The organism is Halomonas sp. LBP4, assembly GCF_003202205.1.
Taxonomy (GTDB): Bacteria; Pseudomonadota; Gammaproteobacteria; order Pseudomonadales; family Halomonadaceae; genus Halomonas; species Halomonas flagellata.
Map to the genome: position 1 here is coordinate 207,849 of NZ_PDOG01000005.1, position 41,544 is coordinate 249,392.

Here is a 41,544-nt window from a genome sequence, read left to right on the forward strand (position 1 = left end):
CGTTCAGAGGATCGCGAAGATGTCACCATTCTGATGCTGGCCTATCGCAACTACGGCGGCGAGAATATCCTGATGTCTGTAGACATCAATGCCCTCAACCTGGCCTACGATACATATGTCCTGGTGAAGTCCGAAATCAATCGCCACCCAGTGGACTTCATCACGATCAACGATGCCTATGGCCTGGCTCAGGAACTGCGTTCCGATGACGCGATGTTCGAGCAGTGTGCATCCTGCGATCTCGAATACTTCATCTCCATCCGCCAGGAGTGCTCCACCAAGTGCCCTTTCTGCGCAGGCCCCTCGCATGCGATCGCACCGGCAGAATCGGTAGTTGCATGACATAGCTGCATGATTATCACTGCTGGCCCAAGAAAGGGGCGCTGCCAATCGACATTGGCAGCGCCCCTTTCTTCTCTTTGCTGGGGTCAGGACATCTACCTCCCTAGTCGACAGCGTCATCCTGTGGCGTCAGCATCCCGGCCCGACCCATCAGACGCTGTGAACTGCTGCGTAATGGCTCAGCTCTATCACGCCCTCCATCGTCATCGTCAGCACTACTGGCGGTCACTGGAGTCTCCGGAGGCTGTTCGTCCGGACGAAGGCGTCTGCCCTCCTCCTCAACCGCCGCCGTCGATGCCTTGCCCTCCTCGACGGGGCTGGCTGGCTGGGGCTGCGAAGCCTCAGGCTGGGAAGGCGAACTCGCCTGTGCCGCCTTGTGAGAGCTTTTGCGTTTACTTCTGTTGGGCCGGGGGCCGCTGCCTTTTGCCGCGGCTGCGACAACATCCACCCCGAGAGCCTCAGCGAGCAAGCCCTGCTGAGCCAGTGAACGAAGTCGCTCACATCGATCTCTCCTGCCCAGGCTCTCAAGCTCCTGATACAGACTGGGGTGGACCTTCTTGTCGATACGGACGCGACAATTAAGGGCCATAGAGTCGTCTTGAGCCATGATCTTCTCCGCGTGGTCAGCCAGCGTTATAGTGCGTTAGAGCCAGCAATAAAATAACCGTCAGCAACTGCATGGACATGCTCCTTAGGAACATAAACTCGCGCCTTACTGAATGCCTCCTTTGCCGCCTCTTGATAAAACGCGGCGCCACCGCCTGCGAGAATCACCACATCAGCAGTAACACCATCGAGACGGATTGTATTCTTGAGTTTTTGCACCGCTGTAGATCCCGATTCATAACCTGCGCGGCGCAGATAATCCGCCAACATTACCTTTTCAGACATGTGCATGATAAAACCACGGCCAAGGCGCACTGCTTTTTCGAGGTTGTGAATCTGTGGAGGTGTTGAATAGTCCCTATGAATCTCGTCGCTCACCCTTTGAAGGATGCGAGACATCGCCTCTAGCGAGGTTCCAGCAGATCCGTACCGGATCGCCCCCTCATCAAAGGTCACATAATCAACGCTATAGAATCCGGGGTCGATAACAATGCAGCGCCCATACTCAATGCGCTCCATGATCTCCGGATCTTCAATGGTGTTTATCGCATGGTAATACGCACCGCCCGGTTGAGGAAGAACTGTCACCTTCTTGACGTTGACTGTCTTCTTAGGGGCGATCTGATGCTCCCCCTCTATCATGGCGGACAGCCTGTGCCGGTACTTAACATCCATGAAGTGGTTCACGGGTAGCCCTGTTACCAAGTGGTCGATCTCATTCATACCAGTCTTGGCAAGCGCCGCGTAGAAAAGCGCCCTATATGGTTTCGAATCTATGTAGTCGTCACCGAGGATTCGTTCCCAGGAATCCAAGGACGCAGGTTCGACGCCTGCAAAATATATTTCCCCGTCGATCTGAACCTGGATCGGCTTCGCTGCCCCTGCCGCTCCACCACCCATGTTGCCGCCTGGGTTATTCGAAAATTGAGCCGTTGGGGCGGCACCAGCAGGCATGATAATGCTCTTCTTAACATCACCCTCCTGGTAGACCATCTTGACGTTGGAATAGCCGATATCCAGACCTACGACACTGGCACTTGACATGATAGCTCTCCTCTGAGCAAGTTATGCTTCTACTGCCTTATCGAGTGGTAAGCACTCGCGCTCTCACACCTCCAACTATATAGGACTCTGAAAATTACGCAACACTCAAAAGCCGCTGTGGCATCCATGGAGGGACACTTTGAAACGTTAGTCAGGACGCTGCAAGGACGTTACACCGTCGTTCAAAAGCCGTTTCAGCCGCCCACCAAGTCACACCCAAGTGGCGCTCAAAAGCCGCTCCTGACCCTTACCGGCCGTGCCAATGTCACTACCTGGACCACGGCATCACCCCCGACCCCGCACTCTGAAGTGAACATAGGAAGACGACCCACGCACCTCCGGCGACGCCAGCACCCATCGTCACAGCGCTTTCCAAATGGCTGATATCGATGTGCCCTCCATGGCTATCTACCAACTTGGTAGACATACAAGTAGGTAGTGGCGTTTCTACCAATAATTGGTAGACTAAGGCTGGCCGTAGCCGAGGGATCTCGATCCGCTGAGAGGTAGAACCGTGCTGTCTACCAAGAGATAGTTATGGGTGGGAAATGGGCGTCAGCCGCCCCAGCCAAAAAGGGGGTGAAGTGTGGTAAGGACTGAGGAGTTGCGACGCGTCACCGAGGAGGGATCGTCCTCTGATGACAACGCGCTGAAGCTACCAGACATCGGGGCATCGTCTACCACGGCGATCCAGCAGCTCGAGCAGCTGCTCGAACACGAGTTCTATGCGGCTGCAGCTCACGCTCGTCTAATCTGCGATGCGTACTGGAGCAACATGCAGGACGAGCTCGCCTCAGGTGCGGAGGACGCGACGCTACAGACACGGGTGCGTGTCATCGACGGGACGTTGCAGGCGGTCTGGATGCGAGCGACAGGACCGGCGCGATCGGGCCCTTCGAAAGGCCGGTATTATGCTAAGCAGCTGCCGAAGGGTACGGCCAGCAATAATCCAAACTACAGCAAGGCAACATTTACCCGCTGCCCTTCCTGGGAAAAGGAACTAGCGGAGTATGTCGAGGGGCATTACGCGAAACAGCGTGAGCGGGCAATGATACTCACCCAGATGCGCCGATTGATGCGACGCTACAAGAAGGTTGTTGACCAGAGCTACGAAGATTACAAATAGGATGAGGGTGAATGACATGTCGAAGTATCGCACTGCATCGTCACCACATAGCGTTTCAGCGACAGCGATTGCCAGAACATCTGGGAATACAGGTGGCATGTCAGTTCATCGAGAAATGAACATTGAGGCAGGTAACCGCGAACATGCTCGATTCGACGCAGAGGTTCGTCGTTACATGCAGGATGGTGCTTCATCTAATCTCAAGCACCGTCGTTTCATGACATTGGTCACAGGTGCTGCTGTCAGCATTCTGGGTATCGTATTTGTCACGACTATGCTTTGACCAATCTCTGCAAGTACATGTATCACGGCGGCAATCTATAATGACGCGAAGGGGCTACGGATTTGCCCCTTTCTCTAGTCCGGGGTGATCTGGGTATCCACATGTCGAGGCCAGATACATATCAGTCTGGCATCCAGGATGACCGCCCTCCCCTGCCCGGTATTCGAATACCACCACAACACGGTATAAGCGTGATCGTGTTTTGTCATTTTGTGGCACCCGCACTTATCACCGACTTCCTTAATGCTGTTTACGCTTCATTTCCCGCTACGTATCGATAGTGTTGTCCATCCTGAATTTTTATGGTGGATGATCATTCAAGACACCCGCCCTCCACTGCTCTGTCACCACATTTCATCCGCAGCTGAAACATAACAATTGGGGATCTCCTGCTGTGCGGTTATGCACCGAATAAGCCTTTCATACTTAAAGCTAGTTACAATGTCCTCACGGCATTGCGTGCTGTCTTATTATTCTCAACGCCTATGACGTGATGAAACGCATCAGTCACCAGGTTGATGACTCGAGGATCATCTCCAGCGGGCGTTCTTAACGAGTGTGGTGGCATTGATGTTATCGAACCCACATATTGAGCACGACTGACCAGAGACACTCTCCTGAGTGATCCGTGCGTGACATATCGTGAGAGGGCTGTGATAACCCCCATGTAGGCAACATTGCCGGAGAGCACCTCGAAACCGGCCTCCGGGAAGGCCTCTGTGAGCCTCGATCGCCACCTTAGGCGGCCTCTACCCTTCCCTATCGCCAGAAACGCTCCTGTGCGCCCTGTGAAGCGAATACGCGGCATCCGAGCTCATGCCGCATCATCGAGGGTTTGGTCAGCGCCTCGAGCAGCACCATCACGGAGCACACCGAGATGACACCTCGTTACAGGCCGGCGTCTGCCCGCACCGAGCAAGAGCCCTTGTCTGTTCTGATGGTTCATTGCGATGACTGCGGTTAGCGAAGGCTGGGCAACCCTGCTGGCGCCATCGAGACAGCATCTCAGTTTTTCGTCGGCGCATCGGTCGCTGTGGAAACGACCCTTTCGTTACCCGGGTGCCGCGGTGCCGCCGCGCCTCAGCTCCGCCTCAATCCATGCACGGCGCATCCCCTGCTCGATGACGTACCGAGACGTTGCGGCTGCTCCCACAGCAGATCATTGATGACGTCGTGTCGGGAAGCCTGGCGCCGCCGCGAGAGAACAACTGCTACGTCATGAAGCCAACGTCGCCGCGGTGCCGGTGCCAATGCCGCGCTCGCGTGTTCGATCCAGATCCCAGGACAAGAGGCGATCCCGGCAGAGTCTCGTTGCACGGGTGATTCAGGATAGCGAAGCGCCGGCCCCCTACTCTCCCCAAGGGATGTGGTGTCTGAACAACGAGCCCAGAGTTGCCGTGCACCCGGGTATGGTCTCCGGTCCTATCATGGCGAGACTGATCCAGCCCAGGCCCAGCACGGAACGTGAGGCGCTGCTGCTGCTGTCGCGCCGGGGCGAGCTATCCCATTGAGATCGAGCATCCTGGCCTAGATGACAACCCTCCGTGGGCCGAAGCCCAGGTGGGCGGGAGTTGCTTCGAGCACACCAGCGACGCCCTGGGACAGGGGTTGGCACATGGCGACTTCATCATCTCGACCAAATTATCCGGCACGTCGTCGGGACACGTCATCGACACCGCCGCCTCGTCGACGCACCGCCCGTGCACCAGGATCTCGGGCAAGGTTTCCACGTGACGCCGGCACGTCACCTCCCGCATCTGTCACCCGAGGCTATCCACAGATCGAGTGGACAAGGTTGTGGAATACGCTGTCACGTCAGACCGCTAAGCCGTTGCCCTTGCTAGGACTATCCCAGCACGCTGCATTCTCGAGACACGGTGGTCAAAAATTGATCGACAATCGCTCCTGGTCTCGACCAATGACGGTGGCACCTCTCGATGGCCTCACAACTGCCATGGCCTGGATCTGACACGTTGCGTCATGGACCACTACCCCCTGAATTCGAGGTCTGCTGCACCGTGACGTCATTCCTTCTAAAGCCGTTGTAGCATCCATGCATTTGGACCCCTCGCCCCACTGTCACATCGCCACATCATCAGGGCACTTCGCGTCTATCGAGGGACGCTTAAACATCCATCCAGAGCCGTTATGAATCCACATACCATAGCGCATGTGATGGACTATTCCTTTCTATGACAGAGCGGCAGGAGGAAGTCCGTAGAAAGCCGTTAGGGAAGCCACTGGCGTGCTGATTTGCGTGATTCCGGATACCTCGTATGGTGCTGGCAAGGGTCACTGGTGTTTCTCAAGCGGCTTTAGAAAGCCACCATAGGTGCGGTAGGCAGAAAATATGCACGTAGAGGCCGGAGAAGGGCAGCGACAACACGAAAGGCCAAAACCCTTGGTCATCATATGCACTACAGAGCCGCCACAGCATCCTTATAAAGACCCTTGGTCCACCATGATACGACTCTGAAGGAGACGGCTTAGAAGAAGCAACGATGAGACCTCTCTATGAGTCTCCACAGTGTCTCTATAACGGCTTTTGAAAGCCCCAGGAATCAATAACGATGGATGCACCTATGACACCAACAGATCACCTGACGGACTGGCTCGACGAGCTTGAGTGCGCCCTGCTGGCGCTGGATGACGCTCCTGTCGAATGTGACGGCATGACCTACGCATTGAGCGTCCTGCTCACAGACGCCGGCATCCCCCACCACGCCTACTGCGGATTTGTTCGAGACAGCCGTCGCCAGGCTGTCGTGAGTCCCCATTGCTGGATCGCGCTCGACAGCGGAGAGATCCTCGATTTGCGTCTGCGCATGTGGCTTGGCGATCACGACGACATCCCGCATGGCGTGGTGCAGGTGCACGACCAGGCCTGGTTGGAGTACCGGGGCCACCGTATCGATGGAGCACCGCTGAGCCGCTCGATCCTCAGCGTCATGACTGATGGGCGCATCGACCAGGTTCGCCTGCCGCCACCCCCTCAGGAGAATCGCCATGGGACCTGAACTGTTCACCCTTTTCCTGGTGCTGGCGCTGGGGGTCACCCTGATCGACGCGATCAGCCGCCGCGTATTCGGCAAGCGCGTTCACTGGACCGCCCAGGAACGGATGCCGCGGGAACTCCAGCTAGGCAAGCTGGTGATGTCCGAGTCACCGATCAGCACCCAGTACCCGGTCGCACTCCATGGCACACCTGACCAGGTGTTCCTCAACCACAAGGGAGTGCTCGTCCCGGTCGACACCAAGCTACGCCGTGACGCACGCACCACAGGCGCCGACCGGCTGCAGCTATCCGTCTACGCCACGATTCTCGCCCATACGCGAAGCGAGCCCGTGGCCAGCTACGGCTATGTCCGCGTCGTAACCTCTGGGCGGCGTCCCCGCTACCGGAAGGTATGGCTGCTCCCGGATGGCAAGGTCGTCGCCAAGCAACGCGCTATGCGGTCAGCGGCGGCAAGGGCATGAGCGCCCTCCCCGTTCCCACGTGTCACAGAGCCCTTCAAGGGCACGTCCAGACCCCTTGCGTATTGGCGGATATCCGTATCATCGACGACAAGAATCCAACATGCGGATCGACACCTGAAATGCGGCTACTGAACACATTGCTGGAGGGTCAGGGGCCGGAGGTGCTGGAGTTTGTTGACGAGCTCCTGGAGCACAAGAACGGACTGCTCGACTACCGCGTCCAGCAGGCATCGTTCACTGACATGGCGCTGTGGGGGGTCGATGCAGAGCAGTGGAGCCTGGCCAAGCGAGCCGTCGCCGTACAACGGCTTCACGAGCGACTCACCGCGGCGTTTCCCTACGTCACCCTGAGTCACCAGAAAGGCCTGCAGGCGACGACGTCGGGCCAGTGGTTCTGCATCGAGGCCGGCGAGCAGCTCAGGCCCATGGTGATCACCACTTGGCTGGGCCGAGATGTAGACCTGATCGATGAGATGACCTTCAGCCAGATGGTCCTGGCACTCCCCAAGGGGAGGACGCTGATCCTGCAAGGCCGGAGAACGACACCGAACATGATCGCCAGCGCAGCTGGCCGGAGGGTAGAGCAATGAGCACCAAAAATACCGTGCGGGATGACCGTCTGTACTTCACCGAAGCCGAGCAGGCGGCCTTTGGCCGCTGCGGCACCCTGACGCTGCTCGCCATCGCGCTGCAGGTCCTGCTCTATCCCGACCTCGGGGTGTGGGCAGCGGCAGTGATCGGAGCCTGCGGCACCGTGCCGATCATGCTCGCCTACGGGCGGAACAAGCCACTGCTGTTCAGCGTGGCCATCGCCACCATGGCCGGCGTCGGCATGCTCGCCCAGTTCATCTATGGCCTGTTCTTCCGTGCCGCGTTTGGCGCTTTCGAAAGCCTGCTAGCACTCACCTGACCCCATGAAGAAGGAACACCCCGTGTCCCAGTCATCGACCTCCTTTTCCTCCAAGTCCATGCCGCTAGCCATTGGCGCCGCGGTGGGAATCTTCTTCGTTGCGGCCATCGGCTATACCGCCTGGAGTGCCAACCAGAAGGCCGACGATACCCAGCAGGCCGTGGCGCAACTGACCGATGCCGTCACCACCCTGGTCGAGTCGCAGTCCAAGTCCCAACAGTTCTCCAGCCAGGAAGCCTTCCAGGAGGCGGTGAGTGCCTCCATCCGCGCCCATGCCGAAGCAGCTCGGCAGGCAGAGGTGGATGCCCGCTACGCGCCTTATAAAGATGCCGCGGACGAGACGCCAGAGGGGCAGTGGATCTACGGCGACCTGGACGCCCGATTCACTCTGGTCGAGTACGCTGACACCGAGTGTGGCTACTGCAAGCGGTTCCACGGTACGCCGAAATCCATCGTCGACGGCAGCAACGGCAACGTGAACTGGGAGTACAAGCATCTGACCGTGCTCGGCGACACCTCGGTTGTCCAGGCACAGGCCGCCGAGTGCATTGGCGAGCAGCTCGGCAACAAGGGGTTCTGGGTCGCGATCCAGGAGATCTACGACAAGACCGGCAGCAACGGCACCGGTGCGGGCAATCTGACCAAGCTGGCCGGCAGTGTCGGCGCTGACGACGAAGCCTTCCAGAGCTGCATGGCAGAAGGGCGTCACCGCAACCGGATCGACCAGGAAACGCAGATGGCACGCTCCCAGGGCATCACGGGCACGCCGGCCACGGTCGTCGTCGACAACCAGACCGGGCAAATGCAGCTGCTGGCTGGCGCCCAGCCGGCTCAGGCCTTCATCGGGGCCATGAAAGGGCTGGTCGCCAAGGCCGCCGAAGAAGGGGAGGGCTGATCATGCCGCTTCCCATACCGCCAGTCGGACTGGCCATCGCAGCGGGGGTATTCCTTATGCGCTCATCCCTCAGTGGTGTCGTGCTCGGGTCCATCTTCACCATGGCCGCCTTCCACCTGTGGCCTGACATGATGCAGACCCCCTTTACCTGGGTCGGCCAGGGGCTGCAAGCCATCGGACTCCAGTAGTGATGCACGCCAGACCCCACCACGAACACCTCTCGGCAGCCCCGGGAGGTGTTCCGCATGCGGAACACCCCATCTCAAGTCCGAGGTGCCGAGGAGGGCGCAGACCCGCCTCAAGTGTTCCGCATGCGGAACACCTCAGCACCCGATTGCGATATCACGTCAGGTGAGCGGAATCCGCCCCAGGTGTTCCGCATGCGGAACACCCTGAGTCACCCCTAGCACGTGCGCGAGGGCCTCGATCAGGCCTCATCGACACCAGAGGATCACCGTCATGATCACCCATTCCCGCATATTCCCCCGATGGATCGCTGCCTTGGTGCTGGCGCTGATCGCATCTCCCGTGCTCGGCCAGACCTACGATGGCCGAGTCAGCCATGTACTCGCCGCGGACAGGGTGCGGGTCACCATCGTCACCACCTGCCTCGAGCCAGGATGCCCTGAGCTGGGTGACTCCCTGCGGATCAGCCTGTCCGAGATCGATGCGCCCGAGGGTGATCAACCGCATGGCGAAGAATCCACCGATGCGCTGCTGGCGCGGGTCCACGAGAAGGTGGTGACGGTCATGCAGGAGGGCGCCAACGAGCAAGGCCGACCTGTCGGCCACCTCTACCTGGAGGGCGAATGGCTGAATGGCTGGTTGGTCAGTGAAGGCCTTGCCTGGGTCAATCCGCCTTCGGCCAAGACCATGGCACTTCATGACCTGCAGGACGACGCCCGAGCACAGCACCGGGGACTGTGGCGACAGCCAGCCCCGGTGGAGCCTTGGGAGTGGCGTGATGGAGCGAGAGAGTCGGTTGGCCCGGCGGAGACGACCGATCAACCGCAAGAGCCGCATGCCCGGCTATCCCCAGCGGCGCTGGATGGCGCACACAACCTGGTGCGCAGCATGCTGCGTGCCGTGACCAACGGATAAGGAGCCAACCCACCATGTGGCGACTACGCCTGCTGTACCTGGGCCATCGCTATGTCCCGATGCGTCCAGATAGCTTCCTTGCGCAGAGTGCCATTCTCGTCATAGTTGGCGCAGGTGTAGTGTCCATGTACCTGAACAGAGAGCCGCCAGCCCTCTTCACGATCGGTGCAGGCGTTGCCGTGATGGCCCTCCAGGTGACGACCATACTGCAGTTCCCGGGGATCGCCGACGGCCTGTCATGGAGTGGCCTGATCATCGAGGAGCTGAAGTCCTCTCGAGGTGTCACCCACGACACCGACATGGGCGCCGCTCGGCGCCAGATCGTACGCTACCTCCCGGAGTACGGCGACGTGCCCCACGACGTGGTGCGCCAAAGGCTCCAGGCCTCCCGTTCATAGTCCCACGGCACCGTTCCCCACGGCGCTACTGTCAACAAATATCAAGCCGTTGACTATCCGGGTTCAGATCGGGGGCGGTTTAATACTATGATAAAAAAGCTCCAAGTCAGATCTGACTCTTATTATTTCGAAAACGCCCATGAAGGGCATGAGCGAAAGGCATTGTGAGCGAGATCACTGCTAGCGTGTATGTGCCTGCGACAGAAGCTCGCGCACGCTAGGGGAGCCAGAATGTGCCTTTCTGTGAAGCACCGAGTGACTGACGACTACGTTCTCGCCTACCGTCATCAACGCGGCTTGGAGCCGAGCTTCAGCGAATCCAAGGGCGATCTGTGCGAGGATGGCCGTGGTGGCTATCTGCTCGAAGAGTTTGAGGAAATGACGGAGGCCTTCCATCAGGGCGTATCCGGAGCCGCGCCGCACAGCATTTCGGTAGGGGCCCACTGAACCATGGACAGCAACTACTGCCTAACGCCGCGCAGACGGCCAATGAACCAAGAACAACCCGGCGTCACGAGAAGACATTCGACTTTCAAGAGAGACACCATGCCCGCTAGCTTCCTACAGGAGATGGCCTACCAGTACCTGACCGACAAGGAGACTCTTGATCGCGTCCAGGTGTGGCAAGCGTTCCGACGACACAGCGACGCGGAACTGGCAGCCCAATGCAAGGCAGCGCTTGGGCTCGAGCGCTCTCCCTTCACTGATCAGGATATCACCGACGCGTTTTATCAACTGCGAGTCGCCAATGCCGGCGATCTCGGCATCTATGCTCTGAAGATCCTGGGTGGCGGCAACATGCCACTACGCACCCATGATCTCACGGATGCCAAGCGCATCCAGCTGGCGCTCCTTGAAGTGTTCGCTGCACGCAGTCTGGCCGTGACGCAGAAACAGGGGCAGTCGGGAGCTAACAGCTCCATGACCGAACTGCTGGGCATTTTCCCGAATCCCCCGAGTCAGCCCCTGGTACTGACCCTGGCGGATCTCGCGGACAAGTACAGCATGCCCCAGGAAGCCCTGGAGCAGGCGTTGGCCGAAGAGGAGAGGGCTCTCTCCAAGCGCCGCATTGACATCCTCGAAGCCCACTACCCGTCGTCGCCGAGCGCCTCGGTCGTCTCCCTTCACTGATGCCATGCCCAGGGTGTTCCGCATGCGGAACACATCCCTGGTCTTACGTGGCCCCGAAGGCATAGTCCTGTCGGTAGTCGCGATCCAGACAATCTTTGTCTGATCTTCACGCCACACCCCAATGCTGAAGGACCCTATCTGCGTCTCGCCAGGTGTTCCGCATGCGGAACACCTGTCTCCATCTGGCGGGCAACGCCACCGGGGCGGCAGGTGAGGGCAGTCCTGGCTGCAATGGAGCCGTAAGCACATCACCGCCCCCGAGGTGAGGTGTTCCGCATGCGGAACACCTCCCTGGCCCTGCATGGCCCCGAGGCAACGCCTTGCCGGCGGCCGTGATCTCAGCGATCTCAACCACGCCTTCTCCCACACTTCCACTGCTGAGCGAGTTCTCTCAGATCAGCTCGACGGGTGTTCCGCATGCGGAACACCATCATGATAGACATTTCGATTGGCGAGAGAATAAAGGGCCTGGGAAATTAACGCCTTCAGCCCTTCAAAGGCACCACCATCCCCCTTGCATCTTTGCCGATATCCGTAGAGTAGGTCTCAAGACCACCTTGTGTGGCCAAGAACTGTGCGGAGGCAGAGGTGAACCGAGACGTGTCCATTGCTGAGCGAGACCCGGCCGTGCTCGTGACGAGCGCCTCCCAGATGCGTGATGCCGAGTGGTCCCCATACCCACCGGACGTCGATGCTATCCGAGCCGCCGGAAATCATGCCTATTACTGGGTGCGCGGCTGGAACTTTTCCAAGCCGGTTGTTGCTGAAGTGGAGCTGATCACGCGCAACGACCCGCTAGAACACAGCGTCATCGTGCGTCGCATAGGGGACCAGCTCCTTGAGGAGCCAGCCCGTAGCCCACGCTTCACGAATCTGGAGCTGCTCCCTAACTGGCTTCCCTTAGAGTGGTCAGGGCCCATTGCCAATTTACAATACCTGCCTTCCATGGTGCCGACTGCTCGTGGCCCGATCGAGGAACTCCCACGGCGTACTGGAGGTGCATCATGATCGAGTGGTTGAGTCCGATACGCCTCACCGGGACCGGTGAGGAAGAGGGCGCCTTCGACAAGGCCATGACGGAAACCGAGATCGCAGCGGTAGCGGATCGGTGGCTTAGGCAGCACCAGTGGGAGACCTACCCTGAGGTCGTCATCGACACCTTCCCGGGGCGGCCAGACATCATCGCGACACGCGCCAGCATCTGCCAGGTGGTTGAGTGCAAGCGATCTTTGACCCTGGGGGTCGTCGAACAGGCATCACGCTGGCGCTGGCAGGACCGACCAGAACAGACTGGCATGCCGCATCTCATCTGGATCGTGGTCCAGCGCAGTCGAGGGCGTCGCAACGAGCTGCTCAGCCATTTGATCCGCGAGTTCGGCCTAGGACTCATGACCATCGAAAAGCATCCGGCGATGCGCTTTCGCTACGACGTCGGGCACGAGGTGCGCCCCCAGGAGTATCGGCTCCATCAAGAGATCAGCCCCACCATCCAGCCCGGGTCACGACGCGCTGCCAGGACCCTGATGGCCCAGCTCAACCCAGACATGCGCATTGCCACTCCAGGGGCTCGGGGAGGCGCAACGACCTTCATGACCCCCTTCAAGCGGACCATGGCCGCCATCGAGCAGTTCATGGCCGACGGCAAGGAACACCACATCGAGCACATCCTCGAGTGGCTGAATACCCACGGCGGACACCATTACGCCACCGATCGTAGTGCCAAGTCGGCATTGCCAGCCCATCTGGACCGCCTCGGGTACCGCCGTACCCGGGACTACGGCCCCTGGTTCGCACATCCCCAAACCGAGAAGGAAGAGCTCGCATGAGCAAGCCGTACCCCAAGTCCCTCGTGACCTTCAACCTGGACGCCTGTACCGACAACATCCGCCAGCAGCTCGAGGCCTGCATGCTGGGCGCCCCTCCCGGTGCTCTCGTCACGCCAACCCCAGCCCCCAGCCGCCTGGCCACCCAGCAGCAAGCGCAGCTCGAGGAGGATCGTCGGGCCATGTCGGTACTGCTCAGCCAATGGCGCGATCTCTACCGCCAGCTGCAGGATGCCGAACCTGAGGAGGACGGCGCCCTGGCGCCCATCGACACCCTGCCGGCCGCCCTGCGCCAGCGTCTCGACGAACTGGATCGGGCCACGGCCAAGGGATACCCGCTGCCCTGAGGAACTGTCGCCATGAAGGTCTCGACCAAGCACTGCTGGCACTGTGGTAGCGACGTCCTGCGCTTGTTCCGAAGCAACAACGAGAAGGTCTGCCACGAGTGCGGCACGGTGATGCCATGGTACATCGAGGAAGGGCAGAAGCCGTTGCTGAGCGCCTCGCGGGATGGCGAGCCGGTCTTCCACCCTAAGCCGTCCAACAGTAGTTCCAGGGCCTGAAATCATTGCCCGCGCCTGACATGACAATAGGAGAGCCCCATGTGGTTCAAGACCGCCATCCTGCATCGCATCCACCAGCCGCCTGAACTGGCTGCTGACGCCCTGGCATCCGCCCTAGAGGAGCACATGAGCCGCCCCCTGGGGGGCAGCGAGCCCAAGCGCATGGGCTGGACGGCCCCGGCAGGGCGCAAGAGCGACGTGCTGCTGCACGAGCTCCAGGGCCACCGCTTGATGACCGCCCTGCGCCAGGAACGCCTGCTACCGGCTAGCGTGGTGCGTGAAGAGGTCGAGGAGCGCTGCGACGAGATCGAGGAGCGAGAGGGCCGCAAGCTGCGCCGTCAGGAGCGCCTCACCATCAAGGAGCAGGTGATCGAGGAATTGTTGCCGCGGGCCTTCGTGCGCTCCAAGAAGGTGGACCTCTGGTGGGACACCCGCCGCGACCTGATCTGCGTGAGCGCCGGCAGCCGCAAGGCCGCCGAGGAAGTGCTGGACCTGCTGCGCGAGACACTGGGCAGTCTGAAGGTCACCCCGCTCGCTACCCAGGAGCTCCCGGTCCGAGCGATGACCCGTTGGCTCAGCGAGCCCGACAGCCGGCCGGCGTGGCTGCTCCTGGGCGACCAGGCCCAGCTCAAGTCCAAGGGCGACGACGCCAGCTTCACGGCGCGTCAGGCCGACCTGGAGGGGGATGAGGTCCGCTCCATGGTCGAGGCCGGCCGGCAGGCGACCAGGATTGCCATCACCCTTGAGGGACAGGCCTCGCTGGTGCTGCAGGACGACTTCACCTTCAAGAGCCTGCGCTTCGATGATGCGCTGATCGAGGAGGCCAACAACGCCGAGGATGACGGTGATGCGGTCATTCGCCTGGAGACGGACTTCGTGCTCATGGCGGACGCCCTGGCCCACATCATCGAGCAGATGCTCGCGGCGCTGGGGGGCGAAGCCAAGGCCACGCCGGCAGCGGCTGAGGCGCCGCAGGAGGACACGGCAGAGGAGGGCGGCGCCAGCGACACCCCGAACGCCACTGACGAACAGGCGCCAGCAGACAGCGATGTCGAAGACGACGCCGCCGAGCGCGAAGAGGTAGCGGCCTTTGGCACCACGGATACCGACGAGGAAGTGGATCGTGAGGGGGGCGACCCCGACCCTCACGACTCGGTCGATGGTCCGTCGGATCATGACGAGGTGAAAGGGGAGGCCGCGGAAGCCTGATCCTAGGTCCTGGCCCGGTTCAGTGCTAGGCCGCGCCCTGTTGCAAAAACCGCGATCACAGCGACAGTAGGCAGCGCGAGAGCCACAGGCCTTCGTCATCACACGGCCCGACAACATGAGGAGGACTCATGTCGGATTTTCGCAACACACGACTCGGCGTCGCCAATGCCGCCCGCCTGATGGACGTCCGCGTCACCGAGCTCAAGCAGGCGGTACGTACCGAGCAACCTCTCCATGGCGTGATGCCGCCGCGGCCGATCGCCCACCTCGGTAAGGCGGCGACCGAGATGTACTTCAACGCCGGCGAGGTCTTGAATGCCGCTGACGCCATGAAAGCCGCTCGACGCCGCTGACTCCCATGGCCAACCCAGCCAGGCCTCACACCCTGAGACAAGGACTCCCGCCATGCATGACCTCCTGTTCTCTGCCGCCCCGGTGGTCCATCGCGAAACGGCACATCTCATTCGCCGTACTGCCGACCCCGTTGCGGAGACCGTCTGCCTCGAACCCTTCGGGGAATCACTGCTGTGGCTACGCGAGACCGAAGCCACCCTGCTGCTGGTGCACCGTGGGGCCACGGTGAAGGAACTGGCCACCTACAACGACTACTACGGCTTCCTGCGCAGCGTGGACGGTGCCCTGGAGGATGTCCCCGGGCTCTGTCACAGCTACCGGGTGACCTCGGACAGCGAGCTGGCGCTGCAGCTGGATCTGGTGGTGATCGATACCTGCGTGAAGCCGGCGATCGAGGAGAAGGCCTGGGGCCACAAGGCCGCCTACCACCGTCTGAACTGGAACAACACCTGGTGGCGACACGATGCCAAGGTACTGGCGGCCTGGGAGTCCACGCCGGCAGCGGAGCGGACCAGCCTGCTGGGGCAGCTCGACGTGGTCTCCCCGGAGCCGAGGCGCGTCGCCACGCACACCGGGCTGTGGCACAGCCTGCGCGACGACGCTGAGCCGACGCTGAACCATGACGCCCTCGCCATCCTGAGCGCCCTGCGCCAGGACACGCTGACCATGGCCGAGGCGGGCTAGTCGATGTTCGCCAAGGGGCCCATGCCGGGCGCGACCCCCAGGCGCGATGCCTTGCGCCATCTCCCCGACGGCGTCTACTGCCGGCGGAGCGAGGCCATGGGGATCACCGGCTATGTCGTCTACCTGCCGGATGGCACACCGATCGTGTCGGCCGGCAATGCCCAACAGGCCTGGCAGAAAGCCGAGGCCTGGGGCCAACGTCACCTCGCATCCTCAGTGCCCACCAGGAGCTGATCATGGACCGCCGTGCCCTCGACAAGATCAAGAAGTGCCTGCGCCTCGCCAAGAGCGACAACGCCAACGAGGCCGCCGCCGCCCTGCGCCAGGCCCAGAAGCTGATGGCCAAGCACGGCCTCAATGACGTCGACGTACAGCTCGCCGACGTGACGCGCCATCGCGCCAAGAGCGGCGCCGTATCCCATCCCCCGCGCTGGCTGTGGCTGCTGATGAGCCTGATCAAGGAGGCCTTTGGGGTCGAATACGTCTACCACACCAAACGCGGTCCACAGACCCGCTGGCGCATGGAGGGCAGTGCTGACTTCATCGGGGTAGGGGAGGCCCCGGAGGTCGCTGCCTACGCCTTCTCGATCCTGCACCGCCAGCTCAAGAAGGACCGCAGTGCCTACCTCAAGGAACTCCCGCCCAGGATGCGCAAGAGCCTCAAGACGCGCCGTGCCGACCTCTTCGCCGAGGCGTGGTTGAGCGCGGTGTACCAGAAGGTCAAGGACCTCACGGTACCGGTGAAGGAGTCGCAGCTGGTCGCGCAGTGGATGGAGCGTGAATACGGCGAGGAAGGCATCGAGGCGGCCCGTGACCGTCGCCACAAGGGCGCTTTGCTCGGGGATGCCGAGGCGATCCGTGAGGGCATCGAGAAGGGCAAGCAGGTCCAGCTGCACCACGGCGTCGGCGGCAGCGCCGCCCCCGAGGCGTTGCCCGGCAGGGTGGCCGAAGCAGAGGCCCTTGCATGATCTCAGCATTCCGTAACCTGACAGCTACCCGAGAGGCCGCCGACGCGGTCTCTCTTCCACGCTTTCAGGAGACGCTGGCCCCATGACCCAACCCGCAGCCCAGCTCGACATGTTCGGCCATGTGCTCGGCGCCTACGCCGCCACCGCCGAGCGCCCCATGGACAATGCCACCCTGTACCAGGCAGTAGCCCAGCGTGCCGGCCTCGGGGAAGCCACCGTGACCCGGGTGGAACCCGTCGGCGAGGCCGCGACGCCTCGCAACGTCTTCTATCGCCAGGTGCGCTGGTACCAGCAGTCGCTCAAGGCGCTTGGCCTGGTCGAGCGCGTCGAGGGCAAGCGAGGCGTTTGGCAGCTGACCGACAAGGCGCGGCGAGACCTGCACCCCATCCGCCGGCCCCTCAAGGTGCTCGCCTTCTCGGCGGATCTGGGCGTGGCCATGTGGTCCGCTGCCGAGGACGTGTTCAACGCCCTCGAGGTGCCCATCACCCTGTGCTTCACCTCGCCGCCGTACCCTCTGCGCGTCTCGCGTGCCTACGGCAACGTCGATGCCCGGGCGATCGTCGACTTCGTGTGCCAGGCGCTGGCGCCGATCATCGAGCGCATGGTCCCCGAAGCCTCGCTGGTACTGAATTTGAGCAATGAGATCTTCCATGAGCGGTCGCCGGCGCGGTCGACCTACCTGGAGCGGCTGACGCTGGCGCTGGAGGACCAGTTCGGCCTCGCCCTCATGGACCGCCTGGTGTGGCACAACCCCTCCAAGCCCCCGGGGCCGATCCAGTGGGCCAGCAAGACGCGCCAGCAGCTCAACGTCGCCTACGAGCCAATCCTGTGGTTCGCCAAGGACCCGGCCCGCGTGAAGAGCGACAACCGTCGCGTCCTCGAGGCCCATACCCCGCGCCAGCAAGCCCTGATCGACAGGGGAGGGGAGCAGCGCACCGCCAGCTACGGCGACGGGGCCTATCGGCTGCGCCCGGGCGATTTCGGCGCCGATACCCCGGGACGGATTCCCCGCAACGTGCTGCGCCGTGGCCATCGCTGTCCCTGGGGCGACCGCTACCGCCAGGCAGCCCAGGACCTGGGGCTGCCGCTGCACGGGGCGGCCATGCCCTACAGCATCCCCGAATTCTTCATCCGCTACCTGACCACCGAGGGAGACCTGGTCGTCGACCCCTTTGCCGGGCGCTCGATGACCGGACGTGCCGCCGAGAGCCTGGGGCGGCGCTGGGTGTGCACCGAGATGATGCTCGAGTACGCCAGCGGCGGTGCCGAGCTCTTCCGTGATGCCCCGGGGTTCGACGCCCCCCTCGACCCGCGCCGGCTGTTTGCCGCCTGACCCAAGGAGACCCGCTGATGCCTCGCTACCTTCGCCGCCTCACCCTGGCACTGCTGCTGGCGCTGATCCCCGTCACCGCGGTCGCGGACATCGTCATCGGCTCGTGGAACATCCGCCATCTCGGGTGGGCCAACGGCAAGCGCTTCGACCAGGTCGCCCAGATCGCCCAGACCATGGACATCGTGGCCATCCAGGAGGTGATGGACCCGGCGGCCGTCGATCGCCTCGAGCAGCGCCTCGAGCGGCAGACCGGCGAAGCCTGGCAATCCATGACCAGCCACCTGATCGGTCGCGGCTCCTATCGCGAGGCCTATGCGTTCCTCTACCGCGACGCCAGCGTGGAGTACGTGGATGGCGCCGTGGTGTTCCTGGACCACGGTGACACCTTCTCCCGAGAGCCCTACTCGGCCCGCTTCAGGAGCCGGCACAGCGGTACCGATTTCGTGCTAGCCAACATCCACGTGCTCTACGGCGACTCGGTCAGCGACCGACTGCCCGAGATTCATGCCCTGGGGGACTACTGGGACTGGCTCGAGGAAGTCTACGGCGACACCCCCCGGGTGCTCGCCTGCGACTGCAACCTGGCCTCGGAACATCGCGGCTGGCGCCCGATGCGGAATCGCGGCGTGGTCTCGGTGGCCAATGACGGCGCCACCACCCTGAGCAGCCACCACGGCGTCTATGCAAATGAGTACGACCACCTGTGGGTGGTCCCCGGTCGCCTGCAGGTCACCGACGCCGGCAAGCTGCGCTTTCCTGAGCTGCTCGGCATCAGCCACGAGCAGGCAAGGGCCACCGTCTCCGACCATGCCCCGGTGTGGATCGCCCTCGGTGATGCCCAGCTGCGCATCGACTCGTCCCTGGGCGCGTCACACGCCAGGGAGTCTCAGGCAGCCAATGACCCCGTCTATGACTGCGTCGATCTCAATCGCAGCCCACGAGATGTTCTGGAGCGCCTGCCCCACATCGGCGAAGCACGCTCCCGGCACGTCGTGGAGGGCCGGCCGTGGGATGCCCCGGAGAGCCTCCAGCGCATCCGTGGCCTGGGGCCCTCGCGGGTAGGAGACATCATCGACAGTGGCCTGCTGTGCCACGGCTAGACCCTCCAGGAGGAGAGCACCATGCATGACCCGACCGATACCGAGCCGCCGGCGGAAGGCGGCGAGAAACGCCGCGTCGTCTTCCTGAGCCAGCGTGAGGCCTGCGACATGGCCCCTGTTCCGGGAGCCGCGATGATCTCCATCACCGATCCGGACAAGCCTGATGCGCCTCTGCAGCCCGGCTGGGAGCGGCTGTTGCGCTGCGCCTTCTACGACGGCACCTACAGCGAGGACATCATCAATTGGGTGAAGCACGACTTCGAACTGCTGTATCAGAGCTACATCACGGCTGAACAGGCGAAAGCGCTGAAGGACTTCCTCGATGACCTCGCCGCACATCAGGTCGAGCAGATCTTCGTCCACTGCTACTTCGGCCGCTCACGCAGTGCCGCCGTCGCCGCCTACCTGGGCGACACCCACGGCTACGCGGTATCGCCAGCGATCGAGAAGCCGAACGCCACGGTGCTGACGTTGTTGAATGATCCCTATCATTTCGAGCCGCTCATCCGCCGCTACCGGCAGCCGGCGGAGGAGGAGACGGCCCCCACGGGCTGGAGGCGCTGGTGGCGCCAGTTCTTCGATTGATCACCAGAACCGCAGGGCACGGTACCGATGGGACATCATGGTGACGTCACGCCCTTGCATCGGGGCCGCTTGGTGAGACGCTAGTGGCACATCCCTCGACCCGACACCCGTGGAGGAGACCATGCACATCCCGGAGCACCAGCGAGTGCCGCTCGTCAGGCGGCGCCAGAAGGCCGGTGGTCGCCCCCTCGATCCCGACGGCGAGCTCGCTACCGCCCGGCGCCTGGGGTTCAACCCCAGCACCTGGCGCCACCGGATGCGCAAGGTGAAGGCCGGCAAGATGAGCCTCGAGGAGGCCATGACCCAGCCCATCATGGGGCGCGAGGAGTACAGCCGCCTGGGTGGCCGCAAGAAGGCACGCTAGACGAGCGTCCGTGGCCCAACGACACACCGACAAGGATCTCACGCATGCCCAGCTACCGAGCCCAGACCGACAAGGGCGACATCCATTTCCATGGCGACCTGGGTGAGCATTGCGCCGACTGCAGCGACGTGGCGGGCTGGCTGTGCGACTTCCCGATTGGCGGCGACCTGACCTGTGATCGCCGCCTCTGCGAGCGGCATGGCCGGGTCGTAGGCGACAACGCGCACTACTGCCTCACCCACTACCGGCAATGGCGTGCCATGAACCCGGGTGAGCCCGACTACCAGATGACTCACTTGCGCCGCGACACCCTGCCCGCCATGGCGCAGGTGGCCCTGGGCTTCCTCAAGGAAGCCTTCGATCGCCGCGACCAGGGGCACCGGGGAGAGGGCATCACGCCGTTCCTTCGCAACAGCGCGATCCCGCTGGGCGCCGATGGCGTCAGGGTCGTCCAGGGGGACGTGGAAGATGCCCCCTTCGAGTCGCTGGCAGGCGGGCTGCGCTGGTGCCTCGAGCATGGCCTGATCGAGGTCTGCTGGCGCAAGCCCCCGGGGCGCGACGCCCAGCCGTGGTTCGCCATGACCCCCAACGGTCTGGCGGTCATGGAAGGCGAAACGGTCGAGCGGGGCTGATCCCTGGCAAGACACGCCCCCGGCAACCGGACATGCAAGCGGCCCCGCCCGCAGAGACACCACGAGGAAACCATCGCGTGAAGATGACCAAGGGCGACTTTGACGCCTTCCTGGACGACGACGCCTTCTGGCCCGATGGGCAGTGTCACGACGAGACCGTGTTCCGCATCGATGGCGAGAAGGTCGAGGAGGTCGCCCCCGCGCTCCCGGACAGCACCCTGATTGTCATCGTGGACGGCGTCGTTGCCGATGCCGACATGACGCCGATCCGCTCGCTCAAGGCCCATGCACGCCGCTGGCAGGCCGCCGTGGCCAGCGGGGAGTTCGCGGTGCTGGGATTCGTCGACCTGTCCCTCGAGCTGGCCGCGGTGAGAGCTATCCTCTACCCCGAGTCACGACCGCTGACAGCCACCATCATCGGCGCAGGAGTCACCGCATGAAGGCGAAGGACAAGGTGCATCAGGTCTACCCGGAGGCGACCTGTCTCCGCGAGACAGGCAGCTTCGCGTCAGGCACCACCCGTTTCAAGGTCCTGCCGCGACCGAACGCACGCAAGGCACTTGCCATGGACAATCAAGAACGCAGGGCCTGGGCCAGTGCCTGGCGCGAGATCCAACGGAAGGGGGAACCAATGTCACGTCCCGACAGCGAGGCACGAGTCAAAACCGCCACCGTGGGCCTGACCAAGCGCCAGCGCCAGATTGTCTCCCTGCTCGCCGAGGGACACACGGCGGAGCAATGCGCCGCTGCGCTTCATCGCTCGATCGGCACCATACGCCGCCACATCGTCCTTGCCTGCGAGCGGGTTTACGCCCGCAACACCACTCACCTGGTCGCCCTGGCCATCACTCATGGATGGGTGGTGCTTGAGCCAAGGGAAGATCCCTTGGAGGCGCCAGCCGTGGACAAGGCGGTGTCATAGGGATGCAGCGGGGTAGGGCGTAGGCCGGAGGAGGCACCGGCCTCTCTGATGCCTACGGACTGGAAGCGGTGGCCTCGATGGATGAGTATGGCCTCGAGGGGAATCCCGACTACCTCGCCGAACGGGCCGACGATGCCGTGGCCAGCGGTGATATCGCCGAGCTCGGGGTCGTCGATCTGACGCTCAGGCTGGTGGCGGTGCGAGCCGTTCTCTGCCCCGAATACTCGCCGATCCCCGCCACTCTCTTATCCTGACACTCGCCACCCTGGTGGCCTGCCGACAACACCTCAACGGAGGGCCCCAGATGCCCGAGAATGCCGGAGACGCCCTGACCTCGACGCTGCGCACCCCCAGGCTCCCCGACGCGGTCGCCAAGCATCTGGCGGCCTGCCGGAAGGGGCTCGCCGACTCGGGCGCCCTGATGGAGATACCCGCCCTCAAGTGGATCGCCATCGCCGACACCGGGCTCAGGAGCTATCGCGACCAGCTGCTCGTCCACAAGCTGCTGCGTTTCTTCCATGAGCTGCGCGACATCCCGGCAAACGAGCGCGAGGCCTTCAGCGCACAGCTGGACCACGATCCGGCCGTGCGTGACCGCATCGGGGAGCAACTTTTCCTGCTGATCGATCGCCACGATGACATGGACAAGCCCTCGCTGCTGGGGCTGGCCTGGCGGGACTACATCCGCGGAAAGGTCACCCTGGATCAGTTCGAACGCCTGGCCCGGGCGATCGACCGGGTCCACCTGCCCCACATTGCCCACCTTGAGAGCTTGGGCATGGGCACCAGCAAGCCCAGCCGCGAGGAGGCCGCTGTCCTCACGGACCTGCTCCAGGCGGGACTGATCTACCCCGCGTCAGTCACCCGTCAGTTGGCGGATGAACTCGACTCCCGGCCCAGTGACGCCTATCACCGCACGGACATTGCCCATGTTCTGTTCACGCTCTATGCCGAACACCGGGGAGAGCCAGCATGACGTCCTGTGCCTACCTGTACCTGGCGGTTCCCCAGCGCGACGAGCGGTTCAAGATAGGCCGCTCAGTGGCGCCCGCCAGCCGATTCCAGGCCCTGGGCCTCGACGCGCTGGACCTGGAGCGCACCCGGGTACTGACGGGCACGGCGGGCCATATCGCCAAGGCCGAGTCGGTCCTGCACTTCATGCTCGAGTCGTGGCGATCCCCACATCCCCACGGGGGCGATGGGCACACCGAATGGTTTTCCCACGAGGCGCTGACCACGGCCACGGACTACGTGACGGATCTGGCGCGTCGTGACGACAGGTTTGCCCTGGCCGACCCCTGCGAGCTGTTGCACCCCCCATGCCCTGCGCCGGCGTCACGCCGCGACACCAAGGCCTCCGCCAGGGCGCAGTTTTTGGAAGGGGTCAACGACCGTGCCCGCGAGCTCCCCCGGGAACTGGCCGGCATGAGAGGGCACCTCGAGCGGTTCTGTGGGGCCGCCCGTGGAGTCATCGACAGGCCCGAGGAAGGCGAGGCCCTCCTGTGCTACGACGGCCTCAGCAGCGAGGCGCTCCAGGCGATGTCGTCGATCACCACCGAGGCCACCGTACGTGGCGAGAGCCAGATCTTGCTGCCGGACATGTGCGTCTCCGTGATCGCCTGTGGGCGGTCGTGCTACAACGACGGGCATGGCATGGGCATTCAGGCCATTGACTACGGTGAGCTACCGCGACTGCTCTCGGGACTGGCGGTCTATCGCGACGAGCCCGGTATCGATGTTCTCCAGCTGGATGCCGCCATCTCAACCTTGCAGCAGACGCAAGACGCGATGGATCGGCTCATCGGGGCGCTGCCCCAGGATGCCCGCCGGCTGGAGGGACACGTTCGAGGCACACTGTCGCGCCTTCGAGGCGACAATCTGATCCCCGCGGCGTACTGCTGCCGGCACACCAAGGCGGCTAGGCTGTCATCAGAGGATGTAGACGCTGTGAGGCTGGACATGATCGACACCCTGTTGCGTGGACTGGTGCTGTTCTCACCGGCACTCTTCCTGGGCCTGCCACTGGCCCTGTGGGCACGCCGTCACCGGCGCACGGCCCGCAAGCCCCCCGCCGACTGACCGTCGGCCATTCGCGGTGTCTCTCCCGGGGCACTGCCAACATGCGGTACCGACAGGACACTGTATCCGCCACCCCCGTTGCGTCTTTCGCCGGCCATGAGACCTTGGACGTGTTCCCCCTCACCGCCAGCGGAGACACGCCATGACCAGCAAGCCCCGGCTCATTCCCAGCCACCAGATCGACGATCAGGTGGTGATCCCCGGCCTGCGCCAGCAACTGGACATGCTGGGCGGCGCCGAGACCATCGCCAACGATGAGGCCAAGGGCCGCTTCTTCGCGGCGGAGGAGATCGACCTGTCGAGCTACGAGGCCATCGTCGTCTGCTTGACTGCTCCCCTCCCTGAAGGGAGGGGATTCCCAATTCACCGAGAACCGGACATGGAGACTTGCCCCATGCCGCTTACATTCTCTCCAAGGGCTAACACCGCCAGCCCGGCGGCTTTGATGTTGACCGCGGCGTTGATGTCGCGGTCGTGGCTCTCTGCGCATTCCGGGCACTCCCACTCACGAACCTGCAGCGGTAGCGCGTCCACGACGTGGCCGCAGCCGGAGCAGCGTTTGCTGGAGGGGTACCACTGGTCGATGGCCGACAGTCGCCGGCCCGCCCACTCAGCCTTGTATTCCAGCTGTCGGACGAATTCACCCCAGCCGGCATCACTGATCGACTTGGCCAGGGTAGGGTTGCGCAGCATGTTCTTCACCTTGAGGGACTCGACGCAGATCACTTGGTTCTCGTTAACGATCTGGCGGGACAGCTTGTGCAAGTTGTCCATCCGGCAATCGGAGATCTTGGCGTGAAGGCGCGCCACTTTCTGCCGGGCCTTGGCACGGTTCTTCGAGCCGAGTTTCTTCTTGCTCAGCCGACGCTGTGCCTTGACCAGACGGGTCGCGTATTTCGCCGTATGGCGGGGATTGCCGATTCGATGTCCGTTGCTGGTGACGAACAGGTCTTTCAAGCCGAGATCGATACCCACCATTTTCGGGGTAACGGGCAACGTCTCGGGGTCGAACTCACACAGGCAGCTGACGAAGTAGCGGCCTGCCGAGTCCTTGGAAACGGTGACGGTTGTCGGATCGCTGGGCAGTTCCCGGCTCCAACGGATCGCCAGCGGCTCCTTGCTTTTGGCCAGGAACAGCTGACCGTCTCGATACTTGAACGCCGAGCGAGTGAACTCCGCCGACTGGCGGTGTCGCTTGCTCTTGAAGTTCGGGTAGCGGGCACGGCCCTCGAAGAAGTTCTTGAAGGCGGTCTGCTGGTGGCGAAGGCACTGCTGAAGCGGGACCGAGCTGACCTCGTTGAGGAAGGCCGTCTCGGCGCCCTTCTTCAATCGGGAAAGCTCGGCATTCGCCTCCACGTAGCCGATCTTCTCTCGGCGTTCGTAGAACGCATCGGTGCGGTAACGCAGCACCGCGTTGTAGACGAAACGCACACACCCAAACGTCCTGGCCAGGAGTTGCTCCTGTTCAGGCGTTGGGTAGAAGCGGCACTTGTAGGCGCGTTTCGTCATGCCTTACAAAATACACCGAAAACTGTAAGATAGCAACCGCCTGAGAAGGAGGCAGCGAGAACAGGGTCGTCCTTGCGGACGACGCGCTATCCCTCCTCGCACTAGAAGTGCGAGGTATCTCGCGCAAATCTGATGAGCGGCGGCAAGGACTCGATCGCCTGCCTCCTGCATCTGATCGAGCAGGGCGTCGACATGCGCAAGGTCGAGCTCTGGCACCACGATGTCGACGGTCGCGAGGGCAGCACCCTGATGGACTGGTCGTTCATGGCTGACTTCAATCGCCAACTGGCGCATGCCTTCGAGGTGCCGCTCTATTTCAGTTGGCTCAAGCACGGCTTCGAGGGGGAAATGCTCAAGCAGGACGGCTACAGCCATCCCCAGTGCGTCGAAACGCCCGACGGCCTGCTCACCCTGGAGCGCGACACCCGTCGCAGCAAGCCGGCCACCCGCCTGCGCTTCCCCCAGGTCAGCGCCAGCCTTCAGACCAGGTGGTGTTCCGCACTCAAGATCGATCTGGGTCGCCGGGCCCTGAACAACCAATCGCGTTTCCTGGGTACCAAGACCCTGTTCATCACCGGCGAGCGTCGGGAAGAGAGCGCCAACCGCGCCCGCTATTTCCAGCTGGAGCGACATGCCAGCGACACCCGCTTTGGTCGCAAGGCTCGCCTTGTCGACGCCTGGCGGCCGGTCCTTGACTGGGACGAGAGCCGCGTGTGGGAAACCCTCGAGCGCCATGGCGTGCTGGCGCCGGTACCGTACCGCCTGGGCTGGTCACGCAGTTCATGTCAGTCGTGTGTGTTCAACAGCGACACGATCTGGGCCACCATCGCCCACTACTTCCCCGAGAAGGCCCAGCGCATCGCCGACTACGAGCAGCAGTTCGGTACCACCATCAGCCGCGACAAGCTCACCGTGCTCGAGCGGGCCCGCCGCTCACGCCCCTTCGAGATCGAGGACCTCGCCGCCCTCGAGCAGGCCACCCGGCCCGACTACACCCTCCCGGTGTTCGCCGCGCCCGGCACCCCCTGGGTATTGCCTGCGGGCGCCTTCCGCAGCGAAGGCTGCGGCGCCTCCTAGCCACCGGCGTCGCCCGGGTCATTGCCCGGGCCATTCGTCACTCCGCCCTGTCATCCGCAGGGCGCTTTCTTTCGCGCAGCGTTTTTCTAAGTCGTGCCCCTCAAGAGTAATTCCAGACTGATCGTCGGGGGGGAGGGGAGCCGTAGGCTTGTCCCAGACCCCACCGCTGGCGCCAGCCCCAGCCCACCCAGGAGCCCACATGTCGACCTGCCGCATCCCCGAGCCCCGCGCCGACCGCATCATCAGCGACTACCGCAGCCTCTACGCCAAGGCCAACGGCCAGCCACCGCGCCTCACCCGTCGCGGTGACCGCATCATCGTCAACGACGGCGTCGGCTACCCCCTGGGCGCCCTGGTCACCATGACCAACAACCTGCGTTGGCGCCTGACCGGGGAGCTCAGCTGGTAGGAGCGTGGCGTTCCTTCGCAACAGTGACGTTACGCCCTTGCGCAGAAGGTCCCTCAAGGGCATGTCCCGACCGGAGTCCTTCCTGGGCACGCCCCTACCATAGGCCGGGCAGTACCCATCCAACCGAAGCCCCAAGGAACCAGAAGATGACCACGGACAACACCACCGCCCCGACACCCGCTGCCGCCACCTCCGATGGCATGTGCAAGGCCGTCTATCTCCTCTACCTCGCCGGCCTGTTCACCGGCATCACCGCACTGATCGGCGTGGTGATCGCCTACCTCAACCGCAACGACGCACCCGAGTGGCTGCGCTCTCACTACCAGTTCCAGATCCGCACCTTCTGGATGGGCCTGCTGTTCCTGGCGGTGGGCTCCCTGCTGTCCATGGTCATTATCGGCTTCCTGGTGCTGCTGTTCTGGGCGGTCTGGCTGGTGATCCGCGTCATCAAGGGCTGGAAGGCCCTGGCCCAGCAGCAGGCACACCCGAACCCCACCGGCTGGATGTTCTGACGTTACCGTGACCTAGCCCATTCCCCGCCGACAGAGCACCCCGCTGGCGGTGGTCTTGTTTGCCCCCTTGCATCCTCAGCCAGATCGCTACGCTGGCCCAGCGCTGGCACGATCTGGCGCGAGCCTTTCACCCGAGGAGACTTCCGTGACCGATACCTATGCCTACACCCTCCGCGGGCACCTCACTGCGCAGAGCCCGATCTCGGTCAACTACATTGGCCTGGATGGCGCCTTGCCGAGCACCCCGCACGGCCAGGTGTTCCTGAACGGCGGCACCCTGCGCGGGCCGCTGCGCAAGAGCGCCCTGAACGTGGTGCTGCGCGAGACCGCCAAGGACACCGGCATGCCGCTGTCGCAGATGTACATGCTGGGGCAGGGCGTGGATACCACCCGCGAGGTGAACACAGAGGACACCGGCAAGAGCCACGACCCTATGGCCGAGAAGCGCCTGCGCGAACTCAACCCGCTGCTCAACCTGATGGGGCGCTGGAAGCTCGCCGGTCGCCTCGAGGTCCAACCGCTGCTGACCCCGGCAACCAACGTGGTCACCGCCGGGCAGGGCGTTCGCCACGACCAGTTCGAGCGCGACCCCGAGCTCGTTGACTGGCTCGACGACGCCGAGCGCGACCGCCTGCTCCAGACGCTGGCCAGCAGCCGCGCCAGCATGGACGACATCAAGGTGGTCCGCGAGCAGGTCAACGAGTTGAAGAAGGCCTACCGCAAGGCCGCTGACGATCCCGACGACCGCAAGCGCATCAGCCAGCAGCTCGCCGACCTGGATGCCCGTGAGAAAGCCATCAAGGAAGCACGAGAGGGCGGTACCGAGTCTCTCAAGCACCCGCTGGCCGGGCATGAGTCGATCGCCCCGGGGAGCGAGCTGAGCTGCACCCTGCGCATCAACGGCGGCAACGCCGTGGACCTGGGGCTGCTTCTGCACAGCCTGGCCGACTTCTCGATCACCCCGCACCTTGGCGGTCACCGCGCCGGCGGCTTCGGCGCCGTCTCCGGCCAGTGGACGGTGTACCGGCGTGCCAGCGGCGAGCTCAAGGCCGAACCCATCGGCGAGGTCACCCTCGACGACCTGGGCTTCCAGATGGAGGGCGAATCGCTCACCGAGGCCTGGGACGCGTTCGTCGCGGCGCTCCCCGACATGGACCTGTCCGTCTATCTGCTCAGCCAGGCCCGTCAACGCCAGGAGGCATGACCCATGGCCACTGCGTTTCAACTCCGCCTGCGGCTGCACACGCCGGTGATCCTGCCGGTGGTCACCCCCCGGCTCGACACTCTGCTGGCCGAAGCCGTGCGGCATCAGCGGCTGGACTGGGCCGCGCCGGTGGACGACCTGCCGCTGACCTGGGATGACCAGCGCGGCGGCTACCGGGGCTCCCAGGCCGTTTTCGGCATCACCGCCCAGCACGGGCTCGTCGGCCAGGTGGTCAAGCTCCCCTCGAGCGTGACTCGCCTGCCGGCTCATGCCGCGACGCGTCGGAACAAGCCGATCAAGAACATCAAGATCGATGGCTCGGGTACGGCGCCCAAGCTGACCACCCACCACGGCTACCTCAGCCCGTACCTGATGTTCTATGGCGAGGGTGACCCGGAACAGTGCCTCAAGCTGTTGAGCCTGATCCATCACGTCGGCAAGGAGCACGCCCGGGGGCAAGGACACTTCACCATCGAGGCCGTGGAGCCTGATACCGACGAAGGCTGGCGGATGCGTCCCTGGCGATCCGCCGAGGACCATGCGTCAGACCGCTATAGCGCCGTTCCTGACACGCTGCGGATGGGACTCACCGGCGCCGACGAGCCGGTCTACCGCCCCCCTCGGGTTCTCAAGGAGGTGCTGGCATGAGCCGCGGTTACGCACTGCTCCATCAGGCCACCACGGGGCTCCGTGACCCCGCCATGATGGACACTTTCACCCCCACGACGGTGTCCTGCGCCTGCTGCCGGCGAGCCTGGGACGAGGTCGAGGACCCCGGGCTGGCCATGGAGTACCAATACGGCGCCGGCTACGCCTTCGAGTCCGTCTGCACGACCTGCTACACGCCCCGGATTCCCGCCACCGCCATGCTGGGTGTCGAGAAGCTGGCGCGGGGCGGGAATCCTGACGGAGGGAAGCTGGGGATGCTGGCCGGCTCCGGCGGCGTCATTACCCCGGCGGGTGAGCTGGATCTGGCGCTGCCCCAGGGCTGGATCGACAAGTTTCAGGACGGTGAGTTGGGCCGCCTGGGACGCCTGCATCGCTGTGGCGCCATGGCCCTGCTGCTGAAGCTGCACAGCGCCGGAGCGCTGGCGGACAGCCATAAGGGCTTCGTGTTCATCGAGAACTGGGGCCGCAAGGCCGACACCCTGATGGGCCAGTGGCGGGCATCGTTCTCCTTGTCGGAGGTGTGGTGCCTCAGTGACCAGGGCGCCGAGCCCCTGGATCTCGCCGCCATGATCGATGTCGCTCGCCTCGTGCACGCCCAGGGGCTGGCGAAGAAGGCCGTGACCCCCGCCTTCTGGCGGCCCATCGTCCAGGCCGCTCAGGGTCGGCGTCATGACGCGTCACTGCAGAAGTGGACGGAGGCGCTCGACGATCCCATGACCGTGCTGGCCGCGCTGCCCGTTGATCCCCATAGCCGCATGCGCCTGACCCCGGTCATGCGCGAACTCATTCCACTGATCGAGGAGGGTGCCCTGTGATCGTGCACTACTACGAAGGCTCTGCCCTGGCCCATCCCGGCAATCCGCCGGGGCAAGAAGTAACCCTGGATGACCGGCACAAGACGGCCTGGCGGCTGTTTGCCGGAGCGGCCGACTACCCGGGCGGCCAGCGCAACTTCCTGTTCCGTGCCGAGCCCCTGGGGCCAAACCGGCACCTGTTCATGCTGCGGTCGGCCGAACCCTTCCCCGGGGGAGCCCCGCGGGAGATCGAGCTCAAGGAGGGCGCCCGGCTCAACCTGGAGTGGGTGATGTCGCCCACCATCACGGCCAGTGCCCACGCCCACGGACAGCGGGGCAAGCACATGCCCGCGCCTCGCGAACGCTGGCCAGAGGTTGTGGCCTCGCGCCTCGCCGCCAGCGGACTCGCCCTTGCCGACCCGCAGGATCAGGAAGTGCTCGAGTGGACCTCGGTACGCCACGTGCGTCGCAAGAAGGGCCGCTTCACCGTCGCGCAGTTCCGTGCCGCGGTGACAGTGAGTGACCCGATCAAGGCCGCGGCGGCGTGGCTCGACGGGATCGGCCGCAAGAAAGGCTACGGCATGGGCATGCTGTGCCGGGTGGTGGATTGAGCTTCCCCTCAGGGAGTGCGCGGCTTCCCAAGCGAGCGACGCTTTCCCCGCAGGCGCGGGGGTGAACGTACGGCACCCAGCGCCGACGCCGCTGTTCGGCAGTGTTCCCCGCAGGCGCGGGGGTGAGCGCGGCCTACGACACTGTCGCAGTAGTGCCCCGCAGCCGCGGGGGTGGCCGAGGCCTGCAGCAACGCTGAAGTAATGTCCCGCACCATCGGGGGTGGGCGATACCAGCACTCGCCCTTGGTGAATCAGTCACCGCGCTCCCCGCAAGTCGGGGATGACCCGTGCTGGCGCGGTGTGACGACATGAATGGAAGGGAGCAGCAATGCATAACCCGGTGGCACACTATCTCAGGGAGCAACTCCCCAAGCGGCCCGGCTTCACCGTCAACCCGGTCCAGCTCGACTACGCCGAGGCGATCTGTGCCGGTTTGGCCAGGCCCGGGCAGTTTCACTTCAACGAGGCCAGCACGGGGATCGGCAAGAGCCTTGCCTACCTGCTGTGCCTGGCCGACTGGGTCGCCCGGGGACACCAGCATGGGCGACGGGCCGTGATCTCGACCCATTCGCGCAGCCTGCAGCGCCAGCTGCTGGCCGAGAGCAATCAGGCCATCATCGCCGACTACCTTGCCTGGCAGGGGCTGCCTGCCCTGACCATGGGGTTGCGCATGGGCCGGCAGAACTATGTGTCGCCGACCCGCCTCGCGCTACGCCTGGGCGCCCCAGATCTCTCAACGGTGGTGGTCGACCTCGGGCGACCCAGCTCCGAGCGCGAGCTGGCGCAGTGGGCGCTGGAGACGGAGGGCTGTCTGCTGGACCTGATGCCGGAGCAGCTGCCGGATGGTCTGACGCCACAGGACATTGCGCTAACGGACCATGAACCCACTCCGGCCGCACTGTCCGAGCATTACGATGCCATGCGTTCCAGTGACCTCCTGGTCATCAACCACACGCTGCTGGCCATCGACCTGGTGACCCAGGGGCAGGTGACCGCAGCGGAAGAACCGTATGCGCTACTGCTGGATGAGGCTGAGCACTACCCGGAAGCCGCGGAGCAAGCGTTGTCCCAGCGCCTGTCGTTCCGCTCCACCTTGACGCTGCTGCGCTCCATGGGCCTGAAGACGGCCACCCGGGCATGGCAGACCCTGTTCGACGATTTCCGGTCGCCGGCGCGGGCGGGGGAGGTGGTCATCCCCGGCGCCGCTGAGCAGCAGGTGATGGTCGACGCGCTGTCGGGGTTGCTCCGGGCCCGCCCCTCGGCGGATCGACACGATGACACGACGTGGCAAGAGTGGCGTCAGGTGCGCCAGGAGGCCGACGCGATCCTCCGTCATCTGCGCAATACGCAAGGCCCCCAGCGCGTCCTGTTGCAGCACTCCCCGGTCGAAGGGCTTCCCGGGCTGGTGGTACCGGCGCCAGCCGCCGGCGCCAGCCTGAAGGCCAACGCCGAGAAGCGCGTGACACTGCTCACCTCGGCCACGCTGTCGGATCTTCAGCACGGTCCTGGTGAGGCTCCGACCTTCGATTTCATGCGCGGTCGCCTGGTGATGGGCGCCAGCGACTCCCGCATGGGGCTGACGGAAGCCTTCGAGCCGCTGACCTTCGGCGATCTCACGTTCCAGTTCCCTGCCGACATGCCGGCGCCGCTGTACAAGACCGACGCAGGGCACCATGAACTGGCCCCAACGTTCGCCAAGCGGGCCATCCGGGAGATTCTCGCGAGTGGCAAGGGGCGTACCCTGGTGCTGTGCGGCAGCTACCACGATGTCGCGGTACTCAAGCGCCACTGGCCAGCGGATGCCGCCTCGCGGCTGGTCACCCATGCGGCAGGAGAGCCCCTCAACCAGATTGCAGAGTCGTTGCCCCGGGACGCGATCCTGGTCACCCCAGCGGGCTGGGAGGGTCTGTCTCCCCAGCGCCAGGATGGCCAGAGTTACTGGGCGACGGTGGTGATCCTGCGGAATCCCAGGCCGGCGCCCAGCGCGGTTGAGCATTTCACGCTGGCCCAGAGCCTGATGGCCACAGCAGGAAGAGCCGACGAGGCATCGCGCATGGCGACCGTGTTGCAGACGCGCCAGGATGGCACCAAGGCTGCCCACAAGCTTAGGCAGGGTATTGGTCGGGCGATCCGGCATCCGGATGACTCGGCGACCATAGTCATCCTCGACCCGCGTTTCCCCAGACCTGATGGAGAGCGCCCTGGCGAAGGGATGCGCACCGCAACGGAGCTGCTCGGCGCCATTCCCCATCGCTTCATGGGGCGGTACCGTCTAGCGAGAAAGAAGGTGAAGGAGGAGAGCAGGAAGCCCAGGCGGGTAGCTGTCACCGATTTCATGTAGTGGTGCGTGGTCGTGGTTCGCATAACCGGCCGATATTCATGCGTTATTTCTGTAGAGCTTTCCCCGCAGGCGCGGGGGTGTGCGGATGTATGTCGGGTTATCGGCGGCCTCGGCTTGGCTTTCCCCGCAGGCGCGGGGGTGTGCGGCAGCTCTACGACCCCAACCTCGGTGAGGTGGTGTGTTCCCCGCAGGCGCGGGGGTGAGCGGTTTTACGCGAGTCATTGAGGACGCTCGCCGATGTGTTCCCCGCAGGCGCGGGGGTGAGCGTTGCTCGTAGCGCTGGCAAGCGTACGCGGCGCGGTTTTCCCCGCGGGCGCGGGGTGAGCGGAATCGCGATCACCTAATCTGATCTGAGCGATAGTGTTCCCCGCAGGCGCGGGGGTGTGCGGTACTTAGCGACGTAGCCGGCGGCGGTGCCGCGGCGTTCCCCGCGGGCGCGGGGGTGAACGGAATATAAGTGATAGCCTGAGAAGCCTGGCATCGGTTCCCCGCCGGAGCGGGGTGCGCGGAATCAGCAGATTTTCAGAACTGCCCGATAATGTGCTCCCCGCGGTTGCGGGGTTGAACGCTACAGTCAGCTCCTGGGATGGATAGACACGCAGTGTTCCCCGCGGCTGCGGGGTGAACGGTAGGCAATTGACTCCCAGCGCTGCCACGCTAGGTGTTCCCCGCGGGCGCGGGGGTGAGCGGAGGAAGCCTATCACGTCAAGGTTCGCCCACTTGAGTTCCCCGCATTGGCGGGGCTTGACCGGACGGCTACACGATCCGCGGCACCAAGATCCAGAGGCGATCCCACCGATGCCGTCAGGGCTCCAGCGCCTGGCGGCATTTCTTTGAATGCACGCCCATGAAGGGGCTTTCCCGCCCCTTGCATCATCTGAAATATCCGTAATCTGGTCATCGACACGACACCCACGGATACCAGGAGATGCCGGTGCTGTGCCGTCAGGCCATAGCCGCATACTGCCCATGACCAAGCCCCGTTATGCGACCCTGCTGGCGCTGCCAGCCATCGCCTTCCTGCTCACCGGCTGTCTCGGCGGCGGTGGTGGCTCGACGAAGTCTAACGACCCCGATGGCGTCCACGAGCCCGCGCCAGCGCCCGAGAGCACCTCCCCTAGCGACAATGCCGAAACGCCCAGCCCGGATGGCGCCGTGGTGGTCGGCGTGGCCGATTCCGGCTTTCGCCTGACCCACGAGACGATCGAGCCCCACCTGCTCAAGGCGACCAACCTCATCGACGACAGCGCCGACGTCAGTGGCGACGAGGATCATGGGACCGCCATCGCTTCCCTGGTCACCCAGGCGCCGAGTCACACCGGCCTGTTGCTGGCCAAGGTGTCCGATGACGACAACGCCGGCCTCGCCGCCACCAATGTGCTCGATTACAGCGTGGGCTATCTGGCCACCGAGGGCGCCCGGGTCATCAACCACAGCTGGAGTGGGCGTATCGATGCCCCAGATCCCGCGGCATCGTATCGTGGGGTCAACGCCCTGACCTCGCTCGAGCAGATCATTTCCAGCAACGACGGCCTGGGGAGCGTCTATGTCATCGCCGCCGGCAATGACGGCCAGCCCCTGCAGTCGTCGAACCCGATCCACCAGCACGCGGAGATCTTCGAGCGCATGCTGATCGTCGGGGGATCGACCCGGGATGCCAACGACGAGGTCGTCCTCGACCCCCAGAGCAATCACCCCGGTGACGATGCGAACTGGCAGTCGCGCTTCCTGACGGCGCCCTGGGATGCCGTGGCCGCGACCGCCGACGGCGACGACACCTACGCTTACTGGGGCGGGACGTCCGTCACGGCACCACAGGTGGCCGAATTCGCCGCTGCCATCATCGAGCGCTGGCCCCACCTGGATGCCGCGACCGTCTCCAAGCACCTGCTGGACACCGCCGACCAGAGCTCGCCGCTGTTTCAGGACAACACCTGTGGCGCCAGCGGCTCCGCCAACTGCGGCACCTACTACATGGGGCAGGGGGAAGCCGACATCCTCGAAGCCCTGGCTCCGGCCGGCACCCTCGCCGTGCCCACCGGGAACCAGGTCGATGGGGCCTCGGTGGAGGCACACCAGAGCATGGCCGAACTGTCCGGCGCCTACGGCGACAGCCTCGCCACCAGCGACGCCCTGGCCAGGGTGGCAGCCTTCGACGACCTGGGCCGGGACTACCCCATAGACCTGTCGGGACAGAGCCAACCACGCCAAGACCGGGAGCGCACCATGCGCGACCACATGGCTAGGCTCTCGGCCGCCTCGCCCGAGCAGCGCCAGCAATTCGACGGCACCTTCGGGGCATTTCGCTTCAGTGCCACCCACAACGGCCGTGGAGAGACCCTGGCCAGCCGCCTCGATGGGCGCATGGGCGCCAGCCAGTGGACCGCCTTTCACTTCGCCGGTGATGAGACGGACCCGCTGAGCCCCTATGGCAACTCGGGCATGATGCCCTTGCTGTCGTACCAGGGCGGCTCCGCGCTGACCGAAGGGCTCGACGCCGTGAACGGCCTGCGCACGGAAGTCCCGCTGGGTGGCCAGCTGGCGCTTGTCGCCAAGCACTGGGCCGGCGACGGCCGCGACGAGACCTCGGCGTTCGACAGTACCTACCAGGCCAGCCGCACCGATCTGGGGCTGCGCATGGCGCTCACCGACGACATCGGCCTGACCAGCACCGTCGGCGTGCTCAACGAGTCCCAGGGGCTGCTGGGGGCCCAGGGCCACGGTGCCCTGTCCCTCGGAGAGCGCAACCGCATGACCTTCGGCAGCGTGACCCTCGACGCCACCTTGGCACCGCGGCTGCGTGCCTTCGCCCACTATGACCAAGGCCGCGGCGATGCCCACCCCAGCGGTCTGATCCAGCGCATCGAGGGTATCCAGGCCGAGGAGTTCGGCATGGGGCTCCAGTGGACCGGCGATCGCCACCTCGCCGCACTGGGCTACCGCCAGCCGATGCGCCTCGACAGCGCCACAGCGACGCTGTCGGTCCCGGTCGGACGCACCCTCGACGGCACAGTGATCCGAGAGTCGCGTCACGCCTCGCTGTCGCCTTCCGGGCGCCAGCAGGATATCGAGCTCGGCTACACCTACCTGCCCAGCGAACGCAGCGCCCTGCAGGTCAACCTCGTGCACACCCTCGAGCCGGGCCACGACCGTGACGCCTCGCCCGATACGGCCGCCATGGTGAACTACCGTGTCCGCTTCTAACCCTCGCCCCGTTCGCGCAGGCCTGAAGGGGCTGGCGCCTTGGTGCCTCCTGATCTCGGCGTTGCCAGCCTGGGCTAGCCCACCCCCGGACACCCACCCCGACGGAGCGCCCTACACCGTGCGCAACGCCGCCGGCGAGGTGCTGACCCGCTGGGAGCGGGTCGGGGTCACCCCCGAGGGCTGTGCCGAGTATCAGCAGGTGCCCGTGGCCTCCGGCATCGCCGTGACCCAGGTCATCCACTACTGGACGGACGACGGCTTTCGCATGACACCCGACGGCTGCCTGCCGCTGCCGCGCTGAGCCGTGCAGCGCCCCGCCGTTGCGTCGGAACAGAGCGTGCAAGCGCCTGACCCCATCGACATCGAGAGGCCCTTGCGTAATCAGCGGAATCGGTAAGCTGGACCCAAGGGCTCACGCCCACCGACACGACAGACCAGAGGACGCCCGAGACGCCCCATGAGCCAGCAGCAGAAGAAACGCGCATCCCGGCTGCGTCGCGCCAGCCGGTTCTGCCAGCAGGCCTACTGCTGGCGCTACGTCGACCACGCCCAGGTCGATGCCGGCGGCGAGGTCACCAAGCACGGCTATGGCGTGCTCGCCATGGTCCCGCCTCACCAGGTCGACGCCATCTATGGAGATGCCCAGCGCCTGGCCATGCACTGGCAGGTGATCCTGATCGCCTATGCCCGCAACCCGGCAGGGGAGGAGTACCGGGAGTGGGGCTGGGTCCACAGCCGGAATGCGTTCCGGGCCGAGGGCGACCGCATCACCCCGCTGATCGAGGTGGCCAACCAGCAAGCCATGGCCGGCGTCGATGAGGGCGACGAGGTCTTCGCCCGGGGCGTCATCATGGCGCCCTGGACCGCCGGCGGCGGCGTCACGCCCGATCGCCTGGCGGCCCGACTCAAGACGCGGCTGCGCCTCAAGGACCATGAGATCCAGGCCATTCGTTGCTCGGAGGCGCCGACCGGCAGTGACGTGATCACCTTCGATCACCCCGACGCTGCGCAGTGGAGGACACCATGAGCTCGCGTGACCCGAAGCCCGTGCTGGGTGCCTACCGCGACGCCTACATGGCCGCCATGGGGACCGAGCCCACCATCATCGAGGGGCGCGGTGGCTGGTACACCGTGGACCTGCCCGGCGGTGCCGGGGTCGGCCGACGCCGGCTCCATCAGCTGGAAGCCCTGACCGCGCAGCTGCGGCGGCAACCCGAGGAAGAGGCTGCTCAGCAATGGCACCACCGATGACGCCGTCACGACGCAACAGGAGGCCTTCGACAGCAAACCCTCGCACCCGCGGGTAGGTCAGCCGCCAGGCGGACCCCCCTGCGCGAGGTGCCCGGCAGGACGCCGCGCCATGTAACAGCCTCGATCACCGAGGCCTGTGGATGTCAGAAAAGGAAACCGACATGCGCAAACTCATGATGCTGCCGGCGCTGGCGCTGGCACCGGCCCTGCTGGTGGGCTGCTCGTCATCCCCGATCGACAAGGCGCTGGACCAGGAGGCCAAGATCCACGAGCGCTTGCAGGAACGAGAGGTGGAGCTGGCCAAGCTGCGGATCAGGGCCGGCGAAGAGCAGCTCGACAGCCTGCCCGCGTGGGTGCTGAGCAAGCCGCGCCCCGACGGGAGCGGCATGTACGGGGTGGGGATCGGCGAGAGCCCGGATCTCACCAACGCGATTCGCAAGTCCAACCTCCAGGCACGGTACGACGTGGCCAAGGAGGTGAACATGGAGCTGTCAGCCGAGGACACCATGGTCGGGTCCAGCGACAGCGACTACCGGTACATCGTTAACAGCTTCGTCGACCAGGTGAACCTCGCCGGCGTCGATGACATTGCTCGCGAGGTCCAGGCCGGGCCCCGTGGCTACCGGGCCTACACCCTGGTCAAGCTCCCCTACCGGGAGTTCAACCGGGCGCTGGATGCCTTCGGGCCGTCCAATGAGCTCGACGAGGCCTATGAGCGGCTGATGGACCGGGTGGCGGGCCAGCCGGCCTATGATCCGGATGCCGAGGCCGGCGAGGATCAGCCCCCTGCTGTCGCCGTCACGGAACCCCGTGGCGCCACGGCACCGTGAACGGTAGGCCTCTGCGACAGGCTGTTGGCAGTGTGCTGATCATCGCCCTGGCGGCCTGTGGCAACACCTCCAGCGTATCCCGAGCCGGCTGGGAGGGCCCGGGGAGCGACGGGTGGGACGATCAGGGTCGCTACTGCGTCCCGGGCATTGGCCGCCAGGCCGAGTTCGCGGCTCGCACGGGGGTGATGCTGGCAGGCACGCCCCCGCAGCATGTCGTGAGCGGGGGCTGGGAAGAGGCCGACCCGCAGCGCTACACCTACCGGATCACACAGCTGGAAGGTGGCTACAGCCTGCCAGAGGTTCGCCTGCACACCGCGGTCGTGGAACGGGCAGGGGAGCCCTTCACCTGTGCCTGGGAGGAGTGAGGATGGTCTCTGACACGTTGGAACAACGGCGCGAGAGATGGCGGCATCGACTCCGGCGCGGCGCCGCGATCGGGACATGTTGCCTGCACCTGCTGTTCGGTGGTGTGGCCCACGCCTTTCAGACGGTGCTCGAGGATCGCTATGTGCTCCACGACGACGACACGGTCAGCAAGGCCAGAGAGCTGCTTCACTCGCGGCTGCGCGAGGAGGGGGCGCGACAGGCCGGCAGTTATGTCGCCCGGGAGACCACCCTCACCGAGAGCGGCGAGCTGGCGGAGTCGGTCACCGTGATGACCGCGGCCATGATCGAGGCCGAGACCCTCGAGGAAACCCTTACCGTGAACAAGGAGGGCCGGCCGGTGCTGTCCCTGCTGGTGCGGCTGGCCATCGAGGATGAGGTGCTGCAGGAGCGCATCGCCGCCCTGCACCGCGACCAACGGCAGCAGTTGGTCCTGGAGCGACTCACCCTGGAGAACCGACGCCTGCAGGCCGAGCTCAGGGCGCTGATCGACACCACCTTCGACGCTGCCGAAGCGTCCGAGCGGGCTCGCCGGGCCGAGCGACTGCTGGGCTCGCTCTCGAACAACCGTCAGGCCGTCAGCGACCTCGTCGACTCCCAGGCCTTGGCAGAGCAGGTCGATGCCTCGCTTGAGCGCCGCGCCACCCTCCAGCAGGCGTTCCTCGCCAAGGGTGCTGAGCTGGCCATGGCCATGAATGAGCGGATGCGGGTAGAGGTGGATCAGGTCACCCACCGCGGGGACATGCTTCAGCTTGAGATCAGCGTCACGGGACTCGGGGACTATCGGCGTGAGCTGGCGCAGCTGGTGGGGTTGCCGTTCGACGAGCACGGCATGATCGATCGTTTCGACCTGGAGACGATGGCACAAGAGGACGCCGAGCGGTTCTTCGCCAGCTTCGAGGTCCTGGCCAGCTTCCCGCTGTTCATCAAGGTAGAGGCCTCGCAACCAGGGGCGCACGACGGGCGGTTTGCCGTGGCCAGCCAGCTATTGCTGGGGACGACCTGGGTACGCGCCACCATGCAGGGACCACAAGTGGGCGCCGCGGCGGAGGTGCGGCCTGACGAAGCGGCTCGCATTGCTCAAAGCAACACGCTCCCGCGGAACATGGCACTGGCGGTGGTGCGCGAATCCACCAGCGACGCGGTAGAGGTCCGCGCCAATGGTGACCTGCGTGTCAGCTTGCAGCTGGCGGCGGAGGGTGGGGTGCCCGAGCGACTCCAGGCAAGGGCATTGCACCTGCCCTGGGGGTTCTACCGCAACCAGATGGGACGTGAGCGGTAGGCGGCGAGTTGCATAACCCTGATAATCTGGATAATCGCCATGCTGCCGGCACCATTCCGCCGGCGAAGGAGAACAGCCATGCAGTGTTCATGTGGTGGCGCGACAGACCGAGGCAAGGTTCGCAACGGCCGGCTCAAGGCGGATCTCGAGTACCAGGTCTGCCAGGCCTGCGGGCGAGTCAGCGATGCCGCGCTCTACATACAGGGGCGCTGGGTATCCAGCGACCTGCCAGGCGATGCTATCGCCCGGCGCTGGTTCAACGAGCTCACCGAGGAAAGCGCCGATCAGCTTCTCACCGTTGTCACGTCGCTTCAGGACGTCTTCGAGGAAGACGACTCACCGCGTGAGCCGGAGCAGGCCGAGCTGTTCTGACCGTCGTCGCACAACGGGGCGCGCAAGACGGTAGGATGGTGGCGGCCCAACCGGACACCCTCGACGATCGACGAAAAGGAGAAGTGGAGTGCCTACCCCCGACTGGCGGTACGAGAAGGCGGCAAGCACCGTCACAGCCCTCTGCCGAGCCCTGCAGACCGACCTGGATGAAGAGCAGCGCTCGGCGCTGTCGATCGCCCTGCACGATGCACTGAAGCTGGTCTGCGATGCCATGACCGAAGGCGATCCAGCGCGAGGCGATCTCTGGACGCCAGGGCTTGTGAAGCTGTTCTTCGAACAGCCGGACCAGTGCAAGCGCTGGCTCGAACTGCTGGACGAGCCAGAGTTCAAGCCGGACTACTACGGTTGAGCCCAGAAGGCATTCGCCTTTCGCGCCATTTGGCGTTATCCTGATGCCAAATGGCAACGATGGAGGGCAATGCCATGACCGTCATCGAAGAACATGCCAAACAGAACCGCGAGCATAGCATCCTGACGAGGACGCTTGATCTGCTGTTCGGGAACAAGCCTCACAAGGCCAAGACGCCTTTTGAAGTCCACGAGATGATCGAACAGGGCTTCCCTATGGAGGTCGTGATCTCGCTTTCTCACACAATCAACCTGCTCGATGACACCCAGGCGCTTATCAAGGTGGTGGGGATGTCCCATCGCACCTTCCAGCGTCGAAAGAACAAACCACAGCCACTGACTGCCGAACAGAGCAGTCGAACCTGGCGGTTTGCCGAGGTGCTGAGCAAAGCCGAGGACGTGTTCGGGGACATGGAGGAGGCCGAACGCTGGATGAACACGCCAGCGATGGGCTTGGAGGGCCACAAGCCGATCGACCTGATCTCCACCCAGGTGGGCTATGAATTGGTCGACGACTTCCTGACGCGCATGGATTACGGGGTTTACACCTGATGGTTGAGCGGCCAGGGAACGGCGATATCTTCCTGTGGCGCCTGGAGCGGAAGCGCCACCTTGAGACCTGGGACAGCGGTATCGGCGCCGAGCTGGGAGGTGGGCGCTGGAATTCGAAGGGTCGGGCGGCAGTCTATGGTTCGCTCGATTCTTCCACTGCCATCCTGGAGGTCGCCGCGCACAAGGGGTTCAAAGCCCTGGACACCGTACCTCACGTGCTCCTGTGCGCACGCATCCTCGACCCT

Annotated in this window: 52 protein-coding genes (1 of these 52 cut by a window edge); 50 read left to right on the plus strand and 2 right to left on the minus strand. The window is 64.3% G+C overall.

What is annotated here, in order from left to right; translation table 11 throughout:
* Positions 1 to 342: the 3' portion of a FlhC family transcriptional regulator gene (locus CR157_RS17310; protein WP_110284784.1), read on the plus strand. It extends 201 nt beyond the left edge of the window; the window shows 342 of its 543 coding nt (coding positions 202-543); its start codon lies beyond the left edge, outside the window; the stop codon is at positions 340 to 342.
* 633 nt (positions 343 to 975) lie between these two features.
* Here the strand turns inward: CR157_RS17310 and CR157_RS17315 are convergent.
* On the minus strand, positions 976 to 1,992 hold the full coding sequence (locus CR157_RS17315; protein ID WP_110284785.1) for a ParM/StbA family protein: 1,017 nt from the start codon (positions 1,990 to 1,992) through the stop codon (positions 976 to 978).
* Positions 1,993 to 2,596: 604 nt separating this feature from the next.
* Here CR157_RS17315 and mobI point away from each other — a divergent pair.
* From mobI to CR157_RS17455, 30 genes are all read left to right on the plus strand, one after another.
* A complete protein-coding gene (gene mobI / locus CR157_RS17320) occupies positions 2,597 to 3,118 on the plus strand; it encodes a conjugative transfer protein MobI(A/C) (protein ID WP_110284786.1) in 522 nt (173 codons plus the stop codon).
* Between the two features lie 16 nt (positions 3,119 to 3,134).
* Complete coding sequence (locus tag CR157_RS22395) at positions 3,135 to 3,401, plus strand: hypothetical protein (RefSeq protein WP_146218724.1); 267 nt, start codon at positions 3,135 to 3,137, stop codon at positions 3,399 to 3,401.
* A gap of 2,570 nt (positions 3,402 to 5,971) precedes the next feature.
* A complete protein-coding gene (locus tag CR157_RS17325) occupies positions 5,972 to 6,418 on the plus strand; it encodes a hypothetical protein (protein WP_219999972.1) in 447 nt (148 codons plus the stop codon).
* Complete coding sequence (locus CR157_RS17330; protein WP_110284787.1) at positions 6,408 to 6,878, plus strand: PD-(D/E)XK nuclease family protein; 471 nt, start codon at positions 6,408 to 6,410, stop codon at positions 6,876 to 6,878. Before CR157_RS17325 ends, CR157_RS17330 begins: the two co-directional genes overlap by 11 nt.
* A 62-nt stretch (positions 6,879 to 6,940) precedes the next feature.
* Positions 6,941 to 7,468, plus strand: coding sequence for a hypothetical protein (locus tag CR157_RS17335; RefSeq protein ID WP_146218725.1), 528 nt, complete (start codon positions 6,941 to 6,943; stop codon positions 7,466 to 7,468).
* Positions 7,465 to 7,788, plus strand: a complete 324-nt coding sequence (locus tag CR157_RS17340; RefSeq protein ID WP_110284789.1) for a hypothetical protein — start codon at positions 7,465 to 7,467, stop codon at positions 7,786 to 7,788. Before CR157_RS17335 ends, CR157_RS17340 begins: the two co-directional genes overlap by 4 nt.
* Positions 7,789 to 7,810: 22 nt before the next feature.
* Positions 7,811 to 8,683, plus strand: coding sequence for a DsbA family protein (locus tag CR157_RS17345; protein ID WP_258364216.1), 873 nt, complete (start codon positions 7,811 to 7,813; stop codon positions 8,681 to 8,683).
* A 504-nt stretch (positions 8,684 to 9,187) separates the two neighbouring features.
* Positions 9,188 to 9,784, plus strand: coding sequence for a thermonuclease family protein (locus CR157_RS17355; protein ID WP_258364221.1), 597 nt, complete (start codon positions 9,188 to 9,190; stop codon positions 9,782 to 9,784).
* 125 nt (positions 9,785 to 9,909) lie between these two features.
* The gene (locus CR157_RS17360) at positions 9,910 to 10,182 is read left to right on the plus strand and encodes a hypothetical protein (protein WP_146218726.1); all 273 of its coding nucleotides are present in this window, start codon (positions 9,910 to 9,912) and stop codon (positions 10,180 to 10,182) included.
* 255 nt (positions 10,183 to 10,437) lie between these two features.
* Positions 10,438 to 10,629, plus strand: coding sequence for a hypothetical protein (locus tag CR157_RS17365; protein WP_146218727.1), 192 nt, complete (start codon positions 10,438 to 10,440; stop codon positions 10,627 to 10,629).
* A gap of 99 nt (positions 10,630 to 10,728) precedes the next feature.
* Positions 10,729 to 11,313, plus strand: coding sequence for a hypothetical protein (locus tag CR157_RS17370; protein WP_110284794.1), 585 nt, complete (start codon positions 10,729 to 10,731; stop codon positions 11,311 to 11,313).
* Positions 11,314 to 11,964: 651 nt separating this feature from the next.
* Positions 11,965 to 12,321 carry a hypothetical protein gene (locus tag CR157_RS22400; RefSeq protein ID WP_146218728.1) on the plus strand — a complete coding sequence of 119 codons (357 nt, stop codon included), beginning with the start codon at positions 11,965 to 11,967 and terminating at the stop codon, positions 12,319 to 12,321.
* Positions 12,318 to 13,139 carry a hypothetical protein gene (locus CR157_RS17375; RefSeq protein ID WP_110284795.1) on the plus strand — a complete coding sequence of 274 codons (822 nt, stop codon included), beginning with the start codon at positions 12,318 to 12,320 and terminating at the stop codon, positions 13,137 to 13,139. Before CR157_RS22400 ends, CR157_RS17375 begins: the two co-directional genes overlap by 4 nt.
* Positions 13,136 to 13,483 (plus strand): hypothetical protein, encoded by a 348-nt coding sequence (locus CR157_RS17380; protein ID WP_110284796.1) that lies wholly within the window; start codon positions 13,136 to 13,138, stop codon positions 13,481 to 13,483. The genes CR157_RS17375 and CR157_RS17380 overlap by 4 nt, the downstream gene beginning before the upstream one ends.
* Before the next feature lie 12 nt (positions 13,484 to 13,495).
* The gene (locus CR157_RS17385) at positions 13,496 to 13,699 is read left to right on the plus strand and encodes a hypothetical protein (RefSeq protein ID WP_110284797.1); all 204 of its coding nucleotides are present in this window, start codon (positions 13,496 to 13,498) and stop codon (positions 13,697 to 13,699) included.
* 39 nt (positions 13,700 to 13,738) lie between these two features.
* Positions 13,739 to 14,908, plus strand: coding sequence for a recombination-associated protein RdgC (locus CR157_RS17390; RefSeq protein WP_110284798.1), 1,170 nt, complete (start codon positions 13,739 to 13,741; stop codon positions 14,906 to 14,908).
* Between the two features lie 128 nt (positions 14,909 to 15,036).
* Positions 15,037 to 15,261 carry a hypothetical protein gene (locus CR157_RS17395; RefSeq protein WP_110284799.1) on the plus strand — a complete coding sequence of 75 codons (225 nt, stop codon included), beginning with the start codon at positions 15,037 to 15,039 and terminating at the stop codon, positions 15,259 to 15,261.
* 52 nt (positions 15,262 to 15,313) lie between these two features.
* Positions 15,314 to 15,946, plus strand: a complete 633-nt coding sequence (locus tag CR157_RS17400) for a hypothetical protein (RefSeq protein WP_110284800.1) — start codon at positions 15,314 to 15,316, stop codon at positions 15,944 to 15,946.
* Positions 15,947 to 15,949: 3 nt separating this feature from the next.
* Positions 15,950 to 16,180 carry a hypothetical protein gene (locus CR157_RS17405; protein ID WP_110284801.1) on the plus strand — a complete coding sequence of 77 codons (231 nt, stop codon included), beginning with the start codon at positions 15,950 to 15,952 and terminating at the stop codon, positions 16,178 to 16,180.
* A gap of 2 nt (positions 16,181 to 16,182) precedes the next feature.
* Positions 16,183 to 16,914: a DUF2786 domain-containing protein gene (locus CR157_RS17410; protein ID WP_110284802.1), complete on the plus strand. Its 732-nt coding sequence runs from the start codon at positions 16,183 to 16,185 to the stop codon at positions 16,912 to 16,914.
* Positions 16,915 to 16,996: 82 nt separating this feature from the next.
* Positions 16,997 to 18,247 carry a site-specific DNA-methyltransferase gene (locus CR157_RS17415; protein ID WP_110284803.1) on the plus strand — a complete coding sequence of 417 codons (1,251 nt, stop codon included), beginning with the start codon at positions 16,997 to 16,999 and terminating at the stop codon, positions 18,245 to 18,247.
* Between the two features lie 17 nt (positions 18,248 to 18,264).
* Positions 18,265 to 19,347: an endonuclease gene (locus CR157_RS17420; protein ID WP_110284804.1), complete on the plus strand. Its 1,083-nt coding sequence runs from the start codon at positions 18,265 to 18,267 to the stop codon at positions 19,345 to 19,347.
* A 21-nt stretch (positions 19,348 to 19,368) separates the two neighbouring features.
* The gene (locus CR157_RS17425; RefSeq protein WP_110284805.1) at positions 19,369 to 19,932 is read left to right on the plus strand and encodes a dual specificity protein phosphatase family protein; all 564 of its coding nucleotides are present in this window, start codon (positions 19,369 to 19,371) and stop codon (positions 19,930 to 19,932) included.
* Positions 19,933 to 20,053: 121 nt separating this feature from the next.
* A complete protein-coding gene (locus CR157_RS17430) occupies positions 20,054 to 20,296 on the plus strand; it encodes a hypothetical protein (RefSeq protein WP_110284806.1) in 243 nt (80 codons plus the stop codon).
* 44 nt (positions 20,297 to 20,340) lie between these two features.
* Complete coding sequence (locus CR157_RS17435) at positions 20,341 to 20,928, plus strand: hypothetical protein (protein ID WP_110284807.1); 588 nt, start codon at positions 20,341 to 20,343, stop codon at positions 20,926 to 20,928.
* A gap of 77 nt (positions 20,929 to 21,005) precedes the next feature.
* Complete coding sequence (locus CR157_RS17440; RefSeq protein WP_110284808.1) at positions 21,006 to 21,368, plus strand: hypothetical protein; 363 nt, start codon at positions 21,006 to 21,008, stop codon at positions 21,366 to 21,368.
* Positions 21,365 to 21,850: a response regulator transcription factor gene (locus tag CR157_RS17445; protein ID WP_110284809.1), complete on the plus strand. Its 486-nt coding sequence runs from the start codon at positions 21,365 to 21,367 to the stop codon at positions 21,848 to 21,850. Before CR157_RS17440 ends, CR157_RS17445 begins: the two co-directional genes overlap by 4 nt.
* Before the next feature lie 77 nt (positions 21,851 to 21,927).
* Positions 21,928 to 22,104: a hypothetical protein gene (locus CR157_RS22670; protein ID WP_181422102.1), complete on the plus strand. Its 177-nt coding sequence runs from the start codon at positions 21,928 to 21,930 to the stop codon at positions 22,102 to 22,104.
* 50 nt (positions 22,105 to 22,154) lie between these two features.
* A complete protein-coding gene (locus tag CR157_RS17450; RefSeq protein ID WP_110284810.1) occupies positions 22,155 to 22,826 on the plus strand; it encodes a hypothetical protein in 672 nt (223 codons plus the stop codon).
* Positions 22,823 to 23,929 (plus strand): GIY-YIG nuclease family protein, encoded by a 1,107-nt coding sequence (locus tag CR157_RS17455; RefSeq protein ID WP_110284811.1) that lies wholly within the window; start codon positions 22,823 to 22,825, stop codon positions 23,927 to 23,929. Before CR157_RS17450 ends, CR157_RS17455 begins: the two co-directional genes overlap by 4 nt.
* Before the next feature lie 363 nt (positions 23,930 to 24,292).
* Here CR157_RS17455 and CR157_RS17460 read toward each other — a convergent pair whose 3' ends face one another.
* Positions 24,293 to 25,438: an RNA-guided endonuclease InsQ/TnpB family protein gene (locus CR157_RS17460; RefSeq protein WP_110284812.1), complete on the minus strand. Its 1,146-nt coding sequence runs from the start codon at positions 25,436 to 25,438 to the stop codon at positions 24,293 to 24,295.
* A 132-nt stretch (positions 25,439 to 25,570) separates the two neighbouring features.
* Here CR157_RS17460 and CR157_RS17465 point away from each other — a divergent pair, with 132 nt between their 5' ends.
* The 19 genes from CR157_RS17465 to CR157_RS17555 all read left to right on the plus strand — a co-directional run.
* Complete coding sequence (locus tag CR157_RS17465; RefSeq protein ID WP_110284813.1) at positions 25,571 to 26,515, plus strand: phosphoadenosine phosphosulfate reductase domain-containing protein; 945 nt, start codon at positions 25,571 to 25,573, stop codon at positions 26,513 to 26,515.
* A 199-nt stretch (positions 26,516 to 26,714) separates the two neighbouring features.
* Positions 26,715 to 26,924 carry a hypothetical protein gene (locus CR157_RS17470; RefSeq protein WP_110284814.1) on the plus strand — a complete coding sequence of 70 codons (210 nt, stop codon included), beginning with the start codon at positions 26,715 to 26,717 and terminating at the stop codon, positions 26,922 to 26,924.
* Between the two features lie 146 nt (positions 26,925 to 27,070).
* Entirely contained in the window at positions 27,071 to 27,436 is a 366-nt protein-coding gene (locus CR157_RS17475; protein ID WP_258364217.1) for a DUF4870 family protein, read from the plus strand.
* A 145-nt stretch (positions 27,437 to 27,581) separates the two neighbouring features.
* Positions 27,582 to 28,640: a hypothetical protein gene (locus CR157_RS17480; protein ID WP_110284815.1), complete on the plus strand. Its 1,059-nt coding sequence runs from the start codon at positions 27,582 to 27,584 to the stop codon at positions 28,638 to 28,640.
* Between the two features lie 3 nt (positions 28,641 to 28,643).
* On the plus strand, positions 28,644 to 29,288 hold the full coding sequence (locus CR157_RS17485; protein ID WP_110284816.1) for a hypothetical protein: 645 nt from the start codon (positions 28,644 to 28,646) through the stop codon (positions 29,286 to 29,288).
* A complete protein-coding gene (locus CR157_RS17490; RefSeq protein ID WP_110284817.1) occupies positions 29,285 to 30,124 on the plus strand; it encodes a hypothetical protein in 840 nt (279 codons plus the stop codon). The genes CR157_RS17485 and CR157_RS17490 overlap by 4 nt, the downstream gene beginning before the upstream one ends.
* A complete protein-coding gene (locus tag CR157_RS17495; RefSeq protein WP_110284818.1) occupies positions 30,121 to 30,714 on the plus strand; it encodes a type I-E CRISPR-associated protein Cas6/Cse3/CasE in 594 nt (197 codons plus the stop codon). Before CR157_RS17490 ends, CR157_RS17495 begins: the two co-directional genes overlap by 4 nt.
* A 328-nt stretch (positions 30,715 to 31,042) precedes the next feature.
* Positions 31,043 to 33,055, plus strand: coding sequence for a helicase C-terminal domain-containing protein (locus CR157_RS17500; protein ID WP_110284819.1), 2,013 nt, complete (start codon positions 31,043 to 31,045; stop codon positions 33,053 to 33,055).
* Positions 33,056 to 34,024: 969 nt separating this feature from the next.
* The gene (locus tag CR157_RS17505) at positions 34,025 to 36,259 is read left to right on the plus strand and encodes a S8 family serine peptidase (protein WP_181422103.1); all 2,235 of its coding nucleotides are present in this window, start codon (positions 34,025 to 34,027) and stop codon (positions 36,257 to 36,259) included.
* A gap of 118 nt (positions 36,260 to 36,377) precedes the next feature.
* Positions 36,378 to 36,560, plus strand: coding sequence for a hypothetical protein (locus CR157_RS17510; protein WP_110284821.1), 183 nt, complete (start codon positions 36,378 to 36,380; stop codon positions 36,558 to 36,560).
* 156 nt (positions 36,561 to 36,716) lie between these two features.
* Positions 36,717 to 37,286: a hypothetical protein gene (locus CR157_RS17515; RefSeq protein ID WP_110284822.1), complete on the plus strand. Its 570-nt coding sequence runs from the start codon at positions 36,717 to 36,719 to the stop codon at positions 37,284 to 37,286.
* Positions 37,283 to 37,510 (plus strand): hypothetical protein, encoded by a 228-nt coding sequence (locus CR157_RS17520; protein ID WP_110284823.1) that lies wholly within the window; start codon positions 37,283 to 37,285, stop codon positions 37,508 to 37,510. Before CR157_RS17515 ends, CR157_RS17520 begins: the two co-directional genes overlap by 4 nt.
* A gap of 161 nt (positions 37,511 to 37,671) precedes the next feature.
* Positions 37,672 to 38,340 carry a hypothetical protein gene (locus CR157_RS17525; RefSeq protein ID WP_110284824.1) on the plus strand — a complete coding sequence of 223 codons (669 nt, stop codon included), beginning with the start codon at positions 37,672 to 37,674 and terminating at the stop codon, positions 38,338 to 38,340.
* 32 nt (positions 38,341 to 38,372) lie between these two features.
* The gene (locus CR157_RS17530; RefSeq protein ID WP_110284825.1) at positions 38,373 to 38,705 is read left to right on the plus strand and encodes a hypothetical protein; all 333 of its coding nucleotides are present in this window, start codon (positions 38,373 to 38,375) and stop codon (positions 38,703 to 38,705) included.
* A gap of 2 nt (positions 38,706 to 38,707) precedes the next feature.
* Positions 38,708 to 40,006, plus strand: coding sequence for a hypothetical protein (locus CR157_RS17535; RefSeq protein ID WP_110284826.1), 1,299 nt, complete (start codon positions 38,708 to 38,710; stop codon positions 40,004 to 40,006).
* A 78-nt stretch (positions 40,007 to 40,084) separates the two neighbouring features.
* Entirely contained in the window at positions 40,085 to 40,378 is a 294-nt protein-coding gene (locus CR157_RS17540) for a hypothetical protein (RefSeq protein WP_110284827.1), read from the plus strand.
* 88 nt (positions 40,379 to 40,466) lie between these two features.
* Positions 40,467 to 40,748 carry a hypothetical protein gene (locus tag CR157_RS17545; RefSeq protein WP_110284828.1) on the plus strand — a complete coding sequence of 94 codons (282 nt, stop codon included), beginning with the start codon at positions 40,467 to 40,469 and terminating at the stop codon, positions 40,746 to 40,748.
* 74 nt (positions 40,749 to 40,822) lie between these two features.
* Entirely contained in the window at positions 40,823 to 41,299 is a 477-nt protein-coding gene (gene parS / locus CR157_RS17550) for a type II RES/Xre toxin-antitoxin system antitoxin (protein ID WP_110284829.1), read from the plus strand.
* Positions 41,299 to 41,544, plus strand: a 246-nt coding sequence (locus CR157_RS17555) for an RES family NAD+ phosphorylase (RefSeq protein WP_181422104.1), incomplete at its 3' end; no start/stop codon positions are given. The genes parS and CR157_RS17555, both read left to right, overlap by 1 nt.

Coding starts and splice junctions, on each gene's coding strand:
- CR157_RS17315 (WP_110284785.1), bottom strand. CDS start 1,992: ATGTCAAGTGCCAGTGTCGTAGGTCTGGATATCGGCTATTCCAACGTC.
- CR157_RS22395 (WP_146218724.1), top strand. CDS start 3,135: ATGTCGAAGTATCGCACTGCATCGTCACCACATAGCGTTTCAGCGACA.
- CR157_RS17325 (WP_219999972.1), top strand. CDS start 5,972: ATGGATGCACCTATGACACCAACAGATCACCTGACGGACTGGCTCGAC.
- CR157_RS17330 (WP_110284787.1), top strand. CDS start 6,408: ATGGGACCTGAACTGTTCACCCTTTTCCTGGTGCTGGCGCTGGGGGTC.
- CR157_RS17340 (WP_110284789.1), top strand. CDS start 7,465: ATGAGCACCAAAAATACCGTGCGGGATGACCGTCTGTACTTCACCGAA.
- CR157_RS17360 (WP_146218726.1), top strand. CDS start 9,910: ATGTACCTGAACAGAGAGCCGCCAGCCCTCTTCACGATCGGTGCAGGC.
- CR157_RS17370 (WP_110284794.1), top strand. CDS start 10,729: ATGCCCGCTAGCTTCCTACAGGAGATGGCCTACCAGTACCTGACCGAC.
- CR157_RS22400 (WP_146218728.1), top strand. CDS start 11,965: ATGCGTGATGCCGAGTGGTCCCCATACCCACCGGACGTCGATGCTATC.
- CR157_RS17375 (WP_110284795.1), top strand. CDS start 12,318: ATGATCGAGTGGTTGAGTCCGATACGCCTCACCGGGACCGGTGAGGAA.
- CR157_RS17380 (WP_110284796.1), top strand. CDS start 13,136: ATGAGCAAGCCGTACCCCAAGTCCCTCGTGACCTTCAACCTGGACGCC.
- CR157_RS17385 (WP_110284797.1), top strand. CDS start 13,496: ATGAAGGTCTCGACCAAGCACTGCTGGCACTGTGGTAGCGACGTCCTG.
- CR157_RS17390 (WP_110284798.1), top strand. CDS start 13,739: ATGTGGTTCAAGACCGCCATCCTGCATCGCATCCACCAGCCGCCTGAA.
- CR157_RS17395 (WP_110284799.1), top strand. CDS start 15,037: ATGTCGGATTTTCGCAACACACGACTCGGCGTCGCCAATGCCGCCCGC.
- CR157_RS17400 (WP_110284800.1), top strand. CDS start 15,314: ATGCATGACCTCCTGTTCTCTGCCGCCCCGGTGGTCCATCGCGAAACG.
- CR157_RS17405 (WP_110284801.1), top strand. CDS start 15,950: ATGTTCGCCAAGGGGCCCATGCCGGGCGCGACCCCCAGGCGCGATGCC.
- CR157_RS17410 (WP_110284802.1), top strand. CDS start 16,183: ATGGACCGCCGTGCCCTCGACAAGATCAAGAAGTGCCTGCGCCTCGCC.
- CR157_RS17415 (WP_110284803.1), top strand. CDS start 16,997: ATGACCCAACCCGCAGCCCAGCTCGACATGTTCGGCCATGTGCTCGGC.
- CR157_RS17420 (WP_110284804.1), top strand. CDS start 18,265: ATGCCTCGCTACCTTCGCCGCCTCACCCTGGCACTGCTGCTGGCGCTG.
- CR157_RS17425 (WP_110284805.1), top strand. CDS start 19,369: ATGCATGACCCGACCGATACCGAGCCGCCGGCGGAAGGCGGCGAGAAA.
- CR157_RS17430 (WP_110284806.1), top strand. CDS start 20,054: ATGCACATCCCGGAGCACCAGCGAGTGCCGCTCGTCAGGCGGCGCCAG.
- CR157_RS17435 (WP_110284807.1), top strand. CDS start 20,341: ATGCCCAGCTACCGAGCCCAGACCGACAAGGGCGACATCCATTTCCAT.
- CR157_RS17445 (WP_110284809.1), top strand. CDS start 21,365: ATGAAGGCGAAGGACAAGGTGCATCAGGTCTACCCGGAGGCGACCTGT.
- CR157_RS22670 (WP_181422102.1), top strand. CDS start 21,928: ATGGATGAGTATGGCCTCGAGGGGAATCCCGACTACCTCGCCGAACGG.
- CR157_RS17450 (WP_110284810.1), top strand. CDS start 22,155: ATGCCCGAGAATGCCGGAGACGCCCTGACCTCGACGCTGCGCACCCCC.
- CR157_RS17455 (WP_110284811.1), top strand. CDS start 22,823: ATGACGTCCTGTGCCTACCTGTACCTGGCGGTTCCCCAGCGCGACGAG.
- CR157_RS17460 (WP_110284812.1), bottom strand. CDS start 25,438: ATGACGAAACGCGCCTACAAGTGCCGCTTCTACCCAACGCCTGAACAG.
- CR157_RS17465 (WP_110284813.1), top strand. CDS start 25,571: ATGAGCGGCGGCAAGGACTCGATCGCCTGCCTCCTGCATCTGATCGAG.
- CR157_RS17470 (WP_110284814.1), top strand. CDS start 26,715: ATGTCGACCTGCCGCATCCCCGAGCCCCGCGCCGACCGCATCATCAGC.
- CR157_RS17475 (WP_258364217.1), top strand. CDS start 27,071: ATGACCACGGACAACACCACCGCCCCGACACCCGCTGCCGCCACCTCC.
- CR157_RS17485 (WP_110284816.1), top strand. CDS start 28,644: ATGGCCACTGCGTTTCAACTCCGCCTGCGGCTGCACACGCCGGTGATC.
- CR157_RS17490 (WP_110284817.1), top strand. CDS start 29,285: ATGAGCCGCGGTTACGCACTGCTCCATCAGGCCACCACGGGGCTCCGT.
- CR157_RS17500 (WP_110284819.1), top strand. CDS start 31,043: ATGCATAACCCGGTGGCACACTATCTCAGGGAGCAACTCCCCAAGCGG.
- CR157_RS17505 (WP_181422103.1), top strand. CDS start 34,025: ATGACCAAGCCCCGTTATGCGACCCTGCTGGCGCTGCCAGCCATCGCC.
- CR157_RS17515 (WP_110284822.1), top strand. CDS start 36,717: ATGAGCCAGCAGCAGAAGAAACGCGCATCCCGGCTGCGTCGCGCCAGC.
- CR157_RS17520 (WP_110284823.1), top strand. CDS start 37,283: ATGAGCTCGCGTGACCCGAAGCCCGTGCTGGGTGCCTACCGCGACGCC.
- CR157_RS17525 (WP_110284824.1), top strand. CDS start 37,672: ATGCGCAAACTCATGATGCTGCCGGCGCTGGCGCTGGCACCGGCCCTG.
- CR157_RS17535 (WP_110284826.1), top strand. CDS start 38,708: ATGGTCTCTGACACGTTGGAACAACGGCGCGAGAGATGGCGGCATCGA.
- CR157_RS17540 (WP_110284827.1), top strand. CDS start 40,085: ATGCAGTGTTCATGTGGTGGCGCGACAGACCGAGGCAAGGTTCGCAAC.
- parS (WP_110284829.1), top strand. CDS start 40,823: ATGACCGTCATCGAAGAACATGCCAAACAGAACCGCGAGCATAGCATC.